The sequence below is a fragment of the Janibacter sp. CX7 genome (genome assembly GCF_024362365.1).
GTDB lineage: Bacteria > Actinomycetota > Actinomycetes > Actinomycetales > Dermatophilaceae > Janibacter.
In genome coordinates this window covers 2,986,437-3,041,510 of sequence record NZ_CP101464.1, presented here as the reverse complement: position 1 = coordinate 3,041,510, position 55,074 = coordinate 2,986,437, and the positions used below count along the sequence as shown (strand labels likewise).

Sequence of the window (55,074 nt, the reverse complement as noted above, 5' to 3'; positions counted from 1 at the left end):
TAGACGATGGCGCACAGGACGTAGAAGACGACTGCCGAGCCCGCGTGCGGGATCGCGAGCAGGGCCAGTCCCTGCAGGCCGAGGATGCCGAGGAAGGCCGGCATGCGCCCGATCTTGTCCGAGACCGCCGCCCAGAGGATGCGGCCGCCGCCGTTGAAGAGGCCCATGACGCCGACGAGGGTCGCGGCCGCCGCGGCACTCATGCCGGCGACGTCGGTCGCGGTGCCCGCGGCCACCGAGATGAGCGAGATGCCCGCGGTCACCGAGATCGTCAGGATGAGCGTCAGCAGGTACCACTGGGGCGTGCGCATGGCCTCCTGCTGGGTGAAGTCCTTGCCCGCGACGTTCTTGGCGGGGGCATCCCCCTTCGCCGCGGCCGGGGCACCGCCGACGGTGTAGCCGGCCGGGGGGTTCTTGAAGACCGAGGCGCCGATGAGGCCCATGACGAGGTAGGCGATACCGAGGTAGAGGAAGACCTTCGTCGGGTACTGCTGGAAGTCCTCGCTCGAGTCGATCATCCGCTGCGCGAGCGGCGAGGTGATGACCGCACCGAAGCCGAAGCCGCCCACCGCGATGCCGGTGATCAGACCGCGCTTGTCAGGGAACCACTTCTGCAGCATGGCGATCGGCACGATGTAGGCCAGACCGAGGCCGAAGCCGCCGAGCACGCCGTAGCCGAGGATGAGAAGCCACAGGTCGGAGGCATCACGGGCGAAGCTCGCGAGGATGATGCCGATCGAGTAGATCGTCACGCCGACGAGCGCGACGAGGCGTGGCCCCTGCTTGTCCTGGATCCGTCCACCGAGGAAGGTCCCGACGAAGATCATGCCGATGGCGACCTCGAAGGGGATCGTCGCCTGCACCTTGGTCAGCTCGAGCGCCGACGGGTCGGCCTGGATCGCCTTGCTGAAGGTGCTCCACGCGTAGACGGCGCCGATCGCCAGCTGGACGAGGACACCGCCCGCGAGGATGAGCCAGCGGTTGCCGCCGGCGGACGTCGGGGCCTGCTCGGGTGCCGTGCTCATGGAACCTCCCACTGGTCGGGTGCCACCGGATGGTGACGGGGTGCTACCTGACGGTGACGATGCTGTCGTCGACGACGCCGTCCTCGCGCCGGCGCTCGAGCCGGTCGCGCTGGACACGGACGGTGTGGCGCGGGTCCTTGGCGGACTCGATGCCCGCCTCGACGATGCCCATGCGGGTCAGTGCCGAGGCGGCGGCCAGGGCGGTGCCCGAGGCGACCGCGACGATGCGGCTGCGTCCGGCGAGCAGGGTGCCGAGCCCGCCACCGATGGCGAGGGCGCGGGCCAGGCGTAGGCGACCGCCCGCAGTGCCCGTGCGCACCGGCTCGTCGATGCCGAGGTCGGTGAGGTGCTCCTCGAGACGGTGCATCGCGAGCAGCTCGGTGCCGACACCGAGCAGCGCCAGGCGTCGCACCGGTCCGGCGAGGGTGGTGGGGGTGAGCACCATCTGCACGCCGCCTGCGGCCAGCGCGGCCGACCCGACGAAGACGAAGGGGAGCTCCCTCCGGCTCTCGTGCCACACCGGGTGCGCGGTGTCGGCGAGCAGCACGGCCGTGTAGGCCGCGAGCGGCGCACCGAAGGCCGCCTGACCGATCGTCGAGGGGGTGCCGAGGGCGTCGGTGACGCGGGTGAGTGCGGCGACCGGACCGCGGGCGGGCAGCAGGCGCAGCACCTCGGCGCCCGTGGTCACCCCGGCGAAGCCCGCGTAGGCGGACAGGATCCACGTGCCGACCGACATCGGCGAGGTGAGCTTGACCGTGCGCATCATGTTGAGGAAGCGCTCCGGCCGGCCGAGGTCGGCGACGAGCGCGATGCCGCTGAGGCCCACGGCCGCCATCGCCGTCAGGCGCGAGTTGCGTTGCAGCACAGAGTTGCCCGTCGCCGCTGCACCCGCCTGGACGATGCCCGAGACACCGGCGATGCCGCCGACGAAGAGGTAGGCCGAGATCTTGTGGTCCCACGGCACCGGCTTGACGATCGCCTGGCCGTAGTAGCTGCTGAACTCCGCGTCCGGAACCGCGGGCGCCTCGCGTCGGCCCCCGCCCTCGCGGGTGAGCCAGCTGCGAGCGGTGCCGGCAGCCCCCTTCGCGCGGTCACGGCGGCGTCGGCGGCCACCCTCCTCGGGCGGTCGGTAGCTGTCGAAGGGAGAGGTCGTCACGTCCGGCTCCCGAGGAAGGAGACGGCGACGGCGCCGAGCAGGCCGACCCCGGCGAGGCCGGCGGCGCGGAACATCTCGGGCAGTCGCTTCGTCGGGGCCTCGGGGTCCGGCGGCAGGCCGTAGACCTCGGGCTCGTCGAGCAGGAGGAAGACCGAGCCGGTGCCGCCGACGCCGTCGTGCTCGTTGGCCCCGTAGAGGCGCGCCTCGGTGAAGCCCTGCTCGTGCAGCTGGGCGACGCGGTCCCGGGCCGTGGCGACCATGTCGTCGTGGGTGCCGAACTTGATCGACGTCGTCGGGCAGGTCTGCGCGCACGCGGGCGTCTGGTCGTGGGAGAGGCGGTCGTAGCAGAGCGTGCACTTCTGCGCGACACCGACATTGGGCACGTGGTCGTCGGCGCGCACCGAGACGCTCGCGTCGTTGCGCCGCTCGATGACGCCGAAGGGGCACGCGCCGACGCAGTAGCCGCAGCCGTTGCAGACATCGGCCTGGACGACGACCGTGCCGTGCTCGCTGCGGAAGAGCGCACCCGTCGGGCACACGTCGAGGCAGCCGGCGTGGGTGCAGTGCTTGCACACGTCGGAGGACATCAGCCAGCGAAACTCCGGCACGGACCCGACGATCGGCACGCCGTCGACGGTCACACCGAGGTGCCCGGTGCCGCCGGCCTCGACGTCGGCCTTCTCGGCGAGCATGTCGGTCAGCGCCGGTCCGTGTCCCTCGATCGGCGCGGGGAGGGTGCCGTAGCCGGCGGGTGCGCCGCCCGTCGGGGGCTGCGTGGGTGGCTCACCGACGGCCGGCATGCCCAGGTCGACGAGCCGCCGACCGGACTCACGGGCGGCCTCGATGCGCTCGCGGCTCTGCTCGACGAAGGCGACGTGCCGCCACGTGCTCGCGCCCAGGTCACCGGTGTTGTCGTAGCTGTTGCCCGTGATGGCGAGGCCGTCGAGGGGGATGCCGTTCCACTCCTTGCACGCGACCTCGCAGGCCTTGCAGCCGATGCAGATGGAGGTGTCGGTGAAGAAGCCCTTGCGTTCGGGCGCCTCCTGCCACCCCGCGTCGCGGGCGGGCTCGGTGACGCCCGACAGCTGCCGGGAGAGATAACCCATCACGGCCTCCCTTCGTCGTGGGGCTCGTCGCGGTGCTGGTTGCCGGTCTCGACGGTCGTGCCCGAGCGCGACTGGTACTCCGCGACGAGGCGCAGCAGCTCCTCGCCCCGAGGCCGGCGACCGGGGCGGATGTCGCAGGAGCCGACCTTCGACTCCTGGATCTGGACGTTGGGGTCGAGCGCCAGGCCGAGCAGGTCGTTGGCCCCGTCGCCCTCGACGACGGCGTCGCGGCCGACGCCCCAGTGGTAGGGCAGACCGATCTGGTGGATCGTGCGGCCCTTGATCGTCAGCGGCGTCATCCGCTCGGTGACGAGCACGCGTGCCTCGATGGCGCTGCGCGCCGAGATGAGCGTCGCCCACCCGCCGTTGACGAGGCCCTGCTGCTCGGCGAGCTCGGGCGAGACCTCGCAGAACATCTCGGGCTGCAGCTCCGACAGGTAGGGCAGCCACCGGCTCATGCCGCCGGCCGTGTGGTGCTCGGTGAGCCGATAGGTCGTGAAGACGAAGGGGTAGACGTCCGACCCCGGCTCGTCCCCGGACGGGCTCCACAGGTTGTCCTTGCGCGGGTAGACCAGCCGGGCCGGGTTGCGCTGCTGCCCGTAGACCGGGTTGGCGACGGGCGACTCCTGCGCCTCGTAGTGCGAAGGGAGCGGACCGTCCACCATGCCCTTGGGCGCGAAGAGCCAGCCCTTGCCGTCCGCCTGCATGATGAAGGGGTCGTCGCCGGCGATGGCTGCGGGTCCGCCGACGTCGGGGTCGGGCCGGAAGGACGGGTCGCGGTCCACCGGGAAGTCTGGGACGTCCTTGCCCGTCCACTTCTTCGCCTCCGCGTCCCACCAGACGTATTTCTTGCGCTGGCTCCACGGCCGCCCCTGCGGGTCGGCGGAGGCGCGGTTGTAGAGGATGCGCCGGTTCATCGGCCAGGCCCAGCCCCACTCGGCGGCGGTCTCGTCCTGCTCCTGGCCGGGCACGCGGTTGGCCGACTTGTTGACCCCGCCGGCGTAGACGCCGGTGTAGATCCAGCAGCCGCCCGAGGTCGAGCCGTCGGCCTTCATGTCGGCGAACTTGTCGAGCAGCTGCCCGGCCTTCTCACCGCTCACGTGGTAGCCGTTGATCTCCCGCAGCACCGCCTCGGCGTCGGTCTCGCCGTGCGCGTCCTTCGGGTAGTCCCACGTCAGGTCGAGCAGCGGCCGGTCGCGCTCGTCGGTCGAGTCGGCGAGCCGCTCGCGGATGCGCACGCCGAGCTCGTGGAAGAACTCGAGCTCGCTCTGCGCGTCGTTGGGCGGCTGCACGGCCTGGTGGTGCCACTGGAGCATCCGCTGGGTCTGGGTGAAGGTGCCCGACTTCTCCACGTGGTTGGCCGCGGGGAAGAAGAAGACCTCGGTGTCGATGTCCTCGGTCTTGAGCTCGCCGCTGGCGATCTCGGGGGAGTCCTTCCAGAAGGTCGCCGACTCGATGAGCTGGAAGTCGCGGACGACGACCCACTTGAGGTGCGTCATCGCCAGCCGCTGCATCTTGCCGTGGGCCGAGCCGACCGCAGGGTTCTGCCCGAGCACGAAGTAGCCCTCGACCTCGTCCTCGAGCATCGACATCACCGTCTGGTAGGTGCCGTGGGCACCCGTCAGACGCGGCAGGTAGTCGAAGCAGAAGTCGTTGTCCGGGGTCGCCGCGTCGCCGAACCACGCCTTCATCAGGCTCGCGGTGTAGGCCGGCGCCTCGGTCCAGAAGCCCTTCTGCAGCGGCGAGGAGATCGTCTCGAGGTACTGCTCGAGGGTGTCGTGCTTGCCGACCACCGGCATCGGCAGGTAGCCGGGCAGGAGGTTGAAGAGGGTCGGGATGTCGGTCGAGCCCTGGATGCTCGCGTGCCCGCGCAGCGCCATGATGCCGCTGCCCGGTCGGCCGACATTGCCCATGAGCAGCTGGAGGATCGCGGCGGTGCGGATGAACTGCGCGCCGAGGCTGTGCTGGGTCCACCCCAGGGCATACGCGAAGCAGGTCGTGCGCTCGCGGCCGGAGTTGCTCGTCAGCGCGTCGGCGATCTCGCGGAACTGCCACTGCGGGATGCCGCACACCTCCTCGACCATCTCGGGCGTGTAGCGCGCGTAGTGCCGCTTGAGCACCTGGAAGACCGAGCGCGGGTGCTGCAGGGATTCGTCACGAATCACCCGGGCGTGCTCGAGGGCCGGGCCGGCCGCGCCGTGCTGGTCGCCCGCGGCGCGGGCGCTCTTGTGCGCTCCGTGCTCGTGACCACCGCTCGGGCCGCCGACCTCGTCGTCACCCGAGGCGCCCCCTTCGTCGTCCTCGCGCTCGGCATAGGCCCACGAGCTCATGTCATAGGTGCCGGACTGCTCGTCGTAGCCGGAGAAGACGCCGTCGAGGTCCTCGGTGTCGACGAAGTCCTCGCCGACGAGGGTCGCGGCATTGGTGTAGGCCACGACGTAGTCACGGAAGAAGAGGTCGTTGTCGATGACGTGCTTGATGAGCGCGCCCAGGAGCACGACGTCGGTGCCCGCCCGGATCGCGACGTGGGTGTCAGCGATCGCGGAGGTGCGGGTGAATCGCGGGTCGATGTGGATGACCCGCGCACCGCGGGCCTTGGCCTCGGAGACCCACTGGAAGCCCACCGGGTGGCACTCGGCCATGTTGGAGCCCTGGATGATGATGCAGTCCGCGTTGGCCATGTCCTGGAGGGACTGGGTGGCGCCGCCGCGCCCGAAGGAGGCTCCCAGACTGGGAACCGTGGCGGAGTGTCAAATACGCGCCTGGTTCTCGATCTGGATCGCGCCGGCCGCCGTGAAGAGCTTCTTGATGAGGTAGTTCTCCTCGTTGTCGAGGGTGGCTCCCCCGAGCGAGGCGATGCCCATCGTGCGACGAAGGGGGCGGCCGTGCTCGTCGTGGTCCTGCCACTTCGCGGCGCGCGAGGCGAGGAAGCGGTCGGCGACCATGTCGATGGCCTCGTCGAGCTCGATCCGCTGGAAGTCCGTGGCGCCCGGCGCGCGGTAGAGCACGTGCGTCTGGCGGGTCGGCGAGTTGACCAGCTGCTCGCTCGCAGCACCCTTGGGGCACAAGCGCCCTCGGCTCACCGGCGAGTCCGGGTCGCCCTCGATCTGGACGACCTGCTCGTCCTTGACGAACACCCGCTGGCCGCAGCCGACGGCGCAGTACGGGCAGACACTCTGCACGACACGGTCGGCGCTCGACGTGCGCGGCTCGGTCTCACGGGTGCGTCGCGAGGTGACGGCGTTGCCGCGCCCCAAGAAGTCGCCCGAGGCCAGCTGCCGCAGGACGGGCCAGCCGAGGAAGGTCGAGTCCTTCGGTGCCATCGCTGCCACTCCCTTCGCGAGAAGACGTGCTCTGGATCACCGTAGCGCTTCCTAGTCACTACACGTTGGTCGAGGTGCTGGGTCCCACGCTCCGCGTGGGCGGAGCTCTGCGACGAGCCTCGAGACCCGCCTCCGGGCGAAGGGTGGCGCTCCCGGCGAGGAGGGTTGGCGCGCTGCCGAAGTCCTTCGTCGTCGTGTGGTCGCGTTGTCGTTCTCTTCGGCTTGACGCCACGCCAACCCTCCCCGCCGTCCGCTCTGCTGCCCTGCCGCCTCATTCGAAGAAGAAACGCTCGCTCGACCGGGCGCTTCTTCTTCGAATGGCCGCGCTCTCTGCCCACCCCGGTCCCTGAGTGGGTCCCACGTTCCGCGTGGGCGGTCGCTCAGCGACCGTCTCGAAGGGACGCCAGCCCGCCTACCAGGCGTAGGGCTCGAAGTTCTTCAGGAAGACGCCGTAGAGGTCCTCGCCGCGCTCGCCGCGGACGATCGGGTCGTAGACGCGGGCGGCGCCGTCGACGAGGTCGAGCGGGGCGTGCCAGCCCTGGGCGGCGATGTCGAGCTTTTCGTGGTGCGGGCGCTCGTCGGTGATCCAGCCGGTGTCGACGGCCGTCATGAGGATCCGGTCGGTCTCGAACATCTCCCCGGCCGAGGTGCGGGTGAGCATGTTGAGCGCGGCCTTGGCCATGTTGGTGTGCGGGTGGCCGGCGCCCTTGTAGCGGCGCGAGAACTGCCCCTCCATCGCCGAGACGTTGACGACGTGGCCGCGGGCGGCGTCGCCCACCACCTCGCGGCGGCGCTCGACGGCCGCGCGCATGGCCGGCCGCAGCCGGGAGACGAGCAGGAAGGGCGCGACCGAGTTGCACATCTGCACCTCGAGGAGCTCGAGCGGGTCGACCTCGTCGACGGTCTGCTTCCACGAGTTCGTCGTCACGACGTCGGGCAGCAGCCCGCCGGCGTCGACGGCCGTGCCGGCGAGGTGGGCCTCCAGGCTCGCGCTGCCGGCGGTGAGGGCCAGCCGGGTCATGTCGGCAGCGGTGCGCACGGCGGCCGCGTCGGCGTGGGGCACCGGGTGCTCGCCGAGGGAGCCGACGAGCGCCGCGGGGTGGGCCTCGCTCACCCGGTCGAAGGAGATCATCGTCGGCGTCGGCCCGTCGATCTCGAGCGGCTGCGACTCGCCGTCGACGAGCTGGCTGTAGGCGCCGGGGGAGCGCCGCACCGTCTGGCAGGCGTTGTTGATGAGGATGTCGAGCGGCCCGGCGGCCGCGACCTCGTCGGTCAGGGCAACCACCTGGGTCGGGTCGCGCAGGTCGATGCCGACGATCGTCAGCCGGTCGATCCACTCCGGCGAGTCGGCGAGCTCGGCGAAGCGCCGCGCCGCGTCCCGGGGGAAGCGGGTGGTGATCGTCAGGTCGGCGCCGTCACGCAGCAGCCGCAGGGCGATGTACATGCCGATCTTCGCCCGGCCGCCGGTGAGCAGCGCCCGGCGCCCGCGCAGGTCGGTGCCCTGGTCGCGGCGCTCGTGGCTCATCGCCGCGCAGTCCGGGCACAGCCAGTGGTAGAAGGCATCGACGAGCGTGTAGTCGGCGTGGCAGATGTAGCAGCCGCGGGGGATCTGCAGCTCGCCGACGAATCGGCTCTCGCTCGACGCGGCGAGCGGGATCCCCTTCGTCTCGTCGTCGATGCGCATCGGCGACCCGGTCGCGGTCTGGTCGAGGATCGCCTGGTCGTGCGCCATCTTGGGCCCGCGCTCGGCCTGCCGGGCCTCGCGGCGACGCGCCTTCTTCACCCGGTTGTACATCGTGCCCGCGGCCCGCTTGACCGTCGCGATGTCCTCGTGGCCCGGCGGCAGCTCGTGGAGCATCCCGAGGACGCGAAGGGTGGTCGCCAGGTCATCGGGGTCGACGCCGCTCGTGTTGCTGGCCTGGGTCTCACTCACGGGGTCCGAGGATACGTGGCCCCGAGTCGATCGCCGCAGGCCGAAGGGGGATGCCTGCGGAGCGGACGGCGGGGAGGGTTGGCGTGGCGTCCAGGCGAGCCGCAGGGCGAAGGGGGATGGCTGCGCACATCAAGCCGAAGTCAGCAACGACAACCGCCGGCGAAGAGGAGAACGAAGGACTTCGGCGGGCGCAGCCGTCCCCCTTCGTCCGGAGGCGGAAGCGGGGTCTCGAGGCTCGCTGGCGCTCGCACCGCCCACGCGGACCTGGGACCCAGACCACCGGTGGCGCCTAGGGTCGGGGCATGAGCCTCGCCGACCGCACCTTCGCCGCCGTCCTCTTCGACAACGACGGCACCCTCGTCGACTCGACGGGCTCGGTGGAGCGGTCGTGGGTGCGGTGGGCGGTGGAGCACGACATCGAACCGCGGACGCTCGTCGGTCACCACGGGATGCCGGCGCCGGCGATCATCGCGTCGGTCGCGCCGCACCTGGACCCGCAGACGGCCTTCGCGCGGATCGAGCAGCTCGAGGTCGACGACGTCGAGGGCGTCGTCGCCCTGCCCGGCGTGCTCGACGCCATCGCGGCGATCGGCGACGGACCCGCCGCGGTCGTCACCTCGGCGACTCGTGAGCTGGCCCGGGTCCGGCTGGCGGCGGCGGGCATCGGCATCGCGCAGGTCGTGACCTTCGACGACGTCGAGCGCGGCAAGCCGCACCCCGATCCCTTCCTCCTTGCCGCCGAGCGGCTCGGCGTCGACCCGGCGGACTGCCTGGTCTGCGAGGACGCCCCGAGCGGGGTCGCGGCGGCCCGCGCCGCGGGCTGCTCTGTGCTCGCGGTGACGACGACGAGCACCCCCGACGAGCTCGGCGACGCCGACCTCGTCGTGTCGTCGCTGGCCGACGTGGCCTTCGAGGTGGTCGACGGGCGGGTGCGGGTGCGCCCGCGTCAGTCCTGACCGGGGCGAAGGGGGATCAGGCGCCGGCCTGCTTGGGAGCGGCCGCGTCGGGGCCGGTCGCGGCGAGGTCGCGCTCGACGTAGGCCTCGATGGCGTTGAGGTCGTCCTCGCTGCGGCGGACCACGGCGAGCAGGTCCTGCATCGTGGCGACCTCCTCGACCTGCTCCTTGATGAACCACTGCATGAACTGCTCGGCGGCGAAGTCGTTGTCCTCGCGGGCCGTCCGCGTCAGGGCGTGGATCTGCTCGGTGACCCGCTTCTCCTGCTCGACGGCCAGCTCGACCGGCGCGACGATCCCCTCGAAGGTGCTGACCGGCGCCTCGATCGCCGGCAGGTGCACCGGCTGGTCGGTGTCGAGCAGGTACTGGATCATCATCTTCGCGTGGCCGCTCTCCTCGGCCGCCTGCCGGTAGAAGAAGCCCGCGAGCTGGGGCAGGGTCAGCGACTCGTAGTGGGCCGCGACGGCGAGGTACTGCTGGTGGGCGGCGAACTCCTCACCGATCTGGGTGGTGAGCTGAGCGGCGAAGGGCGAGGCGGTCATGCCCGAAAAATAGGCGGCCCGCCGCGGCCGCCGCCAGCAAGGACAGCCGAGCCTTCGTGGTCGCTCGCGTGCGGGTCAGGCTGCCTTGCGCAGCTTGTCCTTGGCCTTGGCGGTGACGAGCCGGCGCTTGTGGACCGCGTAGCCGTCGGGCAGGCGCCCCTCCTTGAGCAGGCGGATCGGGCAGGAGCTGCAGCGCTTCTTGCTGACGCAGCACTTCTCCTTGACCTTGATCTTCCCGATCTTGACCTTCTTGCCCATGACGGCACGCTAGGCCATGCAGGTGAGGCTCGCCTACCCTCCGTTCGCCCCTCGGGAACCGGCGGCGGATCCCCCTTCGCCCGGGGCTAGGAGGTGGCGGCGGGCTCCTGCGGGTCCTCGCAGAGGAAGGGCGCCGTGCTCCCACCCGAGTGGTAGGTGTACTCGCGACCCTGCGCTCGGAGCACGATCCGGTGTCCCTCGACGAGGGTCTGGCCGTAGACCCGCCCCGGCTCGGGGCAGCCGAGGCTGCTGTCGCGCCAGGTCACCGCGTCATGTGACACCGGCTCGACGTCGGCAGGGTCGATGCCCAGACGCTTCGCCAGGTCTGCGACCGCCGCGTCCTGCCGGTCCGAAGGGGGTGTCGTGCTCGTCATCGAGGTCTCCGAGGTCGGGGTCGAGGTGGCGCCGCCCCCCATGGTGCCCGCTCAGACGAAGGGGAGCGCGCTGCTCATCCCCTCGGGGCGCCCGGGCTCCGCGTAGTGCTCGACGCCGAAGGCCGCGGCGAAGACCTCGGGCGGCATCTGCAGCATCTGCTGCACGTCACCCTGCGAGGAGTGGCAGGCGAGGGCTGCGCGCTTGACGTCGATGGCCTCGGTGACGTCGACGGCGTGGTGGATCTCGCTCTGCGGCAGGCCCATCGGGTTGCCGTCGTCCATCGGGTCGTCGGGGGAGAAGCCGGGGTCGATGCCCGCGGCCTTCGCCTGCTCGACCTGCTCGCGCATGCGGTCGCGGTTCATCGTGTTCTCCAGCACGCGGGGGCGCCGGGTCGCCAGCTCGGCCGCGCGATGGGCGACGTGGTTCACCTTGACGTGGTCGGGGTGGCCGTAGCCGCCGTGCCAGTCGTAGCCGACGAGGATGTCCGCGTCCTCCTCGTCGAGGATCGCGGCCAGGCGGCCGGCGGCCTCGTCGAGGTCGGCGCCGTGGAAGGACCCGTCCCAGGCGTTGTGCTCCCAGCCGGTCATGCCGGAGTCGACGTAGCCGAGCCACTCGACACGGTGCGTGCCGGTGACGACGGCCGATGCTTCGGCCTCGGCCCGGCGGTGGGCGGCGAGATCACCCCCTTCGCCGAGCTCGTCGGGTCGGGTGCCGTGCTCGCCGCCGGTGGCGTAGACGACGACCACGCGCCCGCCGGCGCGGGAGGTGAGGATAATCGATCCGGCGGTGCCGGTGGCCTCGTCGTCGGGGTGGGCGTGGAAGAAGACGGTGGTCGTCACGAGGACATCGTGCACCGGCGCGCCGACAACTCGCTTGCCGAGGCGGGCGAAGGGGGGAAGTCTCCACCCATGACACCTGACCCCCGGGCCGCCGGGCTCCCCGTGGACACCTACCTCGCCGCCATCGAGCGGGAGACCCGCCGCTTCCGCGAGTGCCTCGCCGACGCCGACCCGGGCCTGCGGGTGCCGACCTGCCCCGACTGGACCGCCGACGACCTGCTGTGGCACCTCGGGGGAGAGGTGCAGGACTTCTGGGCCTGGGTCATCGCGCACCGTCCCGAGGTGCCGGAGGCATACGAGGAGCCGGAGCGGCCCGCCGACCGGGCCGGGCTGCTCGCCCACCTCGACCACGCCCACGAGCAGCTCATGCTCGGCCTGCGCAATGCCGACCCGGCCGACGCCGCGTGGTCGTGGGTCGGCGACCCGGCGCTGCACACGGTCGGTTTCACCGTCCGACGCCAGGCCCACGAGGCGCTGATCCACCGCGTCGACGCCGAGCTGACGGTCGGCGAGGTGACGCCGCTCGACCCGCAGCTGGCGAGCGACGGGGTGCTCGAGTGCCTCGAGTGGATGTACGGCAACCTGCCCGGCTGGGCCCGCTGGGAGCGCGACGGGTCACGGGTCCTCGTGCACGCGGCCGACACCGGCCACCGCGTGCTCGTCGGGCTCGGCCGGGTCACGGGCCGCAACCCGCGCACCGGCGACGAGGTCGACCAGACCGAGCTGCAGGTGCTCGACCGCTCCGTCCACGGTCACGCCGAGGCCGACGCGACGATCACCGCCGACGCCGCGGCGCTCGACCTGTGGCTGTGGCACCGCGGGCCGGCCCACCCGGTCGAGATGGAGGGGGACGAGGCGCTGCTCGACCGGCTGCTCGGGGTGCTCGGCCAGTCGATCGACTGACGCTCAGCCCGAGACCGGCTCCGAGACGTGCTCGGCGGCGACCGGGGCGCCCGACGGCGGGGCGAGCTGCTCCCTTCGCTCGTAGGCCCACCCGGGACCGCGCAGGAGGAAGCCGAAGCGGTCCGAACAGGTCGGCGCCGTCGCGATGTCCTTGGCGATGTCGCGCCACTCGTGGGTGGCGATGACGGCGGGGTTGAAGGTGTCGATGTTGCGGGTCAGGCCGTAGCGCACCCGCTCGTCCTCCGGCTCGAAGGTGCCGAAGAGCTTGTCCCAGAGGATGAGGATCGAGCCGTGGTTGATGTCGAGGTACTGCCGCTGGCTGCCGTGGTGGGCGCGGTGGTGGCTGGGGGTGTTGAGCACCTTCTCCAGCCAGCCGATGGAGCGCACGGCCTCGGTGTGGATCCAGAACTGGTAGATGAGGTTGATCGCCCGCGCGTCCTCGATGTAGCGCGGCGGGATGCCGAGCAGCGCGAGCAGGCCGTAGGGAACGGCCATGGTGAAGCCGTCGGCGACCGGCTGCCGCAGCGCCGTCGAGAGGTTGTAGCGCTCGCTGCTGTGGTGGACGACGTGCACCGCCCACAGCCACCGTGACTCGTGGGCCAGGCGGTGGTTCCAGTAGTAGATGACGTCCCACCCGAGGATCGCGAGCAGCCGGCTCGCCACCCCGCTGCGCATGCCGAAGGGGGCGAACCGTGCCAGCCGCGTGGCCGAGGTCTGCATCGTCCACACGGAGGCGGCGGCGACGGCGGTGGACCCGACGGCGGCGACGGCCGAGCGTGAGGTGAGCAGGCCGAGGGCGTCGACGCGGGAGCGGACGGTCGTCGGCGCAGGTGCGTCGGAGGGCAGCGTCCCGGCCTCGGGCAGCGTCCCGCCGTGGGCCCGGCGCTGGCGCAGCACGTCCCCGACGGTCGTCGCGATGGCCGCGGCAGCGCCGACGGCGAGGAGGGCGTTGCCTGCCTTCGTGCTGCCGGGGACGACCCGGCGCATGATCGGTCCGGTGACGAAGGGAGCGACGAGGCTCCCGATGCCCATGCTCAGGCTGGCGATGGTGTCGTTGAGCTCGTAGTCCCCGGGCCGGTCCTCGTCGGGTGCGGCCGGGCGCTTGTGGTGCATCCACCAGTACTCCGCACCCATGGCGCCCACGAAGGCGGGGATCGCGAGGACGGTCAGGTCGGGGCGTGCCATGGGGCTCCTTTGCCGGGGACGAACGCAACTGACCATAGAGTCAGTTGAGGTGCCTGACAAGATGTGTCGACGACGGGAGGTGACCGCGATGGCCGAGATCGGGACGAAGGGCGTCGCCCGTGCCGAGCGCAGGCAGCAGCTCGTGCACGAGGCGGTCGAGGAGCTGGGAAGCCTGGGCTATGACCGCGCCTCCATGGCCGACGTCGCCGCGCGCGCCGGTGTCTCGAAGGCCATGGTGCACAACGTCTTCGGGTCCAAGGCCGACCTCGCGCAGGCCTGCCTCGAGGAGGTCGGACCGCGCCTCGTCGCCACGATCGCCCGGGCCCAGACGGCGACCGATCCCGGTGAGCGCGCCCTCGACACCTTCACCGCGATCTTCTCGGCGATGGCCGAGCACCGCTATGCGTGGGCGCTCGTCAAGGACGAGACCCTGCCCGAGGGATCGGCGGCTGCCGAGCTGGCACAGGGCTACCGCGCGCAGCTGCACTCGATGGGGACCGTCGGCACCCGCGACGTCCTCGAGGCGGCCGGGCTCGCCGACCCGCTTGACCACGACCTGCTCGACCACATCTGGGAGTCGATCGTCGAGGCCGCGGTCGCGTGGTGGCAGGAGCACGACGACCACACCGCGGAGCAGATGGCGCAGCGGCTCACCCGCCTGCTGGCCGTGGTCACGCTGCGGGGGTGACCCGGCCCGGTCCCTGAGGAGGCGAGGGACGAGCCGTCTCGAAGGGCGTCATCGCCTCCCGGTCGGCGGGGAGGGCGCGACTGGCCCGCCACGAGCCGAGGACGGCGATGACCAGCCCGATCGGGACGATGACGAGCAAGGCCCGGTGCAGTCCGACGGCGTCGGCGCTCAGCCCGCCGACCGGGGTGGCGAGAGCGTCCGACAGGGCCCCGACGAGGATCGGTCCGATCGTCGCGCCGACGAGGTTGAAGGACGCGAAGTACACCGCGATCGCGGTCGCCCGCATGGTGGGCGGGGTGACGTCGGCGATCGCGGGCGACGCTGCGGCGGAGAGGAACTGGGTGCCCGTCCAGCCGATGGCGAAGAGCGCGACGAAGGCGACGGCACGGCCTGGGCCGAGCAGCAGCGCGGCGAGGGTCAGGGGGATCGCGGCGGCGAAACCGGCTGCCGCGACGACGAGCCGTCCTGACGGGTGCCGGTCGGAGGCCCGGTCGGCGAGGCGCCCGCCGAGGAGCAGGCCGACGATGCCGGCGAGCCCGAGGATCACGCCGGCCCCGATCGACGCGGTGCCGATCGACAGTCCGAAGTAGCGCTGCAGCAGCGGGACGATGAAGGTCGCGACGCCGTAGGTCGGGATCTGCAGTCCGATGCCGGCGACCATGAGCCAGGTGATGGTGCGGATCCGCAGCACCGCGCGATACGGATGGGTCTGCTCGTCGGCGGTGTGCAGCTCGACGGTGTCGGAGGCCCCGCGGGGAGGTTCCTTGACGAAGAGCATGGCGACGGCGAGCAGGAGTCCGGGCACCGCCGCGATGACGAAGGGAGCCCGCCAGGTCCCGGTCGACTCGACGATGACGCCGACGGTGAGGAAGGCGAGGAGCAGCCCGATGGGGATGCCGAGCGAGACGATGCTGATGGCGCGGCTGCGCCGCTTGGGCTCGTAGGCGTCGATGAGCAGCGCGTTGGACGCCGGCCCGTAGCTCGCCTCACCGATCCCGACGCCGAGGCGGAAGAGGAAGAGGAACAGGAAGCCCTGGACGAAGCCGCTCGCGCCCGTGAACAGGCTCCACACGACCAGCCCGCCGGCCATGACGTAGCGGCGCGGGACCCGGTCGGCGAGGCGCCCGAGGAGCACCCCGGCGATCGCGTAGACGACGGTGAAGGACCCGCCGAGCACTCCGATGAGGGTGTCGCTCAACCCGAACTCGTCCTTGAGCGGCTCGACGATGACCGCCGGGATCGTTCGGTCGTAGAAGTTGACGATGTTGGCCAGGGTCAGCGTGACGAGCAGGTACCAGCGCCGTTGCATGTCGCACAGACAACCACGTCGACGTGGTCCGCCGGCACCGGCGTGGCCCGTATCGTCGACGCATGACCTCTCGCACGGCCGCGCGGCGATGACGCCGGCGCGCACCCCCCTTCGCGTGGTCGCCGCCGGGCCGGCGGACGTCGACGAGGTGTGGCTGCGGTACACCACGCCCGGCCTCTGGTCCGGGTGGGCGCCGCAGATTAGGGCGGTGGAGCACCCGCCCAGCCGGATCCGAGCCGGTGGACGGGGAACGGTGCGCGGACCGCTGGGTCTGGACGTCCCCTTCGTCGTGGAAGCGGTGGACGACCAGGCGAGGCGCTGGGGGTGGTGTCCGAGGATCGGGCCGGTCGCGATCCGCATGCGGCACGGGGTCGACGCGCACCCGGAGGGCAGCAGTGCGTGGGTCGAGATCGCGGCGCCGCGACTGCTGGCGCTCTCGTACGCCCCGATCGCGTCCCTCGCGCTGCGCCGGCTCGTCGCCCGGTGAGGGGAGATGCCCGGCGCCGGTGGGTGCGCGCATAGGGTCGAGGCCGTGATCGAGCGACTGACGGTCTTTTGCGGATCGACCCCCGGCCACGACCTGAGGTGGGTCGAGCTGGCCCACTCCGTCGGACGCGACCTCGCCCGGCGCGGGATCGGGGTCGTCTACGGCGCGGGCGGTGGCGGCCTGATGGGCGCCCTCGCCCAGGGTGCGCTGGACGAAGGGGGCGAGGTCGTCGGCGTCATCCCCACCTTCATGATCGAGCGGGAGTGGGGCCGCGACGACCTCACCGAAGTCCACGTCGTCGAGACGATGCACGAGCGCAAGGCGCTCATGGCAGACCTGACGAGCGCCTTCCTCGCGCTGCCGGGCGGCATGGGCACGCTCGAGGAGGTCTTCGAGGTGTGGACCTGGCGGCAGATCGGCCTGCTCGACAAGCCGGTCGGCTTCCTCGACGCCGACGGCTTCTGGACCCCGCTGCTCGACTCCCTTCGCGGCATCTCGCAGGCCGGCTTCATGTCGCAGGCGAGCCTCGACGACGTCGTCGTCGCGCCCGACCTCGACTCCGCGCTCGCCGGCCTCGAGGCGCGCGGCACCGGCACCCGCATACTGCGCTCGGTGACCTGACTCCCCTTCGTCAGGCCGCGTCGGGGCGGATACCGATGAGGCGAAGGGAGGAGCCAGCGCACTCCGGGCACGGGTGGACCAGAGGCGCGTCGACCTCCGGCCACAGGATCCGGAAGGTCTCGTGCACACCGCACCGGTAGGCGACGATGCGCGGACCCTGCGCGGGGCGGGTGAGCTCGGGGGCGGTCAGGCGGCGGACGGTGCGGGTGTGGCGCTGCATGCGAGAGATGGTGCGCCGCAAGGGTTTCCCGACTGCTGCGCGGATGTTTCCGGGGTATTGCGCGGGCCGTCGATCGCTGCCGAGTAGCGTTGCCCTCATGACTCAGACGCGTGCGGAGAAGGACAGCATGGGCACCATCGAGGTGGCCGCGGACAAGTACTGGGGGGCGCAGACCCAGCGCTCGCTCGGCAACTTCGACATCGGTCGCGACACCTTCGTCTGGGGCCGCTCGATGATCCGCGCCCTCGGCATCCTCAAGAAGTCCGCCGCCCTGGCCAACGCGGAGCTCGGCGAGCTGCCGCAGGACGTCGCCGACCTCGTGACCCGGGCCGCCGACGAGGTCATCGCCGGCGACCTCGACGAGCACTTCCCGCTCGTCGTCTTCCAGACCGGCTCGGGCACGCAGTCCAACATGAACTCCAACGAGGTCATCTCCAACCGCGGCATCGAGATCGCCGGCGGCGAGATGGGCTCCAAGACCCCGGTCCACCCCAACGACCACGTCAACCGCGGCCAGTCGAGCAACGACACCTTCCCCACCGCGATGCACATCGCGATCGTCCTCGACCTCGCCGAGCGCCTCTACCCCTCCGTCACGCAGCTGCGCGAGACCCTCGCGGCCAAGGCGAAGGAGTACGCCGACATCGTCATGGTCGGCCGCACCCACCTGCAGGACGCCACCCCGGTCACCCTCGGCCAGGTCATCGACGGCTGGGTCGCCCAGATCGACTTCGCCCTCGACGCGGTCAAGCACGCCGACGAGCGCGCCCGCGAGCTGGCCATCGGCGGCACCGCCGTCGGCACGGGCCTGAACGCCCACCCCGAGTTCGGCAAGCTGTGCGCCGCGAAGATCAGCGCCGAGGCCGGCCACGACTTCGTCCAGGCGCCCAACCTCTTCGCCAGCCTCTCGGCCCACGACGCGCTCGTCGAGGTGAGCGGCTCCCTTCGCACCCTCGCCGGCGCCCTGATGAAGATCGCCAACGACGTGCGCTGGTACGCCTCCGGCCCCCGCAACGGCATCGGCGAGCTCGCGATCCCGGAGAACGAGCCGGGCTCGTCGATCATGCCGGGCAAGGTCAACCCCACCCAGGCCGAGGCGATGACGATGGTCGCCACCCGGGTCTTCGGCAACGACGCGACGGTCGGCTTCGCCGGCAGCCAGGGCAACTTCCAGCTCAACGTCTACAAGCCGGTCATGGCGCACGCGGTCATCGAGTCGATCCGGCTGATCTCCGACGCCTGCGTCTCCTTCGACACCAACTGTGCCGTCGGCATCGAGCCGGTCCGCGAGAAGATCGACGAGAACCTCTCGCGCAACCTCATGCTCGTCACCGCTCTCAACCGCCACATCGGCTACGACAAGGCCGCGGCGATCGCCAAGAAGGCGCACAAGGAGGGCACGAGCCTGCGCGAGGCGGCCGTCGCCTCCGGTGACATCTCCGGCGAGGACTTCGACGCCTGGGTGGTCCCGGTCGACATGACCCACCCGAGCGCCTGATCCACGAGCGAAGGGGGGGGAGACGATGCGTCTCCCCCCCCTTCGTCATGGGCGTGGCTGCGTCAGAAGCCCTCGTCGGCGACCTTGGCCGCGGGGCCGGCAGCGGTGCCGTAGCCACCGAGCAGCTCCGCCAGGCGAAGGGGGCCGCGCGCCTCGTCGGCCCGGCCGGCCCGCTGCAGGGTGCGGCCCAGGAGCAGGTGCGCGTAGGCGTCGTCGGGCGCCTCGGCGATGACCTCGCGGGCCGCGGCCTCGGCCCGCCCGAGCTGCGCGGAGTGGAAGTAGCAGCGCGCCAGCAGCAGGTGGATCTCGGCCGTGCCGTGCCCGACCGGGTCGGCGTCGCTCTCGGCGCGGGCGGCCGCGAGATCCGTGAAGAAGTCCTCGAGGTCGGTTGCCGCTTCCGTGTAGCGGGCATCGTCGAAGGCGTGCTTCGCGCGCTCGTAGCGCTCGAAGCCGTACAGCTCGCGCGTCGTGGTGGTCATGCCGTCCTCAACCCGCGGCGGGTGAGAACCATTCCCACCCAACTCTGCAGGACCCTAGGGTCTTGCGCAGTTGAGCGGCCCTAACCCTGCAGGACCCCAGGGTCTTGCGGAGTGGGCGGCTCGGAGTCAGCGCACGCGGTCGAGCCGGACGAAGTCCGCCAGCCACGCGCCCAGGTCCCGGGCGCAGCCGTCGACGGCGGCCGACCAGTCGTGCGCCGTCTCGTCGGCGTTGTCGCTCACCCGCTTGACGAGGTGGACGGGCACGCCGAGCTCGGTGCAGGCCAGGGCGATGGCGTAACCCTCCATGTCGACGAGGTCGGCGCGGGTCGCCAGCTCGTCGCGCACGGCCGGGTCGGTGACGAAGAGGTCGCCGCTCGCCAGCACCGTCTGCTGCGCGGGGTCGAGCACGAGCCTCTCGCGCGGGTCGAGGCCGAGCTGCCGGATCGGCTCGGCCGACAGGTCGTGGTTGAGCACGGTCCCGATCTCGTGGAGTCCGGCGACGTCGGGGCGCAGGGCGCCGGCCGTGCCGATGTTGACGACGACGAGCTCGTCGCGGCGCGGGTGCTCGCAGATCGCGCGGGTGACCTGCACCGCCGCGAGGCTCTTGCCGACCCCGGTGACGAGGACCTCGAGGTCTTCGGGGACGTGGGCGGCCTCGGCCCGGATCGCGGCGACGACGAGCAGGTGCATGGCGCCACCGTATCCGTCGTATCGTGCCGAGCATGGCCCCCTTCGTCCCGCATGCGCTGATCCGTGGCGCCCGCCTGCGACCCGGCGCCGCACCCGTGGACATCCGGCTGCGCGAAGGGAGGATCGCCGAGATCGGCGAGCACCTCACCACCGCGGGGGCCGAGGTCCATGACGCCGGCGGAGCGCTCGCGCTCCCGGGGCTGTGGGACGCACACGTCCACTTCGGCCAGTGGGCGGCGATGTCCCGCCGGGTCGACGTCGCGGACACCGCGAGCCCCGAGGATGTCACGGCCCGGGTCGCGCGCCACCTCGCCGCGGAGCGACCGGCGCCCGGGACCGTCGTGCAGGGCTTCGGCTGGCGCGTGGCCGGCTGGGACCGCCTGCCGAGCACCGCCGAGCTCGACGCCGTCGCCGGCGACCGGCCGGTCATCCTCATCAGCGGGGACTGCCACGCCGGGTGGCTGAGCAGCGCGGCCTTCCGAGCCCTCGGTCTGCCGGTCCACGAGGGACACCTCGACGAGGACGAGTGGTTCCCCATCTACCAGCGCCTGGCCGACCTGCCGGAGGACCCGGCCGTCGTCCGCGCCAGTCTCGACTCCGCGATGCGAGCCGCCGCGGCGAAGGGGGTCGTCGGCATCGCCGACATGGAGTTCGAGGCTGGGCGGCTCGAGTGGCCGCAGCGCACCGCCGACGGCCTCGACCTGCTGCGGGTGCGCCCGGCGACCTATCCCGAGGGCCTCGGCGAGGCGATCGCGGCCGGCATGCGCACCGGCGACGTGCTCGACGAGACCGGCCTCGTGACGATGGGCCCGCTCAAGGTCATCACCGACGGCTCGCTCAACACCCGCACCGCCTGGTGCTGCGAACCCTTCGTCACAGACGACGATCTCGGCGACCCGCACGGCAAGAGCACCGTCGGGCCCGAGGAGCTCACCCAGCTGCTCCGGCGCGCCCACGCGCACGGCCTCGACGGCGCGGTCCACGCGATCGGCGACCAGGCACTGCTCGACGCGCTCGACGCCTACGCCGCGAGCGGTGCCCGCGGCACCATCGAGCACGCGCAGCTCGTGCGGATGGAGGCGCTGCAGCGCTTCGCCGACCTGGGGCTGGTCGCGAGCGTCCAACCCGCGCACCTGCTCGACGACCGGGACTCGACCGAAGCCCTGTGGCCCGACCGGCTCGACCGGTGCTTCGCCCTGCGGTCGATGACGCAGGCGGGGATCCCCCTTCGACTGGGGTCGGATGCGCCGGTCTCCCCGCTCGACCCGTGGCTGGCGATGTCGGCCGCCGTCCACCGCAGCGCCGACGAGCGCGAGCCGTGGGCCCCGGAGCAGGCGCTCACCCCCCGCGAGGCACTGGACGCCTCGACCGACGGCGTCACCGAGATCGCCGTCGGCGGACCGGCTGACATCGTGCTCGTCGACGAGGACCCTTGTCCCGCAGGGCTGTCCGGCACCGCGGAGCAGGCGGCGCGGCTGCGGCAGACGCGGGTGCTCGCGACCTTCGTCGGTGGGCGGATGACGCACTCGGCCTGACCAGCCTCCTCCTGGCGACTCACAGGTTCGCCGCGCGCACGTCCAGCGGGTCACGAAAAAAAGTTGTGCCGAGGTGCATCCCTGCGACGGGTGGTGGCCGAAGTAGGGGCAGGACGTCAGGAGGCGTCCGTCCCACACACCAGGAGCAACGCCATGCGACTCACCCGCCCCATCGCCATCGCCGCCCTGTCGACGGGATTCGTCACCGTCCTGAGCGCCCCGTCCTTCGCCGCCGAGGGTGACGCCACGGTCAGCATCCTCCACGGGGTGCCGGAGGCCACGGTCGATGTGTACGCCAACGGCGACGTCCTCCTCGAGGACTTCGAGCCGGGGACGATCACCGACCCGATGCCCCTGCCCGCCGGGGAGTACGACCTCAAGGTCACCGCGGCCGGTGCCGGAGCCGACGGCGACGCCGTCATCGAGGCACAGGACGTCGCCGTCGAGGCCGGCACCAACATCACCGTCGCGGCCCACCTGGACGCCGACGGCAACCCGGTCCTCACCCCCTTCGCCAACGACGTGTCCGCCACCGAGCCGGGCCAGGCGCGGCTGACGGTGCGCCACACGGCGGCGGCTCCGGCCGTGGACGTCCGCGCCAACGGCGAGGTGGCCTTCGCCGACGTGACGAACCCGAAGGAGGGCAAGACCGACCTCGCCGCCGGCACGATCTCGGCGGACGTCGTCCTCGCCGGCACCGACGACGTCGCCATCGGGCCCGCCGACGTCACCCTCAAGGAGGGCACCAACACCATCGTCTACGCGTGGGGCTCGGCCGAGGACGACAACCTCGACCTCGCGGTCCAGGAGATCTCCGGCCTGCACAGCTCCCCGGGTGGGGTGCCGAGCGGTACCGGCGGCCAGGCCGACACCGGCTCGTACGCCGCCATGGGTGCTGCCGGTGCCGCCGCCGTGCTCGCCGGAGGTGCCGTGCTGCTCATGACCCGTCGCGTGTCCCCGGTGCGCGACTGACGTGAGGCGGCGCATGGATCTCGACAGGAAGAGGCTGGCGATGGTCGCCATCGCCGCGGTGCTCGCCGGAGGCGGCGGATTCGTCGTCACCGACGGCCTCACGTCCCCGTCGAGATTGACCGACCCTGCCGACACCCGGGAGGCGCTCGCGCCCTCGGGGTCGGCAGGGTCGGGCCCGTCGCAGCCGTCGCGGTCGAGCCCGACGCGCCAGGCGTCGACGCCGGCCTCTGCGTCGGGGGCGTCCTCGTCCGGTCCGCGGACGAGGTCGGCAGCGCTCGGGCAGCCCACGTCCGAGGCGACACCGCCCTCGCGGCTGGAGATCCCGTCCCTGGGAGCGGATCTGCCCGTGGTCCCGGTCGGTGTGGACGGCGGTCGACTCATGGTGATCCCCGAGGACCCCGGGACGGCTGGCTGGTACCGCTTCGGCCCGGCGCCGGGGTCGGCCTCGGGAGCCAGCGTCATCTCGGCGCACACGGACACGGCGGGTCAGGTCGGTCCGTTGTCCCGCTTGGACGAGGTGCAACGAGGTGATCGGGTGACGGTCACCGTCGGTGACGACCTGGTGACCTACGAGATCCGGCGCGTGGACCACCACGCGAAGGACGCGCTCGACGTAGACGCGCTCTTCGACCGCACCGGCCCTGCCCGCCTGCACATCGTCACCTGTGGCGGTGACTACGACCCACGGACTCGCAGCTACGAGGACAATGTCGTCGCGGTCGCATCGCGGGTCGATGGTTGAGGCCGCCCTATAGTGACTCGCGTGACCGGTGATCCCGTGCAGGCGGCCATGGGTGAGGACCTGATGCACCGACTGGTCGACGGGGACGAGTCAGCCCTCGCCGAGGCCTACCAGCGGTTCGGCGCGCTGGTGCACACCATCGCCCAGCGTTCGGTCGGCGAGCACCACGAGGCCGAGGACATCACGCAGCAGGTCTTCGTCGCATTGTGGAAGGGGCGCGCCTCTCTCGACCCGGGAGGCGGCTCGCTGGGTGGGTGGCTTGCCACGGTGACCCGAAGAAGGTGCGCCGACCTGCACGCCGCACGTGCCCGCCGCTCGCGTGACGAGCGCGCCTTCGTCCATGAGGCGGGCCCATCGGTCACCGCGGCCCAGGACGTGGTGGAACAGGTGTACCTGGCCGACGCCCTGCAGGCGCTCGGGGACCCGCGGGCCACGATCATCCGCATGGCGGTCATCGACGACCGACGCCACGAGGACATCGCCCAGACGCTGCAGCTGCCACTGGGCACCGTCAAGAGTCATGTCAGGAGAGGTTTGACCCACCTGCGCAAGCACCTCGAGGAGGTGAACCGATGACCCGTCTCGCACCCGTCCCCGACGACCATCTCCCGGAGGACCGTCTGATCGACCTCGCGCTGGGCGAGTCCGCGTCGCCGCAGGAGAGCCAGCACGTCGACGACTGCGACCAGTGCCGTGAAGGCCTGGAGTCATACGTGCACACCGTCGCGGTGACCCGTGAGGCGGCGACCACCACGCTCACCCCACCCCCGTCCACGACGTGGTCGCGGATCCGGGCGGAGATCGATGACGCCGGAGAGGTCGACCCGGCATCGTCCGAGGGCGCGGCTGCGGACTCCCAGGGGATCCAGTCCCCAACCGGGCGTAGTGACGGTCGAGCCGCTCGCGGGTACGGCCGCACCGGGCGTCGACCTGCCGTGACATGGCTGGTCGCGGCGTGCATCGCCGGCCTCCTCGTCGGGGTGGGTGGCAGCCAGCTGGCCGACCGTCTGGGTGAACCGGATCAGCGCACGATCGCTTCGGCCGAGCTGGACACCCTCGACACCGGCGAGTCGCGGGGCGTCGCCACGGTCGAGCAGCGCGAGGGCAGGGTCTCGCTGGAGGTCTCCGCCGCGGAGGTCACGGTCCCTGATGGCTACGCCGAGGTCTGGTTGATCAACCGTGACGGCAAGCGGATGGTCTCGGTGGGAGTCCTCGACGGCTCGCAGGGTGCGGAGTCCTTCCCCATCACCCAGGACCTGCTCGACCAGGGCTACGTGGTCGTCGACATCTCGCACGAGGCCTACGACGACCAGCCCGAGCACTCCGGTGACAGCTTGGTGCGCGGATCCCTGACCGACCAGGCGTGACCGCGAGCCTGCCACCATGGGGCATGGCCGAGACCGAGCTGACGGAGGTCGTCGACTTCCTGGCGCTGCACGCCCCCTTCGACGCGCTGCCCCATCGGGTGCGGCATGACCTGGCCGGCCGGCTGACGGTCCGCTACCACCGGCGCGGCAGCCACCTGATGACGGTCGGCCGGGACAGCGACGAGCTGATGATCATCCGGTCCGGTGCGATCGAGACGCATGACGCGGAGGGCCGGCTCGTCTTCCGCGGCGCGGAGGGCTCGGCCTGTGGCTCGACGACCCTCGTGGGCCGCAACCCGTCCCGCTTCGACGTCGTCGCCATCGAGGACACGCTCGCCCTGCACCTGCCGGCCGAGGTCTTCCACGAGCTGCGGCGGGAGCACGAGGTCTTCGCCGAGCACTTCGAAGGGGAACGCGCCGGGCTCCTGCGCGCGGCCGCCACCGCCGTCGCGACGGGCCGGCACGGCGAGCCGATCCTCCGGACGTCAGCGCGCGACCTGGCGCACCGGGCGCCGGTCACCGTGCGCGCGGACGGGGAGATCGCGCAGGCTGCGCGGACCATGACCGACGAAGGGGTCTCCAGCCTGCTCGTCGTCGAGGGCGAGCGACTCGTGGGCATCCTCACCGACCGCGACCTGCGCCGTCGGGTCCTCGCCGCCGGCGTCGACCCCAGGCAGCCCGTGAGCGACGTGATGACGAGTGACCCGGTCGTGGCGCCGGCCGACGCGTCGGCGCTCGAGCTGCTGCTCACGATGACCGAGGCCAATGTGCACCACCTGCCGGTGGTCGAGGGCGGCGCACCGGTGGGCGTGGTGACGACGACGGACCTCATGCGCCTCGAGCGGGTGAGCGCCGTGCACATCGTCGGCGACGTCGCCAAGCAGACCGATGTCGCCGGCGTGGTCGACTTCGCGGCCCGGACACCGAGGCTCGTGCAGCAGCTGCTCGAGCAGGACGTGAGCGCCGACGACATCACCCGGGTCGTCACGTCGGTCGGCGACGCGGTCGAGCGCCGGCTCATCGCCCTCGCCCACGAGGACCTCGCGGCCCGCGGGATGGGGCCGGCGCCCCGGATGTGCTGGATGGTCCTCGGGTCACGGGCACGCCACGAGCAGGCGCTCGGCAGCGACCAGGACCACGCGGTGATCATCGCCGACGACGCGCCGGAGAGGGCAGAGGACTACGTCGCGGCCCTCGCCGAGCAGGTCGTCGCCGGGTTGGAGGCGGCCGGGCACCCCCGCTGCCCCGGGGACGTCATGGCGACCAATCCGCGCTGGCACCAGCGGCTCTCGGGGTGGCGCGCCGAGTTCGCCCAGTGGCTCGACGAGCCGGTCCCCGATGCCGTGCTCGGCGCGAGCATCTTCTTCGACTCCCGGCCGCTGGCGGGCGACCACGAGCTGCACGCCGCCCTCGTCAACGAGGTCGCCGGACGGCTGCCCGGGGCGCGCAACCTCCTCGGGCACCTGACCGCGCAGGCCGTCGACAACGATCCGCCGCTCGGCTTCTTCCGCGGCTTCGTCCTCGGGCGCAGCGGTGAGCACAAGGACCTGCTCGACCTCAAGCGCGGCGGCGTCGGGGCCATCGTCGACCTCGCCCGGGTCCATGCGCTCGCCGCGGGCCTGACGGTCGTCAACACCCGGGCCCGCCTGCGTGCCGTCGCCGGACCGGGTGGACTCGCGCCCGAGACGGCGGAGGGCCTCGTCGACGCCCTCGAGTTCATCTCCCACGTGCGTCTGGCACACCAGTCCCGACAGCAGGAGGCCGGCCTGCCCGTCACCTCGTGGATCTCGCCCGACGACCTGACGACCTTCGATCGGCGCGCCCTACGGGAGGCCTTCCACGTCGTGCGCCGGGCCCAGCGTGCGCTGGCCCAGTGGCACCCCGGGCAGCGCTGGACATGATCTGGCGTGGAGGTGCGCGCGGTGGGAGAGAGGCCCGACGCCGGGAGGCCGCGGCCCGGCGCGCGCCGGCCGGCCCGCTGCGGGACCACCTGACGGTCCCGACGCCGACGCCCGGGACCCCGGTGGCCGAGCTGCCGCTGCTCGCCGTCGACCTCGAGACGACCGGCCTGGACCCGGGCCGGGACCGGATCGTCGCGATCGCGTGGGTGCCCATCGACAGGCTGGGCGTGGTCCTCGGGGGCGCCGGACGTCTCGTCGTCAGGCCGGGATCGGACGTCGGTGAGTCCGCGACCCTCCACGGACTGACCGATGATGCGGTGGCCGCAGGGGTGCCATCGGGCGAGGCCCTCGCGCGGCTGCTCGATGCCTTGGCCGGTCGGGTGCTGCTCGCCCACCACGCCGGTCTCGAGGCGGGTTTCATCTCGGCCGAGTGCGCGCGGGTCTTCGGCTCCCCCTTCGTCCCACCGTCCGTGGACACGATGCGGCTGCAGCGTCGGGTCCTCGAGGGACCGCTCGGCACCGGACCCGAGCCCGCAGGCGGTGAGCTGCGGCTCGCGGCCGCGCGCCAGCGCTTCGGCCTGCCCCGCTACCGCGCCCACGACCCGCTAGCCGACGCACTCGGGTGCGCGGAGCTCTACCTCGCCCAGGTGGCCGAGCTCGCCCTTCGCTCGCGCACGCCCTTGACCCTCGCGGACGTGTCCGGCTGAGGGCCCCACATTGCATCCCCCTACGGCAATGCGGTCTCTCGACATCGAGACTCTGCATTGCCATAGGGGGATGCGAAGGGTCGAGCGTGGGTGAGGAGGGTCAGTTCGCCGTGTCGATCGTGACGCCGTAGTAGTTCGCCGCGTCGACGACCGGCTGGTAGAAGCTGTAGGAGCCGGCCGCGTAGCCGCGGTTGTACCCGCAGTCGGCACCGACGGGACCGCCGGAGGTCATGCCCTGGGCGAGGTTGCCGACGCCGATGTAGGCGCCACCGGAGTCGCCGCCCTCCGTGCACACGCTCGCCTCGGCGAGGCCGGAGACGATGGTGCCGCCGTAGTTGACGGTGCGGTTGTAGGCCTTGATCGTGCCGCAGGTCCAGCCCGTCGTGTTGCCGGCCTTGCAGATCTCGGAGCCGACCGCGTTCTTGCTCGCGCCCTGGACGGCGTAGTACCCGGAGTGGCCGCGGCTGTCGACGTAGGGCTGGCCGACGTCCTCGGAGTCGATGTCCATCAGGCCCATGTCGACGCTGCTGTAGCCCTCGTGGAAGCGGGTGTGGGTGCCCCGCCCGATGTGGGTGCCGTTGGCGTCGAGGATGTCCGGCAGGCCCTCGACGCAGTGGCCGGCGGTGAGCAGGACGTTGTTGCCGCTGGACGTCTTGCCCGGGTAGCCGAGCGAGCAGTTGGTCCCGGGGGAGAGGTCCATGATCCGGCCCGGGACGACGTCGGCCTGCGTCGTCAGCTCGTCGGCGGTCGTCACGGTCACCCGGTCCATGGCCGCGATGCGCTGGCGAAGGGAGTCGGGTGCGTCCGCGGCGATCCGCACCTCGACGACGCCCTGCTGCAGGTCGGGTCCGACGGTGACGACGTGCTTCGAGGCGCCGGCCTGGCCCAGCACCTTGGTCGCGACGCGGTCCAGATCCCGTTGTCCCACAGCGGTGCTCGGGCGCAGCCCGGCGGCACGGACCTTCGCGGCGTCGGCTGCGGAGTCGACCCCGACGACGAGCTGGGTGCCGTCGAACCACGCGCCGTCGGCCGTGACCCCCTTCGCCTCGAGCGATCGGAGCGTGGCCTGCTTGGTGTCCTTGGTCGCCAGGTAGGCGCGTGCCTGTGCCCGGGTCTTGCCGTCGCGCTCCATGACGTAGGAGGTCATCGGGTCCTGCGTGGAGACCCCGCCGTCGGGCACGGGGGCCGCGGTGGCGGCCGGGGCGAGGAGCGTGCCGGCGCCGGCGAGGGCGGCGGTGAGCATCAGGGTGCTGCGCGAGGTCATGGGGTTCTCCTTCGGTGGCGAGCCGGGGTGTCCGGCCGATGAGTCGAAGGTGGCGGGCCGATGTGACCCGCGCCATGCCACCTGACCGAATCCGGGACCGGCTGGCGATATCCCGACCGCTGGGGCGGTCCCCCCTGACTCTTGCCGGGTGAGTTCGCGCCCTTCACACGCAGGGTTCACGTCGATGTCGCCGCCCCGGTTTGCATCGAAGGAGGGCCTTGGCTAATCTGGATTCGTTCCAATCAACGGAGCGGTCAAGTCCGCGCCGGATGGAGCGACCTGAACCCGAGAGATGCACAGGAGACCACGCATGTCCCTCATCAACACCCAGATCAAGCCCTTCCAGGCGACCGGCTACATCAACGGCGAGTTCAAGGACTTCTCCGAGGCCGACATCGCCGGCAAGTGGGCGATCTTCTTCTTCTACCCGGCCGACTTCACCTTCGTCTGCCCGACGGAGCTCGAGGACCTCGCGGCCGAGTACGACGCGGAGCTCAAGGGCCTGGGCGTCGAGGTCTTCTCCGTCTCGACCGACACGCACTTCACGCACAAGGCGTGGCACGAGACCTCCGACGCCGTCGGCAAGGTGACCTACCCGATGCTCGGCGACCCGACCGCCACCATCTCGCGCAACTTCGACATCCTGCGCGAGGACGAGGGCCTGGCCAACCGCGGCACCTTCCTCGTCGACCCCGACGGTGTCATCCAGTTCCTCGAGATCACCGCTGAGGGCATCGGCCGCAATGCCAAGGAGCTCGTCCGCAAGGTCAAGGCCGCGCAGTACGTCCGCAACAACCCCGGCGAGGTCTGCCCGGCCAAGTGGGAAGAGGGCGCCGAGACCCTCGCCCCCTCGCTGGACCTCGTCGGCAAGATCTGATCGAGCCTCTCCGCTCGACCTGATCGCCGTCACGCACGGTGCATCTCTGGTGGGGGCGGCGCTCGCCGCCGCCCCCACCCGCCCCCAGCCACACCCCCTTCGTCCCTGCAGGAGTCGCTCGCACCATGGCCCTCGACCAGAACCTCGCCACCCAGCTCAAGGCCTACCTCGACAACCTCCGCGAGCCGATCGAGCTCGTCGTGAGCCTCGACGAGGGCCCCAAGTCCCGTGAGCTCGACGAGCTGATCGTCGAGATCGAGGGGATGAGCGACCTCATCACCCGCCGGGTGGCCGAAGGGAGCGACCTCGACGAGCGTGTCCCCTCCTTCGCGATCACCCGCGTGTCCGACCCGCAGGTGTCCGTGCGCTTCGCCGGCATCCCGATGGGCCACGAGTTCACCTCCCTCGTCCTGGCGCTGCTCCAGGTCGGCGGGCACCCGAGCAAGGCCGCGCAGGACGTCATCGAGCAGATCAAGGGTCTGGCCGGTGAGCACCACTTCGAGACCTTCTTCTCGCTCAGCTGCCAGAACTGCCCGGACGTCGTCCAGGCCCTCAACCTCATGAGCGTGCTCAACCCCGGCATCACCCACACCGCCATCGACGGCGCCGTCTTCCCCGAGGAGGCCGAGCGCCGCGGCGTGCTCGCCGTGCCGACCGTCTTCGTGGACGGCGAGTCCTTCGGCTCCGGCCGCATGGAGCTCGCCGAGATCGTCGCCAAGGTCGACGAGCTGGCCGGTGGCGACTCCGCGGCCCGCGCCGCCGAGGAGCTGTCGGCCCGCGAGCCCTACGACGTCCTCGTCGTCGGCGGCGGTCCCGCCGGCGCCTCCGCCGCGATCTACGCGGCGCGCAAGGGGATCCGCACGGGTTTGCTCGCCGAGCGCTTCGGCGGTCAGGTCCTCGACACCATGGCGATCGAGAACCTCGTCTCCGTCCCGCACACCGAGGGCCCGAAGCTCGCGGCCGACCTCGAGCGCCACGTGGGCGAGTACGAGGTCGACATGATCCGCAGCCAGACCGCGGCCGGCCTGTCCGCCGGCGACGACGGGCTGACGGTCGTCGACCTCGCCAACGGCGCCGCGCTCAAGGGCAAGACGGTTGTCCTCGCGACCGGTGCCCGCTGGCGCACCATGGGTGTCCCCGGCGAGGAGGAGTACCGCAACAAGGGCGTCACCTTCTGCCCGCACTGCGACGGTCCGCTCTTCAAGGGCAAGCGCATCGCCGTCATCGGCGGCGGCAACTCCGGCGTCGAGGCTGCGATCGACCTCGCGGGCATCGTCGGTCACGTGACGCTCGTCGAGTTCATGGACGAGATGCGCGCCGACGAGGTGCTCCAGCGCAAGCTGCGCTCGCTGCCCAACGTCGACATCCGCCTCGGCACGAAGACGACCGAGGTCGTCGGCGACGGTGGCAAGGTCACTGGCATCGTCGTTGAGCCCCGCGACGGCGGCGAAGGGGAGACCCTCGCCCTGGAGGGTGTCTTCGTCCAGATCGGCCTGCTGCCCAACACCGAGTGGCTCGGTGACGCGGTCGAGCTCTCCGAGCGCGGCGAGATCGTCATCGACGGCGTCGGCCGGACCAACCTGCCGGGCGTCTTCGCCGCGGGCGACTGCACGGTCGAGCCCTACAAGCAGATCGTCACCGCCCTGGGTGCCGGGTCGACGGCCTCGCTGAGCGCCTTCGACCACCTGATCCGCACGAGCGCCCCGAGCGAGGAGGCCGCGGTCGCGGCGACCAAGGCCGCCGACGGCCCGCTCGAGGCCGGCGACCAGATCGACGTCCCCGACTCGGTGGGCGCCTCGGCCTGACCCACCGCTACCGTCGCCGTCATCCCCCTTCGACCACACCAGGAGTGCGCATGAGCGAGCAGATCGACCTCTCCGACCACGGACCCGCCCCCTATGTCGTCGACATCGAGTCGGCCACCCTGCAGAACACGAACTACCGCTCCACGCTCTGGACCGGCACCAACCTGCAGCTGACCGTCATGGCGATCGCCCCCGGTGACGACATCGGCCTCGAGGTCCACGAGGACCACGACCAGTTCCTGCGGGTCGAGGAGGGCCGTGGCCGCGCCCAGATGGGGCCGGCCGAGGACGACCTCTCGTTCGACCGCGAGGTCGGCGACGACGACATCATCATGGTGCCGGCGGGTCAGTGGCACAACGTCACCAACATCGGCGACGTGCCGCTGAAGGTCTACTCCCTCTACGGGCCGCCGGAGCACGTGCACGGCACGGTCCACGCCGCCAAGGCCGACCAGGACGCGGACCCCAACGAGCACTGATCCACCGACGAAGGGTGGGGCGCACGTGACGTGCGTCCCACCCTTCGTCGTCGGTCTGGCGCCCGAGGTGACCCCTCAGTAACCTCCGCTCATGCAGAGTCGCATCGAGTACACCCGCCACGAGGGCTCCGGGGAGCCCGTCGTCCTCATCCACGGCATCGGCCACCGGCGGCAGGCCTGGGGTGAGGTCCCGGAGATGCTCGCGGCGCGCGGTCACGACGTCTACGTCGTCGACCTGCCCGGCCACGGCGAGTCGCCTAGGCCGACCCGCCCCGACGGCTGGTCGATGGGCAGCCACGCGGAGCAGTTCGAGCGGTTCTTCCGCGAGCTGGGCATCGACCGGCCGCACGTGATCGGCAACTCCCTCGGTGGCGCGATGGTCCTCGAGATGGCCGCCCGTGAGGGCGTCGTCAGGAGCGCGACCGCGCTGTCGCCGGCCGGGTTCTTCCCGCCGTGGCACCTGCCCAACATCGCGGCCAACCTGCTCTTCATGAAGGTCGGAAGCCACCTGCCCGAGGCCGTCCACCGCCGGCTCAATTCCTACCCGTGCTTCCGCAAGCTCGCCTTCCGCTCCCTCTACAAGCACCCCGACAAGGTCACCCTCGAGGACGCGGTCGGCGACACCCTCAACCTGCGTCGGGCCAAGGGCTTCTGGCCGCACTTCGTCCGCGCGACCTTCCTGCGCACGACCCGCCACCTCGTCGTCCCGACGACCATCGCCTGGGGCGACGGCGACCGGTTGCTGCTGCCCTCGGAGGCCCGCGCCGCCCGCGAGCGGCTGCCCGAGGCGACCCACGTGCCGCTGCCGGACTGCGGCCACTGCCCGCAGGTCGACCACCCCGAGCTCGTCGTCGACGTCGCGACCGCGACCTTCGCGCGCGCCGACTCGACGCTGCCGGCCGCCTGAGCGCCGGGCCCGTCATCGGTGCGAGTACTCACCGTCACCTCCACGGGATGAGTACTGATGCGCGGGTCACCTCGTCGTGACGCGACGAGGCTCGGTCCCGGCGGCGCAGGCCGCCGGGGACCGGGCACCGGGTCCGGTCCCCGGCGATCAGGAGGAACTGACATGTCCGCTCGACGCGCACGCATCCGCACGACCATCGCCACCCTGCTCACGGCCGGCTCGCTCGCCGCGGCCGGAGCCGCCCTCACCGCAGCACCGGCGCACGCGCAGACGCCCCCGGGGCAGTGCCCTCCGGCGACGAGCCCGCCCTCGCCGAACACGTGGATCGACTCCGCGGGCAACTACCGGGGGGTGCGCAAGATCTCCGACGAGCGGGGCCCGGAGGGCACGATCCCGCTCTGGTCGACACAGGTCTACGAGACCTTCGGCGCCGACTACTACCAGCGCGAGACCTGGGACGTGGACCGCTTCAGGGGGGGCCACGCGCACGGACTGCACCCGCAACGAGCGCGACCCCGAGCCGCCGAAGCCCAGCGGGCGTGGTGGTGGCGGATCGGCCACCCCGATCGGTGGCGGGGGCACCCTGTGGATGACCGGTGGTGGGGACGAGCCGGTGCTCTACGGCAAGGTCGGCGAGGTCGAGCCGATCTGATCACAACACCGACCGGACGCGTCGCGGACGCGTCCGGTCGCTGTACGTCTCAGCGCACCCGGATGGTGCCGCGCGCCCCCTTGTCCCCGTCGCTCATCACGTGGTTGACGAAGGGGTAGTGACCGGCCTCGGGGAAGGTCAGCTCGACGAAGCCGCCCTGGGCGGGCATCAGGCCCAGCGCCTGGGAGCCGGCCGCCGGGCCACCCACGGTGTCCGGTCCCCCGGTGCGGTAGGCGCCCTCGCTCCAGACGGTGTCGAACTGCCCGCCGACGACGTGGAAGGAGACCGGCCGGTCCGGTCCGGCGTCGAGGACCCAGAAGCGCACCCGCTCGCCGACCCTCGCGGTGAGCGGGTCCGCCTCGTACTGGAAGGCGCGGCCGTTGAAGGCGGTCGCCGCCGGGTCGCCGTCGGGTTCCTCGCCGGCATAGAGCTCCGACGCGGTCACCACGTAGGAGCGGTCGACCTCGGGCAGTCCCTCCGGCTCGATGACGACCGCGCCAAACATGCCCTGGGCGATGTGCGTCGCCATCGGCATCGTCGAGCAGTGGTACATCCAGATGCCCGCGCGCTCAGCGGTGAAGGTGTAGGTCAGCCGCTGCCCGGGCGTGATCGTGCGCATCGGCCGGTCCGGCGCGAGCGAGCCGGCGTGGAAGTCGATCGAGTGCCCGATGCTGCCGTCGTTGACCAGCGTGATGACGAAGCGGTCACCGACCCGGCCGTGCAGGGTCGGGCCGGGCGCGGTGCCACCGAAGGTCCAGCGGGTCCGGGTCACACCCGGCGCCACCTTGACCTCCACCTCCTGCACGCGCAGCGTCACCCGGTGGGTACGCGCGTCGGGCAGTGGTGGGAGAGAGGCGTCGTCGGCCTCGAAGCCGTCCGGCCACGTCGCGCCCGTGGTGAGGTCGAAGGGGGTGTCCTCGTTGTCGTGGCCGTCATGGGACGGCGCGTCGGAGGGGGCGGCCTGGGGTGCGCCCGTGACGTCGATCGTCAACGTCATGCCCATCCGCTTGTGCCCGGTCACCGTGCACCACCCCTGGCGGTCGGCGCCGACGACACCGACGTCGAGGGTGGCTGACTCTCCCTTCGCCAGGCGGGGCGTGTGCGTCTCGTCGTCGAGGTAGAGGTCGTGGACGGTGCTGCCGTCCTCGTTGGTCAGCGTGATGACGAGGCGGTCCCCGGCGGGCACCTCGATGCGGGAGGGGCTGAAGGTCATGTCGGCCCGCGCGGTGACGGTCACCTCGGTCGTCTCGCCAGTGGGCGTGACGGCTGCTGCAGGGGCGGCGTCGACGCTCCCGCCGTCGAGGGCCGGTTGGAGTGCGGGGCCGGCGGCCAGGGCGAGGGCCACGAGTGTCACGCCCGCCATGACCTGGGTACGGGGGAAGGGAGGATCGAGGACCCGCGCAGCGTCGGCCCGACCCTGCTTCAGACCTGCGCGACGGTCTTCGGGGGTGGCCAGCGCGGCCTCCCTGCGGGCCGCGACGAGCCGCTTGATCGACGTGAGCATGATCGGGATGAAGGCGACCAGCCCGATGAGGACGAGGGTGGTCAGCACGACGCGGGTGCCGGAGGGGACGGGCAGGAGCGACAGCGCCAACGGCACGTTGATGATGACGATGCGGGTCATGCCGATGCGATCGAAGCTCTCGATGCCGACCCGCACGACCCGTGGGCCACCACCGATGACGGCCGGGACGAGGTGGCTGAGCGCGCCGGTGAGCACCTGCAGGCCGAAACCGACGACGAGCACCGCGGCGACCCGCCCGTAGCCGGAGGCCATGGCGGCGAAGTCGTCCGCGGTCGCCACCCGCCAGCCGACCATGCCGATGCCGACGAGGAACCAGACGGCGCCGGCCATGACGGACCATGCGGCGAAGTGGCGGGGTGGCTTCTGCCGGGTGGGCGCGACGAGGGAGCGGGCGGACCACAGCAGTGCGACGAGGTAGCCGGCCACGCCGGCGAGGAGCAGCCAGCGCCATCCGGCCAGGGCGCCGGTGCACGCGAGCGCGAGACCGAGGACGAGACCCGGCAGCGCCTGGCGGGCGCGGCGCTCGGACGCGTCGTCCATACGGGCGCGCAGGATCGTCGGCCACAGGGTGATGAGCGTGCCGGTGACGGTGATGCCCACCCAGCCGAGCAGGTTGACCAGGGAGTGCGCCAGGAGCAGCCGGGCGTGCATCTCGTCGGTCTGGCCACGAGCGAGGAGCACGCCCAGGGTCGCGCCCACGGGCAGGAAGGCGGCCGAGGCCAGGTAGTGGTGGACGACGATGCGAAATCGTCCGGGCAGTGCGCCGCGCAGCCGGCGCCTCAGTTGCCACGCGTGCCAGATGACGGCGACGCCGACGGCGGTCGCGCCGACGAGGGTCAGCCACCACCACGCCGTCGGCACACCGACGAGGACGGCGATGATCCCCAGGTGCAGCAGGACCAGGCGCCGGTTGTGCGTCGCGCGGACGTCGATGTCGGGTCGGTGCTTGAGGAGCGTCGTCGCGAAGTGCGAGCTCCACACCATGATCGAGTGCGTGATGGCGCCGAGGGCGACCATGTGCACCATCAGCCACGTCGAGTCGGGGACGAAGGGGTGCACGAGCGCTGTGAGGGCGGCGGCGACGAGCCACACTACGCCCGGTCGGTCGCGCATCGCCCACACGCCGGACTGCCCTCGGGGTGGTCCGGCCGGTCGTGCGGTCACTGCGGCGCGAGGGGCGAGACGGGGAAGGCCGCGGCGGTCAGCTCGTCGACCTCGGTCCAGTCGTCGCCGCGCAGGGTCGTGAGCGAGGCGGGGAAGAGGCCGTCCTCCTCACGCTCGATGTGCGACCGCAGCTCCTTGTAGAAGCGGTCGGCCAGGTCGCTCTCGCCGGCGCGGATGCGCTCCAGCAGCTCGTCGAGGGTGACGTGCTCGCCGCAGAGCGCGTCGACGTACTCGGTGAAGTCCTCGTCGCGCCGCAGCACGGTGAACAGGCCGACCTCCTCGGCGTCGGTGTGCGGGGTGAGCAGTGCGGCCACCTCGTCGACGAGCTCGACGACCTCATCGGTGCGCCCGGCCTGCGCTGCGCGTCGCAGCAGTCCGCTGGCGTTGATGATCTGCTCGTGCTCGGCGGTGAAGCGCCCGATGACCCCGATCGACTGGCAGCCGCAGTAGGAGCACACGGTCGGTCAGGAGGCGGCGCGGGTGAGGCGCAGGGTCCACGCCTCCGGGCCGCGCTCGAGGTACTCGACCGACCAGACGCCGGGCTCCAGGCCCTCGATCTGGCGCAGCAGCGGCTGCGGGTCGTGCGGGGCGACGAGGTCGAGGGAGCGGCCCGGGCGGATCGCGGAGAGCGCACCGATGACCGTCGCGTGGCGGATGGAGTGGGGGACCGGGCGCACGTCGAGGGCGGGGATGTCGGTGTCGGCCATGGGGAGGTTCGCAGGCATGGTGGTGGTCCCTTCGTCGTCGGGTGTCAGGATCGGGCGGTGCTTGCCCGACCCCTCTTCAAATTACTACATTCATGACTGTGAAAAATACCACCGCCGGCCCTGCGCCTGCCCCCGAGGGCGACCCCGTCGACCTCGGCGCGGCTGCGCGTGCGGTGCTCGACGTGCTCCGGGAGGCGGGTGGCTCCCTTCGCGTCAGTGACGTCGCCGAGCGGATGGGCACGCACGACAACACGGTCCGCACCCACCTCGCCCAGCTCGTCGAGCGGCGCCTCGCGACCGCGACGACCGCTCCGGCCCAGGGGCGCGGCCGCCCCGCGACGCTCTACGAGGCCGGCCCCCGCCCCGGCGCGCGCACCGCGGAGTACCGGGCGCTCACCAGCGCCTTCGCCGCCGACCTCATCGCCCACGGCGACGGGCCCGAGGTGCGCACGCGGGCCCGCTCCATCGGCCGCGCCTGGGGTGAGCAGATGCGCACGGCTGATGGCGACGCGTCCGCGCGCCTCGATGCGACCCTCGCCGACCTCGGCTTCGGCCCGGTCCGCGAGGGGGAGGTCGTGCGCCTGAGGACCTGCCCCCTCCTCGAGGCGGCGCTCGAGCACCCCGAGGTCATCTGCCAGGTCCACCTGGGCCTCGTGGCCGGCACCCTCGGCCGAAGGGAGGAGGACCCGCCCATCGAGCTGACCCCCTTCGCCGAGCCGGGCGCCTGCCTCCTGCGGGTGCCCGCCGAGCGATAGCGTCGGTGCATCACCCAGAGCGCAGCCCAGGCCACGACCGGGCAGACCGACGTCCTCGTCATCGGCTGGGGCAAGGCCGGCAAGACCCTCGCCGGTGCCCTCGGCCGGGCCGGCCGCAGCGTGACGATCGTCGAGCAGTCCGCCGACATGGTCGGCGGCACCTGCATCAACATCGGCTGCGTCCCGACCAAGGCCTTGGTCCACCAGGCCGAGGAGCGACGGCCCGAGGACGACCCGGCCGCGTGGTTCGGTCGGGCGGTCGACGCGCGCGATGCCCTCATCACCAAGCTCAACGCCGCCAACCGTCAGATGCTCGAGGACGTCGACGCGGTGCGCGTCGTCGTCGGCGGCCGGGCGAGCTTCACCGGCCCCCGGACCGTCCACGTCACCGGCGGGGCGGACGAGCTCGACATCGCCGCCGAGACGGTCATCATCAACACCGGCGCCGTGCGCGCCCGCTCGACGTCCCCGGCGCCGACGGCCCGCGCATCCACGACTCGACGTCGATCCAGCACGCACGGCCCTTCCCGGGCAGCCTGGTGATCGTCGGCGGCGGGCCGATCTCCCTCGAGTTCGCCAGCATGTTCGCCGGCTTTGGTGCGAAGGTCACGGTGCTCGAGCGCGGCGAGCGGATCCTCGCCCGCGAGGACGCCGACGTCGCCGCGTCGGTCGAGCAGGCCCTCGTCGACCGCGGCGTCGAGATCCGCACGGGGACCCAGGTCGTCGCGCTCGAGGACGACGGGGCCTCGACGCCGCCGGGATCGAGACCGATGACTCCGGCGCGATCGTCGTCGACGAGCACCTGCGCACCAGCGTCGAGGGCGTCTTCGCCGTCGGCGACGTCAACGGCGGCCCGCAGCAGACCTACGTCTCCTACGACGACCACCGCATCATCCTCGACCAGCTCACCGGTGAGGGCCGGCGCAGCACGGCCGACCGCGTGGCCGTCCCGACGACGACCTTCGCCACTCCTCCCTTCGCCCGGGTCGGCGCGAGCGAGGAGGAGCTGCGGGCGAAGGGGGTCGACGTCGCCGTCCACGCGAAGCCGGTGGCGAAGATCGCCGCGATGCCGCGGCCGAAGGTCCTCGGCGAGACCCACGGGTTGATCAAGTTCTGCGTCGACCCCGAGACCGACCTCGTCCTCGGGGCCGCGCTGCACACGGTCGACGCCCAGGAGCTCATCAACCTCGTGGCGCTGGCGATGCGCGCCGGGGTGACCGCGAGCGAGCTGCGCGACGGCATCTGGACGCACCCCTCGTCGACCGAGGCCCTCAACGAGGTGTTGGCGGGGCCGCCGCGCGACGCGTAGGTTACTGGTGAGGCAACTAGCCGCACGGCAGGAAGGCACCGCATGACCACCGCGCCCGAGGACACCGCCGTCCGGGACCTGCCGGAGCACGTCGACGTCCTCGTCGTCGGCGCCGGCATCTCCGGGATCGGCGCCGCCCACCGCATCCTGGAGGCCGACCCCGGCGTCGACCTCGTGATCGTCGAGGCGCGCGAGCGCACCGGCGGCACGTGGGACCTCTTCCGCTACCCGGGAGTGCGGTCGGACTCCGACATGTTCACCCTGTCCTTCCCCTTCCGCCCGTGGCAGGGGCGCAAGGCGATCGCCGACGGCGGCGACATCCGCGACTACGTCCGCGAGACCGCCCGCGAGGGCGGCCTCGACGAGCGGACCCACACCGGCTGCCGCGTCGTCTCGCTCGACTGGTCGAGCGAGGCCCAGGAGTGGACGGTGCAGGTCGACACCGCCGCCGGGCGGCGCGAGGTGCGCGCGGCCTGGGTGCACCTCGGCAGCGGCTACTACGACTACGAGCAGGCGCACGACCCGGGCTTCGTCGGTGTCGAGGACTTCCGCGGCACCGTCGTGCACCCGCAGTTCTGGCCGGAGGACCTCGACCACGCCGGGCAGCGGGTCGTCGTCATCGGCTCCGGCGCGACCGCCGTCACCGTTGTGCCGGCGATGGCGCAGACCGCGGCGCACGTGACGATGTTGCAGCGCACGCCGAGCTATGTCTTCTCGCAGCCGGGGGTCGACCCCTTCGTCCAAGTGCTGCGCAAGCGGCTCAGCCCGCAGCGGGTCCAGACCCTGACCCGGATCAAGAACCTCGGACTGCAGACCTTCCTCTACGAGCTCTCGCGCAAGCGCCCGCGGGCGGCCAATGCGATCGTCCTCGGCCAGGCGCGTGCCTTCCTGCCCAAGGAGGTCGTCGACGAGCACTTCACCCCGCCCTACGACGTGTGGGACCAGCGCCTGTGCGCCGTCCCCGACGGGGACCTCTACGCGGCGATCCGCCGCGGTCGCGCCGAGGTCGTCACCGGCCACATCGAGCGCTTCGTCCCCGAGGGGGTCCGTCTCACCGACGGTCGCGTCGTCGAGGCCGACATCGTCGTCACGGCGACGGGCCTGCGGCTGCAGCTGCTCGGCGGCGCGAGCCTGTCGGTCGACGGCGAGCCGGTCGCCCAGGAGCGGGCCTATGCCTACCGCGGCCTGATGCTCGCCGGGGTCCCCAACCTCACGATGACCGTCGGCTACGTCAACGCGTCGTGGACGCTGCGGGCCGACCTCGTCAGCCGCTACGTCGCCCGCCTGCTCGTGCACCTGCGTGACCACGGCCTCGGCGTCGCCGTGCCGGTCGCGCCCGACGGCATGACCGCCGGGCCGATCCTCGACCTCACCTCGGGCTACGTGCAGCGCATCGTCTCGGCCTTCCCCAAGGTCGGCGACCGCGCCCCGTGGACGATGCCGCAGAGCTACGTCAAGGACAAGATCGCCTTCGGCCGCGCCGACGTCACCGAGGACATGTTCTTCGCTCCGCTCGGGGCGAAGGGAGTGTCCCTGCCCCAGGGAGCCGCGGCCCCGGCGCAGCTGCCGCTGCCGGGCAGCTCGAGCAATGTCGACGGGTCCGTCGGCGACGTCGTCGAGGTGCCTGCCGGCGCCGGTCAGGGCGCGACTGCAGAGGGCTCGCCGACGGGCCCGACCACGGATGCGGCCACCGAGGTGCCGGCGGAGATCGTCCGGTGAGCCGGCCAGAGCTCGTCGTCGCCGGCGGCACGGCCGTCGTCACGGGAGCCGCGGGAGGCATGGGTGAGCACATCGCCAAGGGGCTGGCGCGTCGCGGGGCCGACCTCGTCGTCCTCGACCGCGATGCCGCCGGCCTCGAGCGGGTCGTCGCGGAGATCGGCCGGGAGACGCCCGGGGCGAGGGTCACCCCCTTCGTCGTCGACCTGTCGGACCGGGCCGCTGCCGACGAGGTGATCGCCCGCATCCGCGACGAGCACGCCGGCGTGACGATGCTCTTCAACAACGCCGGCGTCGCGGTCGGTGGCCGGTTCGTCGACGTCTCGGCACAGGACTTCGACTGGCTGCTCGAGATCAACCTGCTCGTGCCGATCCGGCTCACCCGGGCGCTGCTGCCGCTCATGCTCGCCAACGGTCAGGGGCAGGTGGTCAACACCTCGAGCCTCTTCGGGCTCATCGGCCCGCCCGGGCAGTCGGCCTACTCGACGAGCAAGTTCGGGCTGCGCGGGTTCAGCGAGTCGCTGCGCAGCGAGCTCGAGGCGGAGGACCAGCCGGTGGGGGTCACGAGCGTGCACCCGGGCGGCATCCGCACCGGCATCGCCAAGAACGCCCGGATCGCCGCGGGGACCGACCCCGACGAGGCCGAGCGCGGACGGGCGGCCTTCGACAAGGTGCTGCGCTACCCGGCCGACCGGGCCGCCGAGGAGATCATCGAGGCCGCCGTCGCCCGGCGCCCCCGGTTGCTCATCGGCAACGACGCCCGCGCGCTCGACGCCGTCGCCCGGCTGCTGCCCGCGCGCTACTGGTCGCTCATGGGTCGAGGGATGGCCCTCGCGGCGAAGCGCCAGTAGCGACTGCCACCATGGGGCCATGACGATGCCCCAGCAGCTCCAGGGCCGACTGCGCCTGCCGATCATCTCCGCGCCGATGTTCCTCGGGTCGGGTGTCGACCTCGTCGTCGGTGCCTGCCGCGCGGGGGTCCTCGGGACCTTCCCCGCGCTCAACCTGCGCACGACCGAGGACTTCGACGGCTGGCTGACCCAGATCGAGGACGCGCTCGCCGAGCCCGGCGATCGGCAGCCGGCTCCCTACGGCGTCAACTTCATCGTGCACAGCAGCAACAAGCGCATCGAGGCCGACCTGGAGCGGATCGTCGCCCACGAGGTGCCGCTCGTCATCACCAGCCTCGGCGCGGCCAAGGAGGTCGTCGACGCGGTCCACTCCTACGGCGGGCTCGTCTTCCACGACGTCACCAATGCCAAGCACGCGGCCAAGGCTGCTGCCGCGGGGGTCGACGGGATCATCCTCGTCGCCGCCGGTGCCGGTGGGCATGCCGGCGGGCTCAACCCCTTCGCCCTGATCAGCGAGGTGCGCGCGGTCTGGGACGGGCCGCTCATCCTCAGCGGTGCCCTGTCGACCGGCCGCGACGTGCTCGCCGCCCAGGCCGCCGGTGCCGACCTGGCCTACATGGGCACGCGATTCCTCGCGACGAGCGAGTCGCTCGTGTCGCAGGAGTACCGCGACATGCTCGTCGGGCACAGTGCCGAGCAGATCGTCTACACCCCGTCGATCAGCACCATCCCGGCGAACTTCCTGCGCGAGAGCATCGTCGCCGCCGGCCTCGACCCCGACCACCTGCCGGTGCCCGAGCGCGTCGACCTCGGCCACGTCACCAACCCGCACGCCGAGGAGCCGCCGAGCACGACCTCGACGACCGCGCCCAAGGCGTGGAAGGAGGTCTGGAGCGCCGGCCAGTCCGTCGCCGGCATCGACTCCGTCGTCCCCGTGGCCGAGCTCGTCGACCAGCTCGAGGCCGAGTACACCCAGGCGAAGGGGGAGCTGCTCGCGGTCCTCGGCGAGTAGGTGAGCCCAGGGAGACGTTCCCCGACCTCCATCCTGGTCGGCTCCCGACGGGGACGGCGTGGCCCTCAGAAGAAGTCCGGTCGCCAACTCTGCAAGACCTTAGGGTCTTGCAGAGTTGGCGACCGGACTTCTTCATGAGTCGGGCCATACCGTCCCCGTCGTCCGCTGGCTGGCGTCGAAGACCCGCCGTGAGCGGGTGCGGAACCCCCCTTCGTCCCGGTGGACCGCGGGGCTAGCGTGGAGGGCATGGCTGAGATCCCCACTCGCGTCCTCGGGGACGGCACGTCGGTGCCGGTCCTCGGATTCGGTACCTACCCCCTGCGCGGGGACGACGGCGTGCGCGCCATCGCGTCGGCGCTCGAGGTGGGCTATCGACTCATCGACACGGCGGTCAACTACCGCAACGAGCGCGAGGTGACCGAGGCGATCCGGGCGAGTGGCGTCGACCGCGGCGATGTCTTCGTCCAGACCAAGGTCCCCGGTCGCGACCACGAGAGCGCCCGCAAGAGCATCGAGACCTCGCTGCAGGTCATGGACCTCGAGTACCTCGACAGCGTGCTCATCCACTGGCCCAACCCCTCGCAGGGGCACTACGTGCAGGCCTGGCAGGGGCTCGTCGAGGCGCGCGAGGCGGGGCTGGTCCGCTCGATCGGCGTCAGCAACTTCACGCCCGCCCACCTCGACGAGATCATCGAGGCGACCGGCGTGACTCCGGCGAGCAACCAGGTCGAGATGCACCCCGCCTTCCCGCAAACGGAGCAGCGGGCCGCCGACGCCGAGCGGGGCATCACGACGCAGGCGTGGAGCCCGATCGGCCGGGGCGAGATCTTCGAGGCGGCTCCCGTGGTGGCCGCCGCCCGGGCCCACGACGTCACGCCCGCCCAGGTCGTCCTGCGCTGGCACCTGCACCTCGGGTCGCTCCCGCTGCCGAAGTCCGGCGACCCGGAGCGCCAGCGGACCAACCTCGAGGTCCTCGGCTTCGACCTCTCCGAGGCCGAGACCGAGGCGATCACCGCGCTCGGCCGTCCCGACGGGCGCCTCTTCGACGCCGACCCGGACCGCCACGAGGAGATGTGAGCGGCCAGCGCTGGCCGGTCCGGCCCGTGCCGGGAGAGGCGGTGCCGTCCCCCTTCGGCATGTCGGCCTACTGCGTCGCCGACCCGGCCGCCCGTGCACCGGGGCGCGACGCGCTCGTCGTCGTCCACGGTGACGACGAGGACTCGCGCTGGACCTTTGCGCAGGTCGACGACGTGGTGCGTGCGGTGGCCGCCGGGTTCCTCGGGCTGGGGTTGGACCCGGGCGACCGGGTGCTGCTGCGCATGGGCAACCGGGCGGAGTTCCCCTTCGTCTTCTTCGGGGCCATCGCGGCCGGGCTCGTCGCCGTGCCGACGAGCGCGCAGCTGACCGCCGACGAGGCCGCCGGGCTGCTCGCAGACAGCGGCGCCCGGGCCGTGGCCCTCGATCCCGACCTCGATCTCGCTGTGCCGCAAGGCATCTCGGTCGTCACCTCCGACGATGTCGACCGGTGGGTGGCCGGCGGCGAGCGGGCCGAGCACGACCTCGGTGACCCCAACCGCCCCGCCTTCATCACCTACACCTCCGGCACGACCGGACGGCCGAAGGGGGTCGTCCACGCCCATCGCAGCGCCTGGGGCCGCCGCCCGATGTACCGCGGCTGGTACGGCCTCGGCGAGGGCGACGTCATGCTCCACGCCGGGGCGCTCAACTGGACCTACACGCTCGGGGTCGGGCTCACCGACCCGTGGGCCAACGCCGCGACCGCCATCGTCTACGACGGCCCGCGCGACGGGCTCGTCTGGCCGCGGATCGTCCACGCGCACCAGGCGACCCATCTCGCGGCGGTCCCCGGGGTCTACCGTCACCTGCTGCGCCACGGCGACCCGGGGGAGTGGGACCTGGGCTCCCTGCGGGCCGCGCTCGTCGCCGGGGAGGCGCTGCCCACGGCACTGCTCGAGGAGTGGGGCGCAGCGACCGGGGTGCCGCTGCACGAGTCGCTCGGCATGAGCGAGATCTCGACCTTCGTCTCGACGGGGCCCGGCATGCCGGTGCGACCCGGCAGCCCGGGGCGGGCGCAGCCGGGCCGGCGCATCGGGGTCCTCGACCCCGAGGTGCTCGAGGACCCGCAGTCCTCGCCCGTAGAGCTCTCGGTCGGCGAGGTCGGCCGTCTGGCGGTCCACCGAGAGGACCCCGGCCTCATGCTCGGCTACTGGCAGCGGCCCGACGAGACGGCCGAGGTCATGCGGGGCGAGTGGTTCGTCACTGGCGATCTCGCGGAGGTCGACGCCGACGGCTACCTGACCTATCACGGCCGTGCTGACGACGTCATGAATGCGATGGGCTACCGGGTCTCCCCGGTCGAGGTCGAGGAGGCGCTCGCCGGGGTGCCGGGCGTCGCCGAGGTGGCCGTCGCCGCCCTCGACGTCGGCGACGGGGTGAGCATCGTGTGCGCCTGGGTCGTGCCGACGCCGGACGTCACCGACCGAGATGCCTTGCGGGACAAGGTGGTCGAGCGAGCGGCCGAGCGGTTGGCTGCCTACAAGCGACCGCGCGAGGTGCGCTTCGCCGACGCGCTGCCCCGCACGGCCAACGGCAAGGTGGTGCGGCGCGACCTGGGCTGAGGCTCAGCCGCGCGCGGTGTAGGTGGCCTCGAGCTCGGGGATGCCGACCTGCTCGAAGATCGCGATCCGCTGCCCGTCGAGCGAGGCAGCGAGCGCGTCGAGGCACATGTGGTACCCCGCGGCATTGCTGGGCCAGCCGCGCTCGGCCGGGTCGACGACGTGGACCCGCGTCACGAGCCGGGTGCCCTCGTTGCTGGGCGTGAGCTCGAAGTGGATCTTCTCGCTGTCCCACATGAAGGCGAAGGTCCGCGGCGGGTCCCACTCGAGGATCTCGCCGGTCAGGGTGGGGGTGTCCTCCGGCTGCTCGTCCGCCTCCGGCCAGAAGGGCAGGGTGACCTGGGCTCCCTTCGCCCGCTCGCCGACGATGTCGGCAGGGAACCAGTCGTGCAGGTGCTCTGACTCGGTGAGCGCGCGCCACACCTTCTGCGGGGCGTGCGCGAGGTGGCGGTCGTAGGTGAGGACGACGGCGGCGCCGTCGCGGGTCACGGTGCCGAGCGGGGTGCTGGTGGACTGGGTCATGACTGCTCCTGGTGGTCGTCCATGGTGTCGAGGTGGCGCTCGAGGTCGTCGAGCCGATCGGCCCAGGCCCTGCGGAAGGGCGCAAGCCACAGGTCGAGGACCAGCAGCTGGTCGGCCTGCACGGCGTAGTGCCGTCGAGGCCCGTCGACGCGAGCGCGGACGAGGTCGGCCTCGCCGAGCTGCTTGAGGTGCTTCGACACGCTGGGTTGGGGCGTGCCGAGCGCGGTGACGAGCTGGCCCACGGTGCGCTCGCCCGCACACAGCTCCTCGAGGATCCGCCGTCGGGTCGGGTCGGCGAGGAGGGTGAAGACGTCGCGCGTGGCCATGCGATGAATATTCCTCTCAAAGCATATGCCTGTCAAGGAATCTCCTCGACTTGACCTTCGTATCTAAAACGATAATCGTTCTCACTTATGCGAACGACACGACGCCACACCCAGATCCTCTCCGTCGCGACCCTGCTCGCCCTCGGCCTCACCGCGTGCGGCACCGGGACGACGACGGACTCCGCCACGAGCTCGGCCGCCCCCTCCGCCTCGGCGATCCCGCGCGCCGCCGACGTCTCCACCTCGGTCGGTGAGCCCTCGGGCAAGACCGTCGAGGAGGGCAGCCGGGCGGCGCGCCTGGCGATCACCCACGACGAGGGCGTCATCGTCCTCGACGCGGTTTCGCTCGAGCTGCTCGGAGAGTTCCCGCTCTCCGGATTCACCCGGCTCAACCCCGTCGGGGACGGGCGCCACCTCATGGTCACCGAGGGCGAGGGCTTCCGCGTCCTCGACCTCGGGGGCTGGTCCCTGCCGCACGGCGACCACGACCACCACCACTCGACCCGGCCGACGCTCACCGACATGACCTTCCCCGCCGAGCACCCCGGTCACGTCGTCGTCCACGACGGGCGCACCGTGCTCTACGGCGACGGGGACGGCTCCATCCGCTCCTTCGACTCCGACGCCCTGCGGGACGGCGCCACCGCGAAGCCCGAGGTGACGACACGGGCCGAGCGCACGCCGCACCACGGCGTGGCCGTCGAGCGCGAGGACGGGTCGATCGTCACGACGGTCGGCACGGCGGAGGAGCGCTCCGGCATCGTCATCCGCGACGCGAAGGGAGCGAGGGTCGCCTCGTCCGACGAGTGCCCCGGAGTCCACGGCGAGGCGGCCGCGCAGGGTGGCGCCCTCGTCTTCGGCTGCGAGGACGGGCTGCTGCTCGTCAAGGACGACGACATCACGAAGATCGACGCCCCGGACGACTACGGGCGCATCGGCAACCAGGCGGGCAGCGAGGAGTCCCCCTTCGTCCTGGGTGACTACAAGACCGACCCAGAGGCCGAGCTCGAGCGGCCGACGCGGGTGAGCATCACGGACACCCGCGACGGGAGCCTCCGGCTCGTCGACCTGCCGGCCAGCTACTCCTTCCGCTCGCTCGAGCGCGGACCCGACGGCGAGGGCGTCGTTCTCGGCACCGACGGCAGGCTCCACCTCATCGACATGGCGAAGGGAGAGGTGAGCCGCTCCGTCGACGTCGTCGACGAGTGGACCGAGCCGACCGACTGGCAGCAGCCCCGGCCGACGGTGCACGTCCAGGACGGCACCGCCTATGTCACCGACCCGGCGAGCAAGGAGCTGCACCTCGTCGACCTGCACTCCGGCGAGGTCATCAGCAGCGGCGCCCTCCCGGTGGTGCCCAACGAGATCGACGGCACCCTCGGCTGATGGTCAGCGCCGGGTCAGGCCCACCCGGAACCCCACCGGCATGAGCGTCAGCCGCTCGGTGATCTTCAGGTCGTAGCCGGGCTCGGGCGTCAGGTCGAAGCGGTGCAGCAGCTTGGCCAGGACGATGACGGACTCGTGCAGCGCGAACTGGCGGCCGATGCAGGCGCGCTCGCCGGTGCCGAAGGGCTTGTAGGCGTGGGCCGGCCGGGCCCGGATGTGCTCCGGCAGGAACCTGTCGGGGTCGAAGCGCTCCGGGTCCGGCCACACGTCGGGGTCGCGGTGCAGGAGCGGGATGAAGACGAGCACCTTGTCCTGCGGCGTCATCCGCAGACCGCCGGGCACGCCGGCCGAGCCGTCGGCGCCGATCGTCGTCGTCTGCCGCGGCGAGCGGGCGAAGCCCGGTGCCGTCGGCCACAGGCGCAGGGTCTCGTCGACGACCCGGCGCAGGTAGCGCAGCTTGGGCACCTGCTCGAAGGTCGGGGTCGCCATGGGGTCGGTGCCGAGGACCTCGTCGAGCTCGGCCCGCACCCGCGCGAGCACCTCGGGCTCGCGGGCCAGGTGGTAGAGGGCGAAGGAGAGCGCGCCGGAGGTCGTCTCGTGGCCGGCGACGAGCAGGGTGAGGATCTGGTGGCGCACGTTCGTCGCCTCGAGCAGGTCGCCCGAGTCGTCGACGGGCACGTGCATCATCCGGCCCAGCAGGTCCTCGCGGCGGTCGCCACTCGCCTCCCGCTCGGCGACGATCCCGCGCAGGAGCCGGTCGATGTGGGCGTGACGCTCCAGCGCGCGGGCGTCCCGGCGACGCACCCACCGACGGGCGAAGGGCAGGCCCGCCAGGTTGGACCGGGAGGCCGCGTGCGACATGTCCGCGACGAAGGTCGTGACGAAGGGGTCGACCTCCTCGGTCTCGAAGCTGCGGAAGGTGTGGCTGAAGGCGGCCCGGCCGATGGTCTCGAGGGTGAGCTTGGTCAGCCACGGGGAGACGTCGACGGTCCTCCCTTCGCCTGCTGCCGTGTCCCACACCCCGATCAGCTCGTCCGTGGCCTCGACCATGACGTCGTGGTAGCCGCGCATCGCCGACTTGCTGAAGGCCGGCATGAGCAGGTCGTGGGCCAGCCGCCAGTTGGGCTCGTGGCTGTGAGCGGTGAAGAGGCCGTCGCCGACGAACATCCGCAGGTCCTCGACGCCCGGGGCGAGCGCCTTGGTGAAGCGGTGGTCGTCGCACAGCTCGCCGACGAGGTCGACACCGCGGGCGAAGACGAACTTGCGGCCCAGCGCGAGCATCTCGAACATCGGCCCGAGATCGGCCCCGAGCCGCAGCATGTTCTGCACCGGCTGGGTCGGGTCCATTCCTTTGCGGAAGGCGTCACCCAGCACCCGACGACGACCCGGCGGGTGCGGGAAGTCGTGGTCCGCCCACCCCATCCCGGTCGTCGGGGGATGGTCCACGAGGGTGTCGGTCACGGCCACGGTGCCGGGTCCTTTCGTCAGGTGTAGTGACCCGACTCACGGTAGACCTCGCCGGACGGCATGGCGAGGGATCGGCCCTTGCCGATCGGCGCGGCCCGCATGGGATGATGTGCGCCATGAGCAAGCACAAGCACCAGCGTCTCTCGCACCCCCCGACCGGCCCGCACGCCGTCGAGGACCTCGGGGAGTCCCAGAACCCCGCGTGGTGGACCGTCATGACGCTCGGGATCATCGCTGGCGCCGTGGGCACGTGGGCGGTCGTCGTCCTCAGCCCGATGCTCGGTGTCGTCGCGGCCGTGCTCGCCGTGCTGACCATCGTCGTCGGTGTCGTCATGTCGAAGATGGGCCTGGGCTCCTACACCTACGGCAAGGGTGACACCGCCACCGACAGCGCGTCGGTCGGCATCAAGTAGCCCTCACCCGCTGGCCTTCACCCCGCCGGCTGAGGTGGGGCCCCTCATCCCCGCCGGCTGAGGTGCGAGCGCCAGCGAGCCTCGAAGCCTCACCCCGGGACGTTGTCCTCGATGTCCGCGAGCCAGCGGGTGGCGGCGGCGTCGCTGGGCATCCGCCAGTCGCCTCGCGGTGAGACCGCGCCGCCCGGCAGCACCTTGGGCCCGTTGGGCAGCGCCGACCGCTTGAACTGGTTGTCGAAGAAGCGCTGCACGAAGACGACGAGCCACTTCCTGATCTCGGCGAGGTCGTAGGCGCCGCGGTCCTCCTCGGCGACGGAGCTGGGCCACTCTCCCTTCGTCGCGTCCGACCACGTCTGCTCCGCGAGGAAGGCGATCTTGCTCGGCCGGTCCCCGCGCCGGAGCACGTGGAAGAGCGTGAAGTCCTGCAGCGCGTAGGGCCCGATCTTGTCCTGCGTCGACTGCGGCCGGTCGGCGTCCTTGCTCGGGACGAGCTCGGGGGAGATCTCGGTCGCGAGGACCGAGCGCAGCGTCTCGGAGACCTCCGGCAGCTGGCCGGTGTCGGCGACCCAGTGCACGAGGTGCTGCATGAGCGTCTTGGGCACGCCGGCGTTGACCCCGTAGTGGCTCATCTGGTCGCCGACGCCGTAGGTGCACCAGCCGAGGGCCAGCTCGGACAGGTCGCCGGTGCCCAGGACGATGCCGCCGCGCTGGTTGGCGATGCGGAAGAGGTAGTCGGTGCGCAGCCCGGCCTGGACGTTCTCGAAGGTCACGTCGTAGACCTCGTCGGGGTGGTCGGCCTCGGGGTCGAGCCCGTAGGGGTGGCCCATGTCGCGCAGCATCTGTGTCGCGGTGGGCCGGATGTCGAGCTCCTCCCACGTGATGCCGAGCGACTGCATGAGCGCGACGGCATTGGTCTTCGTGTGGTCGCTCGTGGCGAAGCCGGGCATCGTGATGCCGATGATGTCGGTGCGCGGCCGCTCGAGCCGGTCCATCGCCTTGGCCGCGACGAGCAGCGCGTGGGTCGAGTCGAGCCCGCCGCTCACGCCGATGACGATCTTGGGCTGCCAGTCGGCGCCACCGATGGCGCGCAGCCGCTGCTCCACCGCGGAGACCTGGATGTTGTAGGCCTCGTAGCAGTCCTGGGCGAGGCGGGCCTCGTCGTCGGGGACGAAGGGGAAGCGGTCGAGCGGGCGGAGCAGCCCGAGGTCACCGGTGGGCGCCTCGAGCTCGACGTGCAGGTCGCGGTAGGCGGTGGTCGGGCCGCCGTCGGCGCGGGCGATGCCCAGGGCCACGCCGTTGTCGTCGAAGCTGCCCTGCCGCAGCCGCTCCTGGCGCAGCCGGTCGACGTCGACGTCGACGAGGGTCTCGCGGGGACCGGAGGGGAAGCGCTCGGACTCGCCGAGGAGGTCGCCCCCTTCGTAGACCATTGTCTGGCCGTCCCACGACAGGTCGGTGGTGGACTCCCCTTCGCTCGCGGCGGCGTAGACGTAGGCGGCATTGCACCGGGCCGAGGCGGAGCGGGCGAGCAGGTGCCGGTCCTCTGCCCGGGCGACGGTGATGGGGGAGGCGGAGAGGTTGAGCAGGACGGTCGCGCCGGCGAGGGCGGCGTGGGCGCTCGGCGGGACGGGCACCCACATGTCCTCGCAGACCTCGACGTGGACCACGAGGCCCGGCACGTCGTCGACGTGGACGAGCAGGTCGGTGCCGAAGGGGACGCCGTCGAGCACCGCGGCGTCCTCGCCCTGGGCGAAGGTCGGCCGGAACCACTCGTCGACGATGCCGGCGCCGGCGGCGAAGTGCCGCTTCTCGTAGAACTCGCGGTAGTTGGGCAGGTAGGCCTTGGGCGCGATGCCGATGATCTCGCCGCGGTGGATGAGGACCGCGCAGTTGTAGAGCCTGTTGCGGTGGCGAAGGGGGGCACCCACGACGACGAGCGGCAGCAGGTCGGCGGTGGCCCGGGTGAGGTCGACGAGGGCTGCCTCGACCTCGCGGAGCAGCACGTCCTGCAGGAGCAGGTCGTCGATGGCATAGCCGGTGAGGCTCAGCTCGGGGAAGAGCGCGACCGCCGCCCCCTGGTCGCCCACGTGCCGGGCCCGCTCGAGGATCGCCGCGGCATTGGCCCGCGGGTCCGCCATGGTCACCGGCAGCGTGCACGCCGCCACCCGCGCGAAGCCGTGGCGGTAGAGGTTGCGGAAGTCGCGATCCGTCATGCCCCGAGCCTATGGCCCCTGCCCGGTTGCTCCCGGCGAGGAGGCCCGGCGCGCTGCCGAAGTCCTTCGTCGTCGTGTGGTCGCGTTGTCGTTCTCGACGTCGGCTTGACGCTGCGCCGGGCCTCCTCGCCGTCCGCTCGAGGTGCGAGCGCCAGCGAGCCTCGAGACCTGGTGCGGCTCATTCGAAGAAGGAACGCTCGCTCGAGCGAGCGTTCCTTCTTCGAAAGGCCACGCCCCGGTCCCTGAGGAGGACGCCAGCGACCGTCTCGAAGGGACGAAACCCACTGGTCGGGGCGGCTCCCTTCGTCTTGGATGGACCGATGCAGACGCACTCGCTCGCCGAGCGGCCGGACCTCGTCGACGCCTTCTGGTCGATCGCGGGGGACTGGCCGACCTTCATGCTCCAGGACCCGACCTCGGACCGGGCCTACGAGGCGGCGGTCGACGCCTTCCCGCAGCTGCACCTCGTCGTCATGGAGGGCGAGGCCGCGGTAGCGCGGCTGCACGCGGTGCCCTTCGGTCATGCCTTGGCGGACCTGCCGCCTCGTGGTTGGGATGCCGCGATGCAGGAGGCCGAGTGGCTGGCGGCGAAGGGGGAAGCCCCGGACCTGTCGACGATCAGCCTCATCGAGGCCCGGGTGGCGGTGGACCGACGGGGCGAAGGGCTGAGCGGCGCGCTGCTCGCCGAGGCGCGGCGTCGCTATGCCGCGCTCGGCTGCCGTGACCTCCTAGGCCCGGTCCGCCCGACCCGCAAGTGGCTCGAACCCCGCACTGCCGCAGACGAGTACGCGCGTCGGGTCCGCGAGGACGGGCTGCCGGTCGACCCATGGCTGCGCGCCCACGTGCGCCTCGGCGGCCGCATCGTGCAGGTGGCGCCGCTGTCCATGACGATCCCCGGCACGCTGGCCCAGTGGCGGGAGTGGACCGGTCTGCCCTTCGACGTGGACGGGTCCGTCGAGGTCGAAGGGGGCCTCGCCCCCGTCCACGTCGACCTGGCCAACGACCACGCGGTCTACGTCGAGCCCAACGTCTGGGTCCACCACGACCTGCGCCCCCTCGCTGGGTGAGGTGTGAGGCCGCCCGCGGCCGAGCCTCGAAACCGCGCCGGGCGCTTCTGGCTGACGCCTGGGGATGGTAGCGTTGTCCGCAATCGTTCAGCCCGCCCAAGTTCGCTTGGTGCGGGCTGGATCTCTATGTAGGGGGACGCATGGCCCAGCAGGTGGTCAAGCCATTCACCACGATCGGCAAGCAGGTCGAGCTGCTGCGAGCGCGTGGAATGATGCTGGATCGAGACGAAGCTGAGCGGTGGCTAACGGTGGTCGGGTACTACCGCCTTAGCGGCTACTGGTACCCGTACCGGGCACTCAACACAGGCGTCCGTGGGGATCAGTTCGTCCAGGATGCGAGGTTCGACGACGTTGTCCGCTTGTATGAGTTTGACCGGAAGCTCAGGACCCAGATCCATGACGGGGTCGAGCGCATCGAGGTGGCTCTGCGGAGCAGGGTCAGTTACCGCATCGCGGAGCACGACCCATTGGGCTATGAGAACCCGAGCCTCTTCCGCCCGGCCTTCGAGCGCTCGGAGTGGTTGGCGACAGCACGGCGGCGCGTTGATCGTGCCAAGAGACACAGTGAGCCGATCCGTCACTACGAGAAGAAGTACGGCGGGCGGGTGCCGATCTGGGTCCTGACGGAGGTCCTGGACTTTTCGGACGTCTCCAAGCTCTACGACGGGATGCTCGTTCGTGATCAGTGGACAGTTGCGGAGCGCCTTGGCGTCCGGGTCGACGAAGCAAGATTGACTGCCAACCAGCGGAAGAAGGGCAGAAAGGTGCATCCGCTGGCACGTTGGCTCGAGCACTTGACTGTCATCCGGAACAGCGCAGCGCACCATGGCCGTGTGTGGAATCGGTCCTTCACCCCTGTTGGGACGGCTGGACTGAGGACGATCGACGCCCTTGAGTGCCTGCCCGAGGGGCAGAGCGAGCGAGCATTTGGTGCGCTCACCCTCATGGGCTACCTGCTGCAGGGGACGTCGCCCGGGAGTTCTTGGACCTCCAAGGTCAGGAATCTCGTGGAGGACACGTTCCAAGATTTGCCCGGGCGGTCGGTGGGAGAGATGGGGTTCCCAGAGGGCTGGCAGGCCACGCCACTGTGGTCGCAGGGCCGGTTCGCGCGCTGACCGCCACGCCCAAGGACGAGGTCGACCACAACACCTACCGGCTCTTCCAGCTCGAGTACGGTGTCCCGACCGGTGCCTACAGCCTCGACGAAGCCGTCGCCGACGGTTATCTCGTCCCGTGGCGGGTGACGAGTGGTGGGTCGATGTGACGCTCCCGATGCTCGAGCAGATGCGCCTGAAGCTGCGGGCGCTCGTTCGCCTGGTGGAGAAGACGAAACGCAACCCGGTCTACACGGACTTCGCCGACGAGCTCGGTGAGGCGACCGAGGTGACGCTGCCCGGGACGGTGCCGGGCACCGACATGGAGCGCTTCCGCGCGAAGGCCAGTGCCTACCTGCGCTCCCACGAGAGCAACATCGCCCTGCAGCGGCTGCGGCGTAACCGGCAGCTCACCGAGGGTGACCTCAGCGCGCTCGAGCAGATGCTGCTGGAGAGCGGAGCCGGGGCTGCCGCGGACGTGGAGCGGGCGGCTGAAAAGGCGCGCGGGCTCGGGCTCTTCGTGAGGTCGCTCGTCGGGCTCGACCGCGAAGCGGCCAAGGAGGCCTTCGGTGGCTACCTCGACGGTGCGCGCTTCGACGTCCACCAGGTGCGCTTCGTCGAGCTGATCGTCGACGAGAGCGCAGTTGACGACATCGTCGAGATCCTCCGCGACGTGGAGTTCCGGGCTCAGCCACGAGGTGCGTGAGACCGGGGACCGGATCTGAAAGAGCGGATCCACCTCTGTGCTGTTTCAGCCTGCTCGAGGCCGCGTTCATGACGCTCGGTAGACCGCGAGTCGGACCTTCGCCGGGGTGTCGGTGGTGACGAGTGCGGTCTGCTGCCACGTGTGGTTGCTCGAGAGCGCGGAGCAGATCCTTGCTCCCTCCGGAGCCGAGTCCACCCCGAGCAGCTCTTGGTCCTGCTCCGTGAGACCGGTTGCAGGGAGGTCGCTTCCGATCTCGTCGGCACACCAAGCGCGCACGGATTCGTGAGGGGCAGTGAAGATGATGCGGTACGTCGTCGGCTCATCCGCGATGTTGTGGGTGCTCGTCACCTCGGCGCCCCTTGGGAGAGCGATCCCGACCTCCGCGGTGACGTCGTCGAGCGCGACGTTCGACGTTGTGGGGGTGGTGGTGGGCGGCGGACTCGGCCAGCCGGCGGTGCACGCGGCCGCGACGAGAGTGGCCCCGGAGATGGCGAGCACCTTCACGAGATGCTGCCTGACCGACGTCGGGTCGATGAGGTGCCGTGCAGGGTGTACTCCTTGGCCAAGCCGGCGCGGTGCAGGTCGGCCAGGTCCTTGTCCGGGACGGTGTCTCCGTTCACCGGAGCAGACTTCCCGTCGTCGAAGTTGTAGCGGTCCCGGTAGTTGACCTGGGTCTCCATCTCGTAGCGCCACTTCCCGTTGGGCGTGTCAGGCGGGTAGACCGTGACGTGACCGGCCGCGTTGTGTGCCATGCCGTTCGTCGCGTAGTACCAGTTCTGACTGTTGTCGGCGAAGGTGTGAGCCCACGTGGTGTTGACCGGGTAGGTCACGGGGCCGTGGACGCCCTCCTTGCGAGCCTTCTCCACGGCGGCAGAGGCTACATCGTTCTCGCGTTGCTTGATCGCATCGGCCACTATGCCGTTGTCTCGGATCAACTCGTCCACGTCCACCCCGAGTGGCTCGCCGGATCCGTCGAGGTAGTGGTCCATGTGTCTGGCCGCGTCGTCCCAACCCTTGACTCTCGCTCCAGCCACCATGCCGCGCGCCTTCGCCAGAGTCTGGAGCACGTCCTTCGACACCGGTTGGGAGTCGTGCTTGCCCGCGCCTCCATCGGGTGGAGTCCATGCAGGTGCACTCGGCTTGGTCGGCGCAGCCGTGCCAGGTCTCCCTGTTCCCAACCCGTCGGGTCGGTGCGGGTCTGGTCCGCCGGTACCGCCGACCACCTGATTGTCGACCTTGTTGACATCAGGAGCTCGACTGCCGACAGCCGCTTGTGACGTGCTGGTCGCTTGCGCGGACTGACCTCTGGACGTCGTGGGCCCGGGCGTGGCCGGCGGCTGACCGGTCAGTGGGGCCCGTTTCCCGCTGGCCGCGCCTCCACGTGCGGCTGTGCTTGCCTGCACCTGGT

At 71.6% G+C, this 55,074-nt stretch carries 54 protein-coding genes and 1 pseudogene (1 of these 55 cut by a window edge); 31 read left to right on the top strand and 24 right to left on the bottom strand.

The window, feature by feature from the left end:
* The 5 genes from NMQ01_RS14965 to NMQ01_RS14945 all read right to left on the bottom strand — a co-directional run.
* Window positions 1–1,025: the 5' portion of an OFA family MFS transporter gene (locus tag NMQ01_RS14965; RefSeq protein WP_255184694.1), read on the bottom strand. Its footprint begins 250 nt before the window's first position; only the first 1,025 of its 1,275 coding nucleotides appear in the window; the start codon lies at window positions 1,023–1,025; its stop codon lies off the left edge, out of view.
* A gap of 43 nt (window positions 1,026–1,068) precedes the next feature.
* The gene (gene nrfD / locus NMQ01_RS14960) at window positions 1,069–2,181 is read right to left on the bottom strand and encodes an NrfD/PsrC family molybdoenzyme membrane anchor subunit (RefSeq protein WP_255184693.1); all 1,113 of its coding nucleotides are present in this window, start codon (window positions 2,179–2,181) and stop codon (window positions 1,069–1,071) included.
* Window positions 2,178–3,287 carry a 4Fe-4S dicluster domain-containing protein gene (locus tag NMQ01_RS14955; RefSeq protein ID WP_255184692.1) on the bottom strand — a complete coding sequence of 370 codons (1,110 nt, stop codon included), beginning with the start codon at window positions 3,285–3,287 and terminating at the stop codon, window positions 2,178–2,180. The genes nrfD and NMQ01_RS14955 overlap by 4 nt, the downstream gene beginning before the upstream one ends.
* Window positions 3,287–6,610, bottom strand: a complete 3,324-nt coding sequence (gene fdh, locus NMQ01_RS14950) for a formate dehydrogenase (protein ID WP_255184691.1) — start codon at window positions 6,608–6,610, stop codon at window positions 3,287–3,289. Before fdh ends, NMQ01_RS14955 begins: the two co-directional genes overlap by 1 nt.
* 412 nt (window positions 6,611–7,022) lie before the next feature.
* Entirely contained in the window at window positions 7,023–8,543 is a 1,521-nt protein-coding gene (locus NMQ01_RS14945) for an SDR family NAD(P)-dependent oxidoreductase (protein WP_255184690.1), read from the bottom strand.
* A gap of 302 nt (window positions 8,544–8,845) precedes the next feature.
* Between NMQ01_RS14945 and NMQ01_RS14940 the strand changes: the two genes are divergently transcribed.
* Entirely contained in the window at window positions 8,846–9,499 is a 654-nt protein-coding gene (locus NMQ01_RS14940; RefSeq protein WP_255184689.1) for an HAD-IA family hydrolase, read from the top strand.
* A 16-nt stretch (window positions 9,500–9,515) separates the two neighbouring features.
* On the opposite strand, the gene NMQ01_RS14935 is transcribed toward NMQ01_RS14940, so the two are convergent.
* The 4 genes from NMQ01_RS14935 to NMQ01_RS14920 all read right to left on the bottom strand — a co-directional run bounded on the left by NMQ01_RS14935 (window position 9,516) and on the right by NMQ01_RS14920 (window position 11,512).
* Window positions 9,516–10,040, bottom strand: a complete 525-nt coding sequence (locus NMQ01_RS14935; protein WP_255184688.1) for a ferritin — start codon at window positions 10,038–10,040, stop codon at window positions 9,516–9,518.
* A 75-nt stretch (window positions 10,041–10,115) separates the two neighbouring features.
* Window positions 10,116–10,298, bottom strand: a complete 183-nt coding sequence (locus tag NMQ01_RS14930; protein ID WP_072625838.1) for a hypothetical protein — start codon at window positions 10,296–10,298, stop codon at window positions 10,116–10,118.
* 86 nt (window positions 10,299–10,384) lie between these two features.
* The gene (locus NMQ01_RS14925; RefSeq protein WP_255184687.1) at window positions 10,385–10,672 is read right to left on the bottom strand and encodes a hypothetical protein; all 288 of its coding nucleotides are present in this window, start codon (window positions 10,670–10,672) and stop codon (window positions 10,385–10,387) included.
* A 51-nt stretch (window positions 10,673–10,723) separates the two neighbouring features.
* A complete protein-coding gene (locus NMQ01_RS14920; protein WP_255184686.1) occupies window positions 10,724–11,512 on the bottom strand; it encodes a PIG-L deacetylase family protein in 789 nt (262 codons plus the stop codon).
* Between the two features lie 69 nt (window positions 11,513–11,581).
* Here NMQ01_RS14920 and NMQ01_RS14915 point away from each other — a divergent pair, with 69 nt between their 5' ends.
* Window positions 11,582–12,415 (top strand): maleylpyruvate isomerase N-terminal domain-containing protein, encoded by an 834-nt coding sequence (locus NMQ01_RS14915; protein WP_255184685.1) that lies wholly within the window; start codon window positions 11,582–11,584, stop codon window positions 12,413–12,415.
* Window positions 12,416–12,418: 3 nt separating this feature from the next.
* On the opposite strand, the gene NMQ01_RS14910 is transcribed toward NMQ01_RS14915, so the two are convergent.
* A complete protein-coding gene (locus NMQ01_RS14910; RefSeq protein WP_255184684.1) occupies window positions 12,419–13,600 on the bottom strand; it encodes a sterol desaturase family protein in 1,182 nt (393 codons plus the stop codon).
* Window positions 13,601–13,688: 88 nt separating this feature from the next.
* On the opposite strand from NMQ01_RS14910, the gene NMQ01_RS14905 reads away from it, so the two are divergent.
* Window positions 13,689–14,288 (top strand): TetR/AcrR family transcriptional regulator, encoded by a 600-nt coding sequence (locus NMQ01_RS14905; RefSeq protein WP_255184683.1) that lies wholly within the window; start codon window positions 13,689–13,691, stop codon window positions 14,286–14,288.
* Here the strand turns inward: NMQ01_RS14905 and NMQ01_RS14900 are convergent.
* On the bottom strand, window positions 14,272–15,597 hold the full coding sequence (locus tag NMQ01_RS14900; protein ID WP_255184682.1) for an MFS transporter: 1,326 nt from the start codon (window positions 15,595–15,597) through the stop codon (window positions 14,272–14,274). The two genes, NMQ01_RS14905 and NMQ01_RS14900, sit on opposite strands and share 17 nt — an antisense overlap.
* An 88-nt stretch (window positions 15,598–15,685) precedes the next feature.
* On the opposite strand from NMQ01_RS14900, the gene NMQ01_RS14895 reads away from it, so the two are divergent.
* Both NMQ01_RS14895 and NMQ01_RS14890 read left to right on the top strand, forming a co-directional pair.
* Complete coding sequence (locus NMQ01_RS14895; protein ID WP_255184681.1) at window positions 15,686–16,084, top strand: hypothetical protein; 399 nt, start codon at window positions 15,686–15,688, stop codon at window positions 16,082–16,084.
* A 45-nt stretch (window positions 16,085–16,129) separates the two neighbouring features.
* On the top strand, window positions 16,130–16,705 hold the full coding sequence (locus NMQ01_RS14890) for a TIGR00730 family Rossman fold protein (RefSeq protein ID WP_255184680.1): 576 nt from the start codon (window positions 16,130–16,132) through the stop codon (window positions 16,703–16,705).
* A 10-nt stretch (window positions 16,706–16,715) separates the two neighbouring features.
* On the opposite strand, the gene NMQ01_RS14885 is transcribed toward NMQ01_RS14890, so the two are convergent.
* On the bottom strand, window positions 16,716–16,925 hold the full coding sequence (locus NMQ01_RS14885; protein ID WP_084449688.1) for a hypothetical protein: 210 nt from the start codon (window positions 16,923–16,925) through the stop codon (window positions 16,716–16,718).
* Between the two features lie 97 nt (window positions 16,926–17,022).
* On the opposite strand from NMQ01_RS14885, the gene fumC reads away from it, so the two are divergent.
* Window positions 17,023–18,423: a class II fumarate hydratase gene (fumC, locus tag NMQ01_RS14880; RefSeq protein WP_255184679.1), complete on the top strand. Its 1,401-nt coding sequence runs from the start codon at window positions 17,023–17,025 to the stop codon at window positions 18,421–18,423.
* A gap of 62 nt (window positions 18,424–18,485) precedes the next feature.
* Here the strand turns inward: fumC and NMQ01_RS14875 are convergent, their stop codons facing one another.
* Both NMQ01_RS14875 and NMQ01_RS14870 read right to left on the bottom strand, forming a co-directional pair.
* Window positions 18,486–18,902 (bottom strand): tetratricopeptide repeat protein, encoded by a 417-nt coding sequence (locus NMQ01_RS14875; protein ID WP_255184678.1) that lies wholly within the window; start codon window positions 18,900–18,902, stop codon window positions 18,486–18,488.
* Window positions 18,903–19,028: 126 nt separating this feature from the next.
* Entirely contained in the window at window positions 19,029–19,592 is a 564-nt protein-coding gene (locus tag NMQ01_RS14870) for a nucleosidase (RefSeq protein ID WP_255184677.1), read from the bottom strand.
* 32 nt (window positions 19,593–19,624) lie between these two features.
* Between NMQ01_RS14870 and NMQ01_RS14865 the strand changes: the two genes are divergently transcribed.
* The 7 genes from NMQ01_RS14865 (at window position 19,625) to NMQ01_RS14835 (ending at window position 26,816) form a co-directional block, all read left to right on the top strand.
* Window positions 19,625–21,127, top strand: coding sequence for an amidohydrolase (locus NMQ01_RS14865; RefSeq protein ID WP_255184676.1), 1,503 nt, complete (start codon window positions 19,625–19,627; stop codon window positions 21,125–21,127).
* A gap of 153 nt (window positions 21,128–21,280) precedes the next feature.
* On the top strand, window positions 21,281–22,099 hold the full coding sequence (locus tag NMQ01_RS14860) for a DUF4397 domain-containing protein (protein WP_068318942.1): 819 nt from the start codon (window positions 21,281–21,283) through the stop codon (window positions 22,097–22,099).
* 13 nt (window positions 22,100–22,112) lie between these two features.
* Window positions 22,113–22,841, top strand: coding sequence for a class F sortase (locus NMQ01_RS14855; RefSeq protein WP_369694818.1), 729 nt, complete (start codon window positions 22,113–22,115; stop codon window positions 22,839–22,841).
* A gap of 21 nt (window positions 22,842–22,862) precedes the next feature.
* The gene (locus NMQ01_RS14850; RefSeq protein WP_255184675.1) at window positions 22,863–23,417 is read left to right on the top strand and encodes an RNA polymerase sigma factor; all 555 of its coding nucleotides are present in this window, start codon (window positions 22,863–22,865) and stop codon (window positions 23,415–23,417) included.
* Window positions 23,414–24,208, top strand: a complete 795-nt coding sequence (locus tag NMQ01_RS14845; protein ID WP_255184674.1) for an anti-sigma factor — start codon at window positions 23,414–23,416, stop codon at window positions 24,206–24,208. Before NMQ01_RS14850 ends, NMQ01_RS14845 begins: the two co-directional genes overlap by 4 nt.
* Window positions 24,209–24,231: 23 nt before the next feature.
* Window positions 24,232–26,109: a DUF294 nucleotidyltransferase-like domain-containing protein gene (locus NMQ01_RS14840; protein ID WP_255184673.1), complete on the top strand. Its 1,878-nt coding sequence runs from the start codon at window positions 24,232–24,234 to the stop codon at window positions 26,107–26,109.
* Window positions 26,106–26,816: a 3'-5' exonuclease gene (locus NMQ01_RS14835; protein WP_255184672.1), complete on the top strand. Its 711-nt coding sequence runs from the start codon at window positions 26,106–26,108 to the stop codon at window positions 26,814–26,816. The genes NMQ01_RS14840 and NMQ01_RS14835 overlap by 4 nt, the downstream gene beginning before the upstream one ends.
* Window positions 26,817–26,916: 100 nt before the next feature.
* Here the strand turns inward: NMQ01_RS14835 and NMQ01_RS14830 are convergent, their stop codons facing one another.
* Window positions 26,917–28,080 (bottom strand): S1 family peptidase, encoded by a 1,164-nt coding sequence (locus tag NMQ01_RS14830; RefSeq protein WP_255184671.1) that lies wholly within the window; start codon window positions 28,078–28,080, stop codon window positions 26,917–26,919.
* 310 nt (window positions 28,081–28,390) lie between these two features.
* Here NMQ01_RS14830 and ahpC point away from each other — a divergent pair, with 310 nt between their 5' ends.
* From ahpC to NMQ01_RS14810, 4 genes are all read left to right on the top strand, one after another.
* Window positions 28,391–28,957: an alkyl hydroperoxide reductase subunit C gene (gene ahpC, locus NMQ01_RS14825; protein ID WP_068312120.1), complete on the top strand. Its 567-nt coding sequence runs from the start codon at window positions 28,391–28,393 to the stop codon at window positions 28,955–28,957.
* A 125-nt stretch (window positions 28,958–29,082) separates the two neighbouring features.
* Window positions 29,083–30,762, top strand: a complete 1,680-nt coding sequence (ahpF, locus tag NMQ01_RS14820) for an alkyl hydroperoxide reductase subunit F (protein ID WP_255184670.1) — start codon at window positions 29,083–29,085, stop codon at window positions 30,760–30,762.
* A 50-nt stretch (window positions 30,763–30,812) separates the two neighbouring features.
* The gene (locus NMQ01_RS14815; RefSeq protein ID WP_255184669.1) at window positions 30,813–31,241 is read left to right on the top strand and encodes a cupin domain-containing protein; all 429 of its coding nucleotides are present in this window, start codon (window positions 30,813–30,815) and stop codon (window positions 31,239–31,241) included.
* A gap of 91 nt (window positions 31,242–31,332) precedes the next feature.
* Window positions 31,333–32,148, top strand: a complete 816-nt coding sequence (locus tag NMQ01_RS14810) for an alpha/beta fold hydrolase (protein ID WP_255184668.1) — start codon at window positions 31,333–31,335, stop codon at window positions 32,146–32,148.
* Between the two features lie 701 nt (window positions 32,149–32,849).
* Here the strand turns inward: NMQ01_RS14810 and NMQ01_RS14805 are convergent.
* Genes NMQ01_RS14805 through NMQ01_RS14795 form a run of 3 tightly spaced genes read right to left on the bottom strand, consistent with a single transcriptional unit; the run spans window position 32,850 to window position 36,214 of the window.
* Complete coding sequence (locus NMQ01_RS14805; protein ID WP_255184667.1) at window positions 32,850–35,438, bottom strand: multicopper oxidase domain-containing protein; 2,589 nt, start codon at window positions 35,436–35,438, stop codon at window positions 32,850–32,852.
* 47 nt (window positions 35,439–35,485) lie between these two features.
* Complete coding sequence (locus NMQ01_RS14800; RefSeq protein WP_255184666.1) at window positions 35,486–35,947, bottom strand: hemerythrin domain-containing protein; 462 nt, start codon at window positions 35,945–35,947, stop codon at window positions 35,486–35,488.
* Between the two features lie 6 nt (window positions 35,948–35,953).
* Window positions 35,954–36,214: a DUF2249 domain-containing protein gene (locus tag NMQ01_RS14795; protein ID WP_255184665.1), complete on the bottom strand. Its 261-nt coding sequence runs from the start codon at window positions 36,212–36,214 to the stop codon at window positions 35,954–35,956.
* Between the two features lie 74 nt (window positions 36,215–36,288).
* Between NMQ01_RS14795 and NMQ01_RS14790 the strand changes: the two genes are divergently transcribed.
* The 8 genes and pseudogenes from NMQ01_RS14790 to NMQ01_RS14760 all read left to right on the top strand — a co-directional run bounded on the left by NMQ01_RS14790 (window position 36,289) and on the right by NMQ01_RS14760 (window position 44,478).
* Window positions 36,289–36,951 carry a metalloregulator ArsR/SmtB family transcription factor gene (locus NMQ01_RS14790; protein WP_255184664.1) on the top strand — a complete coding sequence of 221 codons (663 nt, stop codon included), beginning with the start codon at window positions 36,289–36,291 and terminating at the stop codon, window positions 36,949–36,951.
* Window positions 36,952–36,960: 9 nt separating this feature from the next.
* Window positions 36,961–37,768: pseudogene (locus tag NMQ01_RS16010) on the top strand (FAD-dependent oxidoreductase); the annotation flags it as partial.
* Between the two features lie 123 nt (window positions 37,769–37,891).
* The gene (locus NMQ01_RS16005; protein WP_369694865.1) at window positions 37,892–38,260 is read left to right on the top strand and encodes a hypothetical protein; all 369 of its coding nucleotides are present in this window, start codon (window positions 37,892–37,894) and stop codon (window positions 38,258–38,260) included.
* A 42-nt stretch (window positions 38,261–38,302) separates the two neighbouring features.
* Window positions 38,303–39,979 carry an NAD(P)/FAD-dependent oxidoreductase gene (locus tag NMQ01_RS14780; protein WP_255184663.1) on the top strand — a complete coding sequence of 559 codons (1,677 nt, stop codon included), beginning with the start codon at window positions 38,303–38,305 and terminating at the stop codon, window positions 39,977–39,979.
* Window positions 39,976–40,827, top strand: coding sequence for an SDR family oxidoreductase (locus NMQ01_RS14775; protein WP_255184662.1), 852 nt, complete (start codon window positions 39,976–39,978; stop codon window positions 40,825–40,827). The genes NMQ01_RS14780 and NMQ01_RS14775 overlap by 4 nt, the downstream gene beginning before the upstream one ends.
* Window positions 40,828–40,846: 19 nt before the next feature.
* Complete coding sequence (locus NMQ01_RS14770) at window positions 40,847–41,839, top strand: NAD(P)H-dependent flavin oxidoreductase (RefSeq protein WP_369694817.1); 993 nt, start codon at window positions 40,847–40,849, stop codon at window positions 41,837–41,839.
* A gap of 246 nt (window positions 41,840–42,085) precedes the next feature.
* Window positions 42,086–42,916 carry an aldo/keto reductase gene (locus NMQ01_RS14765; RefSeq protein ID WP_255184661.1) on the top strand — a complete coding sequence of 277 codons (831 nt, stop codon included), beginning with the start codon at window positions 42,086–42,088 and terminating at the stop codon, window positions 42,914–42,916.
* Complete coding sequence (locus tag NMQ01_RS14760; RefSeq protein WP_255184660.1) at window positions 42,913–44,478, top strand: acyl-CoA synthetase; 1,566 nt, start codon at window positions 42,913–42,915, stop codon at window positions 44,476–44,478. Before NMQ01_RS14765 ends, NMQ01_RS14760 begins: the two co-directional genes overlap by 4 nt.
* Before the next feature lie 3 nt (window positions 44,479–44,481).
* Here NMQ01_RS14760 and NMQ01_RS14755 read toward each other — a convergent pair whose 3' ends face one another.
* Window positions 44,482–44,997 carry an SRPBCC family protein gene (locus NMQ01_RS14755; RefSeq protein ID WP_255184659.1) on the bottom strand — a complete coding sequence of 172 codons (516 nt, stop codon included), beginning with the start codon at window positions 44,995–44,997 and terminating at the stop codon, window positions 44,482–44,484.
* The gene (locus NMQ01_RS14750; RefSeq protein ID WP_255184658.1) at window positions 44,994–45,323 is read right to left on the bottom strand and encodes a helix-turn-helix transcriptional regulator; all 330 of its coding nucleotides are present in this window, start codon (window positions 45,321–45,323) and stop codon (window positions 44,994–44,996) included. The genes NMQ01_RS14755 and NMQ01_RS14750 overlap by 4 nt, the downstream gene beginning before the upstream one ends.
* Before the next feature lie 87 nt (window positions 45,324–45,410).
* Here NMQ01_RS14750 and aztD point away from each other — a divergent pair, with 87 nt between their 5' ends.
* Window positions 45,411–46,709 carry a zinc metallochaperone AztD gene (gene aztD, locus NMQ01_RS14745; protein WP_255184657.1) on the top strand — a complete coding sequence of 433 codons (1,299 nt, stop codon included), beginning with the start codon at window positions 45,411–45,413 and terminating at the stop codon, window positions 46,707–46,709.
* A gap of 3 nt (window positions 46,710–46,712) precedes the next feature.
* Here aztD and NMQ01_RS14740 read toward each other — a convergent pair whose 3' ends face one another.
* Window positions 46,713–48,176: a cytochrome P450 gene (locus tag NMQ01_RS14740; protein WP_255184656.1), complete on the bottom strand. Its 1,464-nt coding sequence runs from the start codon at window positions 48,174–48,176 to the stop codon at window positions 46,713–46,715.
* Window positions 48,177–48,292: 116 nt separating this feature from the next.
* Between NMQ01_RS14740 and NMQ01_RS14735 the strand changes: the two genes are divergently transcribed.
* Window positions 48,293–48,589, top strand: coding sequence for a hypothetical protein (locus NMQ01_RS14735; RefSeq protein WP_255184655.1), 297 nt, complete (start codon window positions 48,293–48,295; stop codon window positions 48,587–48,589).
* A gap of 89 nt (window positions 48,590–48,678) precedes the next feature.
* On the opposite strand, the gene NMQ01_RS14730 is transcribed toward NMQ01_RS14735, so the two are convergent.
* Window positions 48,679–50,799, bottom strand: coding sequence for an NAD(+) synthase (locus tag NMQ01_RS14730; RefSeq protein WP_255184654.1), 2,121 nt, complete (start codon window positions 50,797–50,799; stop codon window positions 48,679–48,681).
* A 320-nt stretch (window positions 50,800–51,119) separates the two neighbouring features.
* Here NMQ01_RS14730 and NMQ01_RS14725 point away from each other — a divergent pair, with 320 nt between their 5' ends.
* The 4 genes from NMQ01_RS14725 to NMQ01_RS14710 all read left to right on the top strand — a co-directional run bounded on the left by NMQ01_RS14725 (window position 51,120) and on the right by NMQ01_RS14710 (window position 53,666).
* Window positions 51,120–51,866 (top strand): N-acetyltransferase, encoded by a 747-nt coding sequence (locus NMQ01_RS14725; RefSeq protein ID WP_255184653.1) that lies wholly within the window; start codon window positions 51,120–51,122, stop codon window positions 51,864–51,866.
* 140 nt (window positions 51,867–52,006) lie between these two features.
* A complete protein-coding gene (locus NMQ01_RS14720) occupies window positions 52,007–52,981 on the top strand; it encodes an Abi family protein (protein WP_255184652.1) in 975 nt (324 codons plus the stop codon).
* Window positions 52,954–53,130 (top strand): hypothetical protein, encoded by a 177-nt coding sequence (locus NMQ01_RS14715; protein ID WP_255184651.1) that lies wholly within the window; start codon window positions 52,954–52,956, stop codon window positions 53,128–53,130. The genes NMQ01_RS14720 and NMQ01_RS14715 overlap by 28 nt, the downstream gene beginning before the upstream one ends.
* On the top strand, window positions 53,127–53,666 hold the full coding sequence (locus NMQ01_RS14710) for a type I restriction-modification enzyme R subunit C-terminal domain-containing protein (protein ID WP_255184650.1): 540 nt from the start codon (window positions 53,127–53,129) through the stop codon (window positions 53,664–53,666). The genes NMQ01_RS14715 and NMQ01_RS14710 overlap by 4 nt, the downstream gene beginning before the upstream one ends.
* 66 nt (window positions 53,667–53,732) lie before the next feature.
* On the opposite strand, the gene NMQ01_RS14705 is transcribed toward NMQ01_RS14710, so the two are convergent.
* Window positions 53,733–54,170: a hypothetical protein gene (locus NMQ01_RS14705; RefSeq protein ID WP_255184649.1), complete on the bottom strand. Its 438-nt coding sequence runs from the start codon at window positions 54,168–54,170 to the stop codon at window positions 53,733–53,735.
* Window positions 54,167–54,745 (bottom strand): hypothetical protein, encoded by a 579-nt coding sequence (locus NMQ01_RS14700; RefSeq protein WP_255184648.1) that lies wholly within the window; start codon window positions 54,743–54,745, stop codon window positions 54,167–54,169. The genes NMQ01_RS14705 and NMQ01_RS14700 overlap by 4 nt, the downstream gene beginning before the upstream one ends.
* Window positions 54,746–55,074 lie beyond the last annotated feature (329 nt).

Excerpts from the sequence above, each read along its gene's own strand:
- NMQ01_RS14955 (WP_255184692.1), bottom strand. The coding sequence starts at position 3,287 with ATGGGTTATCTCTCCCGGCAGCTGTCGGGCGTCACCGAGCCCGCCCGC.
- NMQ01_RS14940 (WP_255184689.1), top strand. The coding sequence starts at position 8,846 with ATGAGCCTCGCCGACCGCACCTTCGCCGCCGTCCTCTTCGACAACGAC.
- NMQ01_RS14935 (WP_255184688.1), bottom strand. The coding sequence starts at position 10,040 with ATGACCGCCTCGCCCTTCGCCGCTCAGCTCACCACCCAGATCGGTGAG.
- NMQ01_RS14930 (WP_072625838.1), bottom strand. The coding sequence starts at position 10,298 with ATGGGCAAGAAGGTCAAGATCGGGAAGATCAAGGTCAAGGAGAAGTGC.
- NMQ01_RS14925 (WP_255184687.1), bottom strand. The coding sequence starts at position 10,672 with ATGACGAGCACGACACCCCCTTCGGACCGGCAGGACGCGGCGGTCGCA.
- NMQ01_RS14915 (WP_255184685.1), top strand. The coding sequence starts at position 11,582 with ATGACACCTGACCCCCGGGCCGCCGGGCTCCCCGTGGACACCTACCTC.
- NMQ01_RS14910 (WP_255184684.1), bottom strand. The coding sequence starts at position 13,600 with ATGGCACGCCCCGACCTGACCGTCCTCGCGATCCCCGCCTTCGTGGGC.
- NMQ01_RS14905 (WP_255184683.1), top strand. The coding sequence starts at position 13,689 with ATGGCCGAGATCGGGACGAAGGGCGTCGCCCGTGCCGAGCGCAGGCAG.
- NMQ01_RS14900 (WP_255184682.1), bottom strand. The coding sequence starts at position 15,597 with ATGCAACGGCGCTGGTACCTGCTCGTCACGCTGACCCTGGCCAACATC.
- NMQ01_RS14895 (WP_255184681.1), top strand. The coding sequence starts at position 15,686 with ATGACGCCGGCGCGCACCCCCCTTCGCGTGGTCGCCGCCGGGCCGGCG.
- NMQ01_RS14885 (WP_084449688.1), bottom strand. The coding sequence starts at position 16,925 with ATGCAGCGCCACACCCGCACCGTCCGCCGCCTGACCGCCCCCGAGCTC.
- fumC (WP_255184679.1), top strand. The coding sequence starts at position 17,023 with ATGACTCAGACGCGTGCGGAGAAGGACAGCATGGGCACCATCGAGGTG.
- NMQ01_RS14875 (WP_255184678.1), bottom strand. The coding sequence starts at position 18,902 with ATGACCACCACGACGCGCGAGCTGTACGGCTTCGAGCGCTACGAGCGC.
- NMQ01_RS14870 (WP_255184677.1), bottom strand. The coding sequence starts at position 19,592 with ATGCACCTGCTCGTCGTCGCCGCGATCCGGGCCGAGGCCGCCCACGTC.
- NMQ01_RS14865 (WP_255184676.1), top strand. The coding sequence starts at position 19,625 with ATGGCCCCCTTCGTCCCGCATGCGCTGATCCGTGGCGCCCGCCTGCGA.
- NMQ01_RS14860 (WP_068318942.1), top strand. The coding sequence starts at position 21,281 with ATGCGACTCACCCGCCCCATCGCCATCGCCGCCCTGTCGACGGGATTC.
- NMQ01_RS14855 (WP_369694818.1), top strand. The coding sequence starts at position 22,113 with ATGGATCTCGACAGGAAGAGGCTGGCGATGGTCGCCATCGCCGCGGTG.
- NMQ01_RS14845 (WP_255184674.1), top strand. The coding sequence starts at position 23,414 with ATGACCCGTCTCGCACCCGTCCCCGACGACCATCTCCCGGAGGACCGT.
- NMQ01_RS14840 (WP_255184673.1), top strand. The coding sequence starts at position 24,232 with ATGGCCGAGACCGAGCTGACGGAGGTCGTCGACTTCCTGGCGCTGCAC.
- NMQ01_RS14835 (WP_255184672.1), top strand. The coding sequence starts at position 26,106 with ATGATCTGGCGTGGAGGTGCGCGCGGTGGGAGAGAGGCCCGACGCCGG.
- NMQ01_RS14830 (WP_255184671.1), bottom strand. The coding sequence starts at position 28,080 with ATGACCTCGCGCAGCACCCTGATGCTCACCGCCGCCCTCGCCGGCGCC.
- ahpC (WP_068312120.1), top strand. The coding sequence starts at position 28,391 with ATGTCCCTCATCAACACCCAGATCAAGCCCTTCCAGGCGACCGGCTAC.
- ahpF (WP_255184670.1), top strand. The coding sequence starts at position 29,083 with ATGGCCCTCGACCAGAACCTCGCCACCCAGCTCAAGGCCTACCTCGAC.
- NMQ01_RS14815 (WP_255184669.1), top strand. The coding sequence starts at position 30,813 with ATGAGCGAGCAGATCGACCTCTCCGACCACGGACCCGCCCCCTATGTC.
- NMQ01_RS14810 (WP_255184668.1), top strand. The coding sequence starts at position 31,333 with ATGCAGAGTCGCATCGAGTACACCCGCCACGAGGGCTCCGGGGAGCCC.
- NMQ01_RS14805 (WP_255184667.1), bottom strand. The coding sequence starts at position 35,438 with ATGCGCGACCGACCGGGCGTAGTGTGGCTCGTCGCCGCCGCCCTCACA.
- NMQ01_RS14795 (WP_255184665.1), bottom strand. The coding sequence starts at position 36,214 with ATGCCTGCGAACCTCCCCATGGCCGACACCGACATCCCCGCCCTCGAC.
- NMQ01_RS14790 (WP_255184664.1), top strand. The coding sequence starts at position 36,289 with ATGACTGTGAAAAATACCACCGCCGGCCCTGCGCCTGCCCCCGAGGGC.
- NMQ01_RS14780 (WP_255184663.1), top strand. The coding sequence starts at position 38,303 with ATGACCACCGCGCCCGAGGACACCGCCGTCCGGGACCTGCCGGAGCAC.
- NMQ01_RS14770 (WP_369694817.1), top strand. The coding sequence starts at position 40,847 with ATGACGATGCCCCAGCAGCTCCAGGGCCGACTGCGCCTGCCGATCATC.
- NMQ01_RS14765 (WP_255184661.1), top strand. The coding sequence starts at position 42,086 with ATGGCTGAGATCCCCACTCGCGTCCTCGGGGACGGCACGTCGGTGCCG.
- NMQ01_RS14755 (WP_255184659.1), bottom strand. The coding sequence starts at position 44,997 with ATGACCCAGTCCACCAGCACCCCGCTCGGCACCGTGACCCGCGACGGC.
- NMQ01_RS14750 (WP_255184658.1), bottom strand. The coding sequence starts at position 45,323 with ATGGCCACGCGCGACGTCTTCACCCTCCTCGCCGACCCGACCCGACGG.
- aztD (WP_255184657.1), top strand. The coding sequence starts at position 45,411 with ATGCGAACGACACGACGCCACACCCAGATCCTCTCCGTCGCGACCCTG.
- NMQ01_RS14735 (WP_255184655.1), top strand. The coding sequence starts at position 48,293 with ATGAGCAAGCACAAGCACCAGCGTCTCTCGCACCCCCCGACCGGCCCG.
- NMQ01_RS14730 (WP_255184654.1), bottom strand. The coding sequence starts at position 50,799 with ATGACGGATCGCGACTTCCGCAACCTCTACCGCCACGGCTTCGCGCGG.
- NMQ01_RS14725 (WP_255184653.1), top strand. The coding sequence starts at position 51,120 with ATGCAGACGCACTCGCTCGCCGAGCGGCCGGACCTCGTCGACGCCTTC.
- NMQ01_RS14720 (WP_255184652.1), top strand. The coding sequence starts at position 52,007 with ATGGCCCAGCAGGTGGTCAAGCCATTCACCACGATCGGCAAGCAGGTC.